This is a genomic window from Mycobacterium yunnanensis (genome assembly GCF_025823185.1).
GTDB lineage: Bacteria > Actinomycetota > Actinomycetes > Mycobacteriales > Mycobacteriaceae > Mycobacterium > Mycobacterium yunnanensis.
In genome coordinates, this window is sequence record NZ_JACKVK010000004.1 from 114,000 (window position 1) to 171,324 (window position 57,325).

At 69.3% G+C, this 57,325-nt stretch carries 54 protein-coding genes and 2 riboswitches (2 of these 56 only partly in view); of the genes, 36 read left to right on the forward strand and 18 right to left on the reverse strand.

Translation table 11 applies throughout. The features are described 5' to 3' along the window. The 11 genes from secA2 to gcvP all read left to right on the forward strand — a co-directional run. Positions 1-1,821 carry the 3' portion of an accessory Sec system translocase SecA2 gene (gene secA2, locus H7K45_RS05935; protein WP_263995085.1) on the forward strand. It extends 528 nt beyond the left edge of the window, so the window shows 1,821 of its 2,349 coding nt (coding positions 529-2,349); the start codon falls outside the window, past its left edge; its stop codon occupies positions 1,819-1,821. A gap of 10 nt (positions 1,822-1,831) precedes the next feature. Then, the gene (locus H7K45_RS05940) at positions 1,832-2,446 is read left to right on the forward strand and encodes a CDP-alcohol phosphatidyltransferase family protein (RefSeq protein ID WP_263994854.1); all 615 of its coding nucleotides are present in this window, start codon (positions 1,832-1,834) and stop codon (positions 2,444-2,446) included. Continuing rightward, entirely contained in the window at positions 2,439-3,353 is a 915-nt protein-coding gene (locus H7K45_RS05945; RefSeq protein ID WP_263994855.1) for a DUF881 domain-containing protein, read from the forward strand. The genes H7K45_RS05940 and H7K45_RS05945 overlap by 8 nt, the downstream gene beginning before the upstream one ends. Then, positions 3,350-3,682 carry a small basic family protein gene (locus H7K45_RS05950; RefSeq protein ID WP_149482834.1) on the forward strand — a complete coding sequence of 111 codons (333 nt, stop codon included), beginning with the start codon at positions 3,350-3,352 and terminating at the stop codon, positions 3,680-3,682. Before H7K45_RS05945 ends, H7K45_RS05950 begins: the two co-directional genes overlap by 4 nt. Positions 3,683-3,685: 3 nt before the next feature. Continuing rightward, the gene (locus H7K45_RS05955; RefSeq protein ID WP_263994856.1) at positions 3,686-4,456 is read left to right on the forward strand and encodes a DUF881 domain-containing protein; all 771 of its coding nucleotides are present in this window, start codon (positions 3,686-3,688) and stop codon (positions 4,454-4,456) included. Positions 4,457-4,472: 16 nt separating this feature from the next. Further along, on the forward strand, positions 4,473-4,868 hold the full coding sequence (gene gcvH, locus H7K45_RS05960; RefSeq protein WP_263994857.1) for a glycine cleavage system protein GcvH: 396 nt from the start codon (positions 4,473-4,475) through the stop codon (positions 4,866-4,868). Between the two features lie 137 nt (positions 4,869-5,005). Then, positions 5,006-5,488 carry a glycogen accumulation regulator GarA gene (garA, locus tag H7K45_RS05965; RefSeq protein ID WP_263994858.1) on the forward strand — a complete coding sequence of 161 codons (483 nt, stop codon included), beginning with the start codon at positions 5,006-5,008 and terminating at the stop codon, positions 5,486-5,488. Beyond that, complete coding sequence (ftsR, locus tag H7K45_RS05970; protein WP_263994859.1) at positions 5,488-6,225, forward strand: transcriptional regulator FtsR; 738 nt, start codon at positions 5,488-5,490, stop codon at positions 6,223-6,225. Before garA ends, ftsR begins: the two co-directional genes overlap by 1 nt. A 59-nt stretch (positions 6,226-6,284) precedes the next feature. After that, on the forward strand, positions 6,285-6,779 hold the full coding sequence (locus H7K45_RS05975; RefSeq protein WP_263994860.1) for a bifunctional nuclease family protein: 495 nt from the start codon (positions 6,285-6,287) through the stop codon (positions 6,777-6,779). A gap of 216 nt (positions 6,780-6,995) precedes the next feature. Next, the gene (locus H7K45_RS05980) at positions 6,996-7,619 is read left to right on the forward strand and encodes a MerR family transcriptional regulator (protein WP_263994861.1); all 624 of its coding nucleotides are present in this window, start codon (positions 6,996-6,998) and stop codon (positions 7,617-7,619) included. Between the two features lie 42 nt (positions 7,620-7,661). Then, a riboswitch (glycine riboswitch) is annotated at positions 7,662-7,759 on the forward strand. Next, a riboswitch (glycine riboswitch) is annotated at positions 7,760-7,865 on the forward strand. It abuts the riboswitch before it with no gap. Positions 7,866-7,906: 41 nt separating this feature from the next. Then, positions 7,907-10,777, forward strand: coding sequence for an aminomethyl-transferring glycine dehydrogenase (gene gcvP / locus H7K45_RS05985; RefSeq protein WP_263994862.1), 2,871 nt, complete (start codon positions 7,907-7,909; stop codon positions 10,775-10,777). Positions 10,778-10,789: 12 nt separating this feature from the next. Here the strand turns inward: gcvP and H7K45_RS05990 are convergent, their stop codons facing one another. From H7K45_RS05990 to H7K45_RS06040, 11 genes are all read right to left on the reverse strand, one after another. Then, positions 10,790-12,856: a substrate-binding domain-containing protein gene (locus H7K45_RS05990; RefSeq protein ID WP_263994863.1), complete on the reverse strand. Its 2,067-nt coding sequence runs from the start codon at positions 12,854-12,856 to the stop codon at positions 10,790-10,792. A 55-nt stretch (positions 12,857-12,911) separates the two neighbouring features. Continuing rightward, entirely contained in the window at positions 12,912-15,086 is a 2,175-nt protein-coding gene (locus tag H7K45_RS05995; RefSeq protein WP_263994864.1) for a malate synthase G, read from the reverse strand. 77 nt (positions 15,087-15,163) lie between these two features. Continuing rightward, positions 15,164-16,525 (reverse strand): alpha/beta hydrolase, encoded by a 1,362-nt coding sequence (locus tag H7K45_RS06000; protein WP_263994865.1) that lies wholly within the window; start codon positions 16,523-16,525, stop codon positions 15,164-15,166. A gap of 8 nt (positions 16,526-16,533) precedes the next feature. Further along, entirely contained in the window at positions 16,534-17,772 is a 1,239-nt protein-coding gene (locus H7K45_RS06005) for a lipase family protein (RefSeq protein ID WP_263994866.1), read from the reverse strand. A gap of 16 nt (positions 17,773-17,788) precedes the next feature. Continuing rightward, complete coding sequence (locus tag H7K45_RS06010) at positions 17,789-18,676, reverse strand: 3-methyladenine DNA glycosylase (RefSeq protein WP_263994867.1); 888 nt, start codon at positions 18,674-18,676, stop codon at positions 17,789-17,791. Continuing rightward, a complete protein-coding gene (locus tag H7K45_RS06015) occupies positions 18,669-19,721 on the reverse strand; it encodes a hemolysin family protein (RefSeq protein ID WP_263994868.1) in 1,053 nt (350 codons plus the stop codon). Before H7K45_RS06015 ends, H7K45_RS06010 begins: the two co-directional genes overlap by 8 nt. Beyond that, positions 19,721-21,076: a hemolysin family protein gene (locus H7K45_RS06020; RefSeq protein WP_263994869.1), complete on the reverse strand. Its 1,356-nt coding sequence runs from the start codon at positions 21,074-21,076 to the stop codon at positions 19,721-19,723. Before H7K45_RS06020 ends, H7K45_RS06015 begins: the two co-directional genes overlap by 1 nt. 176 nt (positions 21,077-21,252) lie before the next feature. After that, positions 21,253-22,692, reverse strand: coding sequence for a GuaB1 family IMP dehydrogenase-related protein (locus tag H7K45_RS06025; RefSeq protein ID WP_263994870.1), 1,440 nt, complete (start codon positions 22,690-22,692; stop codon positions 21,253-21,255). Between the two features lie 35 nt (positions 22,693-22,727). Then, positions 22,728-24,191 carry an NADP-dependent phosphogluconate dehydrogenase gene (gene gnd, locus H7K45_RS06030; RefSeq protein WP_263994871.1) on the reverse strand — a complete coding sequence of 488 codons (1,464 nt, stop codon included), beginning with the start codon at positions 24,189-24,191 and terminating at the stop codon, positions 22,728-22,730. A 67-nt stretch (positions 24,192-24,258) separates the two neighbouring features. Further along, positions 24,259-25,197, reverse strand: a complete 939-nt coding sequence (locus tag H7K45_RS06035) for a M56 family metallopeptidase (protein WP_263994872.1) — start codon at positions 25,195-25,197, stop codon at positions 24,259-24,261. A gap of 14 nt (positions 25,198-25,211) precedes the next feature. After that, on the reverse strand, positions 25,212-25,628 hold the full coding sequence (locus H7K45_RS06040) for a BlaI/MecI/CopY family transcriptional regulator (RefSeq protein WP_263994873.1): 417 nt from the start codon (positions 25,626-25,628) through the stop codon (positions 25,212-25,214). 170 nt (positions 25,629-25,798) lie between these two features. Here H7K45_RS06040 and H7K45_RS06045 point away from each other — a divergent pair, with 170 nt between their 5' ends. From H7K45_RS06045 to H7K45_RS06080, 8 genes are all read left to right on the forward strand, one after another. Next, a complete protein-coding gene (locus tag H7K45_RS06045) occupies positions 25,799-26,542 on the forward strand; it encodes an iron reductase (RefSeq protein ID WP_263994874.1) in 744 nt (247 codons plus the stop codon). Between the two features lie 190 nt (positions 26,543-26,732). Further along, positions 26,733-27,143, forward strand: a complete 411-nt coding sequence (locus H7K45_RS06050; RefSeq protein WP_372512510.1) for a PaaI family thioesterase — start codon at positions 26,733-26,735, stop codon at positions 27,141-27,143. Positions 27,144-27,204: 61 nt separating this feature from the next. Further along, positions 27,205-27,507 carry an urease subunit gamma gene (locus H7K45_RS06055; protein ID WP_263994876.1) on the forward strand — a complete coding sequence of 101 codons (303 nt, stop codon included), beginning with the start codon at positions 27,205-27,207 and terminating at the stop codon, positions 27,505-27,507. A gap of 42 nt (positions 27,508-27,549) precedes the next feature. Continuing rightward, the gene (locus tag H7K45_RS06060) at positions 27,550-27,861 is read left to right on the forward strand and encodes an urease subunit beta (RefSeq protein ID WP_263994877.1); all 312 of its coding nucleotides are present in this window, start codon (positions 27,550-27,552) and stop codon (positions 27,859-27,861) included. After that, positions 27,858-29,579 carry an urease subunit alpha gene (locus H7K45_RS06065; protein ID WP_263994878.1) on the forward strand — a complete coding sequence of 574 codons (1,722 nt, stop codon included), beginning with the start codon at positions 27,858-27,860 and terminating at the stop codon, positions 29,577-29,579. The genes H7K45_RS06060 and H7K45_RS06065 overlap by 4 nt, the downstream gene beginning before the upstream one ends. Position 29,580: 1 nt before the next feature. Beyond that, positions 29,581-30,216 carry an urease accessory protein UreF gene (locus H7K45_RS06070; protein ID WP_263994879.1) on the forward strand — a complete coding sequence of 212 codons (636 nt, stop codon included), beginning with the start codon at positions 29,581-29,583 and terminating at the stop codon, positions 30,214-30,216. Between the two features lie 10 nt (positions 30,217-30,226). Continuing rightward, positions 30,227-30,901: an urease accessory protein UreG gene (gene ureG, locus H7K45_RS06075; RefSeq protein ID WP_263994880.1), complete on the forward strand. Its 675-nt coding sequence runs from the start codon at positions 30,227-30,229 to the stop codon at positions 30,899-30,901. Positions 30,902-30,904: 3 nt separating this feature from the next. Continuing rightward, a complete protein-coding gene (locus tag H7K45_RS06080) occupies positions 30,905-31,531 on the forward strand; it encodes an urease accessory protein UreD (RefSeq protein WP_263994881.1) in 627 nt (208 codons plus the stop codon). 12 nt (positions 31,532-31,543) lie between these two features. On the opposite strand, the gene H7K45_RS06085 is transcribed toward H7K45_RS06080, so the two are convergent. The 3 genes from H7K45_RS06085 to H7K45_RS06095 form a co-directional block, all read right to left on the reverse strand. Then, on the reverse strand, positions 31,544-32,929 hold the full coding sequence (locus H7K45_RS06085) for an NAD(P)/FAD-dependent oxidoreductase (RefSeq protein WP_263994882.1): 1,386 nt from the start codon (positions 32,927-32,929) through the stop codon (positions 31,544-31,546). Between the two features lie 130 nt (positions 32,930-33,059). Continuing rightward, positions 33,060-33,989, reverse strand: coding sequence for an LLM class F420-dependent oxidoreductase (locus H7K45_RS06090; protein WP_263994883.1), 930 nt, complete (start codon positions 33,987-33,989; stop codon positions 33,060-33,062). 73 nt (positions 33,990-34,062) lie between these two features. Beyond that, positions 34,063-34,737 (reverse strand): SDR family oxidoreductase, encoded by a 675-nt coding sequence (locus tag H7K45_RS06095; RefSeq protein ID WP_263994884.1) that lies wholly within the window; start codon positions 34,735-34,737, stop codon positions 34,063-34,065. Between the two features lie 130 nt (positions 34,738-34,867). Between H7K45_RS06095 and H7K45_RS06100 the strand changes: the two genes are divergently transcribed. From H7K45_RS06100 to H7K45_RS06115, 4 genes are all read left to right on the forward strand, one after another. After that, positions 34,868-35,665, forward strand: coding sequence for an ABC transporter permease (locus H7K45_RS06100; RefSeq protein ID WP_263994885.1), 798 nt, complete (start codon positions 34,868-34,870; stop codon positions 35,663-35,665). Between the two features lie 3 nt (positions 35,666-35,668). Next, positions 35,669-36,757, forward strand: coding sequence for a sulfate/molybdate ABC transporter ATP-binding protein (locus H7K45_RS06105; protein WP_263994886.1), 1,089 nt, complete (start codon positions 35,669-35,671; stop codon positions 36,755-36,757). 196 nt (positions 36,758-36,953) lie between these two features. Beyond that, on the forward strand, positions 36,954-37,856 hold the full coding sequence (locus H7K45_RS06110; protein WP_263994887.1) for an APA family fibronectin-binding glycoprotein: 903 nt from the start codon (positions 36,954-36,956) through the stop codon (positions 37,854-37,856). Positions 37,857-37,970: 114 nt separating this feature from the next. Beyond that, positions 37,971-38,276 (forward strand): GlsB/YeaQ/YmgE family stress response membrane protein, encoded by a 306-nt coding sequence (locus H7K45_RS06115; protein ID WP_263994888.1) that lies wholly within the window; start codon positions 37,971-37,973, stop codon positions 38,274-38,276. 9 nt (positions 38,277-38,285) lie between these two features. Here the strand turns inward: H7K45_RS06115 and H7K45_RS06120 are convergent, their stop codons facing one another. Then, positions 38,286-38,771, reverse strand: coding sequence for a hypothetical protein (locus H7K45_RS06120; protein ID WP_263994889.1), 486 nt, complete (start codon positions 38,769-38,771; stop codon positions 38,286-38,288). 100 nt (positions 38,772-38,871) lie between these two features. Between H7K45_RS06120 and H7K45_RS06125 the strand changes: the two genes are divergently transcribed. Continuing rightward, the gene (locus H7K45_RS06125; RefSeq protein WP_263994890.1) at positions 38,872-39,453 is read left to right on the forward strand and encodes a CGNR zinc finger domain-containing protein; all 582 of its coding nucleotides are present in this window, start codon (positions 38,872-38,874) and stop codon (positions 39,451-39,453) included. Here the strand turns inward: H7K45_RS06125 and H7K45_RS06130 are convergent. Continuing rightward, entirely contained in the window at positions 39,450-40,214 is a 765-nt protein-coding gene (locus tag H7K45_RS06130; RefSeq protein WP_263994891.1) for a CPBP family intramembrane glutamic endopeptidase, read from the reverse strand. The two genes, H7K45_RS06125 and H7K45_RS06130, sit on opposite strands and share 4 nt — an antisense overlap. Before the next feature lie 134 nt (positions 40,215-40,348). On the opposite strand from H7K45_RS06130, the gene H7K45_RS06135 reads away from it, so the two are divergent. The 9 genes from H7K45_RS06135 to H7K45_RS06175 all read left to right on the forward strand — a co-directional run bounded on the left by H7K45_RS06135 (position 40,349) and on the right by H7K45_RS06175 (position 52,938). After that, positions 40,349-42,751: a CaiB/BaiF CoA-transferase family protein gene (locus tag H7K45_RS06135; RefSeq protein ID WP_263994892.1), complete on the forward strand. Its 2,403-nt coding sequence runs from the start codon at positions 40,349-40,351 to the stop codon at positions 42,749-42,751. Positions 42,752-42,759: 8 nt separating this feature from the next. Further along, positions 42,760-44,232 carry an acetyl-CoA acetyltransferase gene (locus H7K45_RS06140; protein ID WP_263994893.1) on the forward strand — a complete coding sequence of 491 codons (1,473 nt, stop codon included), beginning with the start codon at positions 42,760-42,762 and terminating at the stop codon, positions 44,230-44,232. Positions 44,233-44,360: 128 nt separating this feature from the next. Then, entirely contained in the window at positions 44,361-44,687 is a 327-nt protein-coding gene (locus H7K45_RS06145) for an L-rhamnose mutarotase (RefSeq protein WP_263994894.1), read from the forward strand. 8 nt (positions 44,688-44,695) lie between these two features. After that, positions 44,696-46,027, forward strand: a complete 1,332-nt coding sequence (locus tag H7K45_RS06150) for an MFS transporter (RefSeq protein WP_263994895.1) — start codon at positions 44,696-44,698, stop codon at positions 46,025-46,027. After that, positions 46,024-47,169, forward strand: a complete 1,146-nt coding sequence (rhaI, locus tag H7K45_RS06155; protein WP_263994896.1) for an L-rhamnose isomerase — start codon at positions 46,024-46,026, stop codon at positions 47,167-47,169. The genes H7K45_RS06150 and rhaI overlap by 4 nt, the downstream gene beginning before the upstream one ends. Positions 47,170-47,174: 5 nt before the next feature. Continuing rightward, complete coding sequence (locus tag H7K45_RS06160) at positions 47,175-49,214, forward strand: bifunctional aldolase/short-chain dehydrogenase (RefSeq protein WP_263994897.1); 2,040 nt, start codon at positions 47,175-47,177, stop codon at positions 49,212-49,214. Beyond that, the gene (locus H7K45_RS06165) at positions 49,211-50,659 is read left to right on the forward strand and encodes a rhamnulokinase (protein ID WP_263994898.1); all 1,449 of its coding nucleotides are present in this window, start codon (positions 49,211-49,213) and stop codon (positions 50,657-50,659) included. The genes H7K45_RS06160 and H7K45_RS06165 overlap by 4 nt, the downstream gene beginning before the upstream one ends. A 2-nt stretch (positions 50,660-50,661) precedes the next feature. Beyond that, positions 50,662-51,927 carry an alpha-hydroxy acid oxidase gene (locus tag H7K45_RS06170; RefSeq protein ID WP_263994899.1) on the forward strand — a complete coding sequence of 422 codons (1,266 nt, stop codon included), beginning with the start codon at positions 50,662-50,664 and terminating at the stop codon, positions 51,925-51,927. A 9-nt stretch (positions 51,928-51,936) separates the two neighbouring features. Next, positions 51,937-52,938: a LacI family DNA-binding transcriptional regulator gene (locus tag H7K45_RS06175; RefSeq protein WP_263994900.1), complete on the forward strand. Its 1,002-nt coding sequence runs from the start codon at positions 51,937-51,939 to the stop codon at positions 52,936-52,938. Positions 52,939-52,941: 3 nt separating this feature from the next. Here H7K45_RS06175 and H7K45_RS06180 read toward each other — a convergent pair whose 3' ends face one another. Then, positions 52,942-53,676: a GolD/DthD family dehydrogenase gene (locus H7K45_RS06180; RefSeq protein ID WP_263994901.1), complete on the reverse strand. Its 735-nt coding sequence runs from the start codon at positions 53,674-53,676 to the stop codon at positions 52,942-52,944. Positions 53,677-53,709: 33 nt separating this feature from the next. Next, on the reverse strand, positions 53,710-54,630 hold the full coding sequence (locus tag H7K45_RS06185; RefSeq protein WP_263994902.1) for a sugar-binding transcriptional regulator: 921 nt from the start codon (positions 54,628-54,630) through the stop codon (positions 53,710-53,712). Positions 54,631-54,764: 134 nt separating this feature from the next. Here H7K45_RS06185 and H7K45_RS06190 point away from each other — a divergent pair, with 134 nt between their 5' ends. The 3 genes in view from H7K45_RS06190 to H7K45_RS06200 are tightly spaced (each overlapping or abutting the next) and all read left to right on the forward strand, a layout consistent with a single transcriptional unit that may run on beyond the window. Continuing rightward, positions 54,765-55,415, forward strand: coding sequence for an SIS domain-containing protein (locus tag H7K45_RS06190; protein ID WP_263994903.1), 651 nt, complete (start codon positions 54,765-54,767; stop codon positions 55,413-55,415). Beyond that, positions 55,412-56,896, forward strand: a complete 1,485-nt coding sequence (gene xylB, locus H7K45_RS06195) for a xylulokinase (protein ID WP_263994904.1) — start codon at positions 55,412-55,414, stop codon at positions 56,894-56,896. The genes H7K45_RS06190 and xylB overlap by 4 nt, the downstream gene beginning before the upstream one ends. Then, positions 56,893-57,325: the 5' portion of a beta/alpha barrel domain-containing protein gene (locus tag H7K45_RS06200; RefSeq protein WP_263994905.1), read on the forward strand. Its footprint extends 209 nt past the window's final position; only the first 433 of its 642 coding nucleotides appear in the window; it begins with the start codon at positions 56,893-56,895; its stop codon lies off the right edge, out of view. The genes xylB and H7K45_RS06200 overlap by 4 nt, the downstream gene beginning before the upstream one ends.

Genomic DNA, 57,325 nt, shown 5'->3' on the forward strand with positions numbered 1-57,325 from the left:
GCCTACGCCTGCGACGTCACCTACGCCTCGGTCAACGAGATCGGCTTCGACGTGCTGCGCGACCAGTTGGTCACCGACGTCGCCGACCTCGTGTCACCGGACCCCGACGTCGCGCTCATCGACGAGGCCGACTCGGTGCTCGTCGACGAGGCGCTGGTGCCGCTGGTCCTGGCGGGCACCACCCACCGGGAGACGCCGCGGCTGGAGATCATCCGGATGGTCGGCGAACTGGTCAGGGGCAAGGACTATGAGGCCGACGCCGACCGCCGCAACGTGCACCTCACCGACGCCGGGGCGCGCAAGCTGGAGAAGGCGCTCGGTGGCGTCGACATCTACTCCGAGGAGAACGTCAGCACCACGCTGACCGAGATCAACGTGGCCCTGCACGCGCACGTGTTGTTGCAGCGCGACGTGCACTACATCGTCCGCGACGGCCGGGTGCAGCTCATCAACGCCTCCCGGGGGCGCATCGCGCAGCTGCAGCGGTGGCCCGACGGTCTGCAGGCCGCCGTCGAAGCCAAGGAGGGCATCGAGACCACCGAGACCGGCGAGGTGCTCGACACGATCACCGTGCAGGCGCTCATCAACCGGTACCCGAGGGTGTGCGGCATGACCGGCACCGCGCTGGCCGCCGGCGAACAGCTGCGCCAGTTCTACAAGCTCGGCGTCTCGCCGATCCCGCCGAACACGCCCAACGTCCGCGAGGACGACGTCGACCGCGTGTACATCACGGCCGCGGCGAAGATCGACGCCGTCATCGACCACATCAAGACCATTCACGCGACCGGTCAGCCGGTCCTCGTCGGCACCCGCGACGTCGCCGAGTCCGAGGAACTCCACGAGCGGCTCGTCAAGGCGGGCGTCCCCGCGGTCGTCCTGAACGCCAAGAACGACGAAGAGGAAGCGCGCGTCATCGCCGAGGCGGGTCAGCTGAACTCCGTGACGGTGTCCACGCAGATCGCCGGCCGCGGCACCGACATCCGGCTGGGCGGCTCCGAATCAGACAGCCACTCGGCCGAGAAGGAGGACGTCGCCAAGCTCGGGGGCCTGCACGTCATCGGCACCGGCCGTCACCACACCGAACGGCTGGACAACCAGCTGCGGGGCCGCGCCGGCCGCCAGGGCGATCCCGGCTCGTCGGTGTTCTTCTCCAGCTGGGAGGACGACGTCGTCGTCTCGCACCTGGACCCGGACAAGCTGCCGAGGACCACCGACCAGGAGAACGGTGACGGGCGCATCGTAGATCCGAAGGCCGCCCAGCTGCTCGAGCACGCCCAGCGCATCGCCGAGGGCCGGTTGCTCGACGTGCACGCCAACACCTGGCGTTACAACCAGCTCGTCGCCCAGCAGCGCGCCATCCTCGTCGAGCGTCGAAACACGTTGCTGCGCACGCCGACTGCCCGCGAGGAACTCGCCGAGCGCTCACCGGACCGCTACGAGGAGCTGCTCGAGAAGCTCGACGAGCAGCGGCTGGAGACGATCTGCCGCAAGATCATGCTCTTCCACCTCGACCGCGGCTGGGCCGACCATCAGGCCTACCTCTCCGACATCCGCGAGAGCATCCACCTTCGAGCCTTGGGCAGGCAGAACCCACTCGACGAGTTCCACCGCCTCGCCGTCGACGCGTTCGCCTCCCTGGCTGCCGACGCGATCGAGGCGGCCCAGCAGACCTTCGAGACCGCCAACGTCGCCGAGGACGAGCAGGGTCTGGATCTGTCGAAGCTCGCCAGGCCGACGTCGACGTGGACCTACATGATTCACGACAACCCTTTGTCGGAGGACTCCATGTCTGCGCTGAGCCTGCCCGGGGTGTTCCGCTAGGTTCATCGGTATGAACGCCGGGGACGCGGGGGAGGTCCTCTCGGACCGCGTGTTGACGATCCCCAACGCGCTCAGCGTGTTGCGACTGATCCTGGTCCCGGTCTTCATCTACCTGCTGCTCGTCGCGCACGCCAACGCCTGGGCCGTCGGCGTGCTCATGTTCAGTGGATTCTCCGACTGGGCCGACGGCAAGATCGCCCGGCTGTTCGACAACCAATCCTCGCGCCTCGGCGCCTTGCTCGATCCGGCGGTCGACCGCATCTACATGCTCGTGGTCCCGGTGGTCATGGCCGTCGGCGGCATCGTGCCGTGGTGGTTCGTCGCGACGTTGATCGGCCGCGACGCCGTGTTGGCACTGACCCTGCCGATCCTGCGCAGCCGTGGGCTGACCGCGCTGACCGTCACCTACGTCGGCAAGGCCGCCACGTTCGCGTTGATGTCGGGTTTTCCGCTGGTGCTGCTCGGTCAATGGGATGCGTTGTGGAGCAGGGTGATCCTGGCCATCGGGTGGGCCTTCCTCGGCTGGGGGATGGCGATGTACCTGTGGTCGGGGGCGCTGTACCTGCTGCAGACCGCGATGGTGGTGCGGCAGGTGCCGCGTCGGCCCGCCGGGGGACGTGTCTGACCGCGAGCGTGCGCTCGGCGGCTACAGCCCGGACGCCGGACGCAACGCTCACCAGGCGGGCGCCCCGACGATGATCCCGGTGCCCTCCCTGCTGAGGTCACTGTTGTCCGAGCACCTCGACCCCGGCTATGCCGCCGCGGCGAAGCGACGCGCGACGGCCGCCCCGCCGCGGCCCGTGGTGACGTGGGGCTGGCAGATCCTGGCAGGCCTGTTGGTGACGGCGGTGTTCGCCGCGGCCGCCGCCCAGGCGACCTCCGTGGCCCCCGCGACCCAGGAGACCCGGCAGGTGCTCGCCACGGGGGTGCGCAACGCCGAACGCGCGAACGAGGCGGGCGCCAGGCGCCGCGACGCCCTCGCCGGGCAGGTCGAATCCGAACGCCGGGAGCGGCTCGCCGGCGACGAGCAGGGCCGCCAACTCTTGGCCGACCTCGACGTCGCGGAGTTCGCCGCCGCGGCCACCGCCGTGCACGGTCCTGGACTGAACGTCACCGTCACCGAGGCCAGCGGGGCCCGCGACCTGAGCGACGTGTCCAAGCAGCGGGTGGCCGGCAGTCCCCAGGTGATCCTCGACCGCGACCTGCAACTGGTCGTCGACTCGTTGTGGGTCAGCGGCGCCGAGGCCATCGCCATCGGAGACGTCCGCATCGGTCCCAACGTCACGATCCGGCAGGCGGGCGGCGGCCTGTTGGTCGACAACCAGCCCATCGCCAACCCCTACGTGGTGCGCGCCATCGGGCCGCCGCACGCAATGGGTGACTCGTTCGACCAGAGTCCGGGCCTGCAGCGGCTGCGGATCTTAGAGGCGGCCTACGGCGTCACCGTCAACGTCAGCGAAGCAGAGGACCTGAAGTTGCCCGCCGGCTCCGTGCGAGAGGTCAACTTCGCCAAGCAGATTGGGGCGAAATGATCGGAATTGCCGCACTCGTCGTCGGCATCGTCCTCGGCCTGGTGTTCCACCCCAGCGTGCCCGAGGCGATCCAGCCGTACCTGCCGATCGCCGTCGTCGCCGCGCTCGACGCGGTGTTCGGTGGCCTGCGCGCCTACCTCGAGCGCATCTTCGACGCCAAGGTCTTCGTAGTGTCGTTCGTCTTCAACGTGCTCGTCGCGACGCTGATCGTCTTCGTCGGCGACCAGCTCGGGGTGGGCACCCAACTCTCCACCGCCATCATCGTGGTGCTCGGCATCCGGATCTTCGGCAACGCCGCCGCGCTGCGGCGCAGGCTGTTCGGGGCGTGAGCGATGGCCGACTCCGACGACGCACCGCCGCCCGAACACGGCAGGCACGAGCTGCCCGACGACGCGCCGCGCCCGCGGCCGCGCCGGCGGCTGGCCTTCGGTGCGCTCGCCGTCGTGCTGTGCCTGCTGCTGGGTGTCGCGATCGTCACCCAGGCCCGCCAAACGGAGTCCGGTGACTCCCTGGAGACCGCCCGCCCGGCCGACCTGCTCGTGCTCCTCGATTCGCTGCAGCAGCGCGAGGCGGCGCTCAACACCGAGGTCGCCGACCTGCAGCGCACCCTGGAATCGCTGCGCACCTCCGGTTCCGACGACCAGGCCGCCATCGAGAACGCCCGCGCCCGGCTGGCCGCGCTGTCGATCCTGATCGGGACCGTCGCGGCGACGGGCCCGGGGGTGACGATCACCATCGACGACGTCGCGCCGGGGGTGTCGCCCGAGACCATGCTCGACGTGATCAACGAGTTGCGGGCCGCAGGTGCGGAGGCGATGCAGATCAGTGCCGCAGGCACGCCGCCGGTGCGACTCGGCGTCGACTCGTGGGTGGTGGGATCCCCCGGGGCCCTGGTCCTCGACGGCACCACCCTGTCCCCGCCCTATTCCGTTCTCGCCATTGGCGATCCGGCGACGTTGTCGGCGGCCATGAACATCCCGGGTGGGGCCGTCGACAGCGTCGAACGCGTCGGCGGCACAATGTCGGTGTCTCAGGCGGACGTGGTGAACGTGACCGCCTTGCGGCAACCGAAACCCCGCCAATACGCTCAGCCAGACAAGTGAACACACGAGGAGCCCAGTGAGCGACATTCCGTCCGACCTTTACTACACCGAAGACCACGAGTGGGTGCGTCGGACCGGTGACGACACCGTTCGCGTCGGCATCACCGACTACGCCCAGGCGGCCCTCGGTGACGTCGTGTTCGTGGAACTGCCCGACGTCGACGCCGAGGTCACGGCCGGTGGGGAATTCGGCACCGTCGAGTCGACCAAGTCGAACTCCGACCTCTTCGCGCCCATCACCGCCAAAGTCGTTGCGGTCAACGGTGAAGTGGCCGACGCTCCGGAACTGGTCAATTCCGACCCCTACGGCGCCGGCTGGCTCATCGACCTGCAGGTCGAGGCCGGGGCGCTGTCCGAGGCACTCGACGGCCTGCTCGACGCCGACGCCTACGGTGCCACGCTCGACGAATGAGAAATCCGGACATGATCCGGTAGTGCATGTCACGGCGACCACCCCCGCGCGGTACGGTCGTCTGGAGATGCATGACGGCTGGCGTCACGCCGGCGCGTCTGCCAACCATCGCCACAGCAGCCAGTAAGGAGCACCGGGTGACGGACAACGACACCAGTTCGGGAGCGGATCAGTCCGAAGGGGAAGTGACGGTCGAGACGACGTCGGTCTTCCGATCGGACTTCCTCAACGAATTGGACGCCCCCCCAGCGACCAGCGGTGAAAGTGCCGTTTCGGGAGTCGAAGGCCTGCCCGCGGGCTCGGCCCTCCTCGTCGTCAAGCGTGGACCCAACGCCGGGTCGCGGTTCCTGCTCGACCAGGCCAGGACGTCGGCCGGTCGGCACCCCGACAGCGACATCTTCCTCGACGACGTCACGGTCAGCCGCCGGCATGCGGAGTTCCGCCTCGAGTCCAGCGAATTCCAGGTCGTCGACGTGGGCAGCCTCAACGGCACCTACGTCAACCGCGAGCCCGTGGACTCCGCGGTGCTGGCCAACGGCGACGAGGTCCAGATCGGCAAGTTCCGGCTGGTCTTCCTGACCGGACCCAAGGGCGACGACGACGGCGGCGCCGGCAGCTGATGACGGCGCCCGACACCCCAGCGCTTGCCGGGATGTCGATCGGAGCGGTCCTCGAATCGCTCCGACCCGACTTTCCGGACGTGACCATCTCCAAGATTCGGTTCTTGGAAGCCGAAGGACTGGTCACGCCCCAGCGCTCGGGGTCGGGGTACCGGCGGTTCACCGCTTACGATTGCGCACGCCTGAGGTTCATCCTGACGGCGCAGCGTGATCACTACCTGCCGCTGAAGGTCATCAAGTCCCAGCTCGACGCACAGCCCGACGGTGCCCTTCCCGAGACCGGAACCAGTTACGGCGTACCGCGATTGGTGCAGGTCTCCGGCGACGGTGACGGTGCGTACGACACCGCCGCGGTCGCACCGGCGCAGGTCCGGCTGAGCCGCGAAGACCTGCTGTCGCGCTCGGGCGTCGACGAGGACCTCCTCGGTGCCCTCATCAAGGCCGGTGTCGTGACGTCGGGTCCTGGCGGATTCTTCGACGAGCACATGGTGGTCACCGCGCAATGCGCCAAGGCACTTGCCGACTACGGCGTGGAACCCCGGCACCTTCGGGCGTTCCGTTCTGCTGCCGACCGGCAGTCCGATCTGATCGCCCAGATCGCCGGGCCCATCGACAAGACCAGGAAGGCGGGTGCCCGCGACCGCGCCGACGACGTCGCGCGCGAGGTCGCCGCACTGGCCATCACGTTGCACACGTCGCTGATCAAATCCGCCGTGCGCGACGTACTCGATCGCTGAGGATTAGACTCGGTTCGACGGTCTGACGACCGGCTTTCAGGCGCGGAGGGCAGACATAGATGGGCGAGGTTCGAGTAATCGGCATTCGCGTGGAACAGCCGCAGAATCAGCCGGTCCTGCTGCTGCGAGAGTCCAACGGCGACCGTTATCTTCCGATCTGGATCGGGCAGACCGAGGCGCAGGCCATCGCCCTGGAACAGCAGGGGGTCGAACCGGCACGGCCCCTCACCCACGACCTGATCCGGGATCTGATTACCGCCCTTGGGCATTCGCTCAAGGAGGTCCGGATCGTCGACCTGCAGGAAGGCACCTTCTACGCCGACCTGATCTTCGACCGCGACATCAAGGTCTCGGCGCGCCCGTCGGATTCGGTGGCGATCGCCATGCGGGCCGGGGTGCCGATCTACGTCGAGGAGGCCGTCCTGGCCGAGGCGGGTCTGCTGATCCCCGACGAGTCCGACGACGAGTCCACCGGCGCCGTCCGCGAGGACGAGGTGGAGAAGTTCAAGGAGTTCCTCGACAGCGTCTCTCCCGACGACTTCAAGGCGACCTGAGACCGATAGTCACGGATGAGTCTCACGCATTCGACACGCGGAGCTGGTTTCGTCGATCCGCGTCGGAGGCGGCCATACTTTGAATCGCTACGAGGGGCAGTGAGTGCCGGGCAGGAAGCGTATGCTCGACATACTCGAGAGCTCGGAGCAAACGTGTTGAGTCGTCGTTGATGACTGCCACGCACAGATCCAGTTCGATCGGCGAGAGGATGGGCAGTGGGCGACACGCCACGTCAGGAGCAGTTGGACCTCACCTCCAGCGGCACACCGGAGCCGGCAGTCTCGGCCGCCCCTAGCGAAGCAGTGCAGGCAGGACTGTTCCCCGACGACTCCGTACCGGACGAGCTAGTGGGCTACCGCGGGCCGAGTGCCTGCCAGATCGCCGGCATCACTTACCGTCAGCTCGACTACTGGGCCAGGACGTCGCTGGTGGTGCCGTCCATCCGCGGCGCGGCGGGTTCGGGCAGTCAGCGGCTCTACTCCTTCAAGGACATCTTGGTCCTCAAGATCGTCAAGAGACTTCTGGACACCGGCATCTCGCTGCACAACATTCGCGTCGCCGTGGACCACCTGCGCCAGCGGGGTGTGAAGGATCTGGCGAACATCACGCTGTTCTCCGACGGCACCACCGTCTATGAGTGCACCTCGGCCGAAGAGGTCGTCGACCTCCTCCAAGGCGGACAGGGCGTCTTCGGCATCGCGGTGTCGGGCGCCATGCGCGAACTCACCGGCGCCATCGCCGACTTCCCCGGCGAACGGGCCGACGGCGGGGAGTCCATCTCCAGCCCGGAGGACGAACTCGCCTCGCGACGCAAGCACCGCGACCGCAAGATTGGCTGATCGGGCCCCGTCGTCGCCCGGCGGGTAGACTCGGATTCGCATCGCCCCCGTGCGGGAGAGTTCCGTGGCCGCCAGCCATGGACGCCGAAGGAGCAACACCTCTCCGTCAACCTCTCAGGCACCCGGACCGCACGGAGCCACGATGCCTCTGGAAAGTGGTGAGCTCGACTTCACCCGCCCATGGGGAAAGGCCCGACGGCCGAATCTCTCAGGCGCCCGCGACGGGTCGACGACAGAGGGGGAGGACCGCAAGCGGTTCCACGCTCTGACGTGTGAGGGGTTCTCTCTTGTCCGGTTCGACCCATGATCATCACCAGCCTCGGTTTGCCGACCGGCACATCGGTCCGGACGCCGACGCCGTTGCGACCATGCTCCGAGTCATCGGCGTGGACACCCTCGGAGAGCTTGCCGAAAAGGCGCTTCCGGCGGGCATTCTCGACGCCCTGACCGCCGACGGGCTGGCCCCAGGGCTGGACCAGTTGCCGCCGCCGGCGACCGAGGAGCAGTCGCTGGCCGAACTGCGCGCGATGGCCGACACCAACACCGTCGCCGTGTCGATGATCGGGCAGGGCTACTTCGACACGCTGACCCCGGCGGTGCTCAAGCGCAACATCCTCGAGAACCCCGCCTGGTACACCGCATATACCCCGTATCAGCCGGAGATCAGCCAGGGCCGGCTCGAAGCGCTGCTCAACTTCCAGACCATGGTCGAGGAGCTCACCGGCCTCGAGGTGGCCAATGCGTCCATGCTGGACGAGGCCACCGCCGCCGCCGAGGCCATGACGCTGATGCACCGTGCGGTGAAGGGGTCCGGCAACACGCTGCTCGTCGACTCCGACGTCTACGCCCAAACCGCGGCCGTGCTGGCCACCCGGGCCGCCCCGCTCGGCATCCGGATCGTGACGGTCGATCTGAGCGACGGCGTGCCTGCCGACCTGGCCGACGGCGAACTGTTCGGCGTGGTGGTACAACTTCCCGGCGCCAGCGGACGCGTCCAGGACTGGAGCCGCGTGGTCGAGCAGGCCCACGAACGCGGCGCTCTCGTCGCCGTCGGTGCCGACCTGCTGGCCCTGACCTTGATCACCCCGCCCGGTGAGATCGGTGCCGACGTCGGCTTCGGTACCACCCAACGATTCGGCGTCCCAATGGGATTCGGGGGACCGCACGCCGGATACCTCGCCGTGCACACCAAGCACGCCCGGCAGCTGCCCGGCCGTCTCGTCGGCGTCTCCGTCGACGCCGACGGTTCGCCGGCCTACCGCCTGGCGTTGCAGACCCGCGAACAGCACATCCGTCGTGACAAGGCCACCAGCAACATCTGCACGGCTCAGGTGCTGCTCGCGGTGATGGCGGCCATGTACGCCAGTTACCACGGCGCCGACGGACTCAAGGCCATTGCCCACAAGGTGCACGGCAATGCGCTCGCCATCGCGACCGCACTCGCCGAGGCCGACGTCGAGGTCGTCCACGACGCGTTCTTCGACACCGTGCTCGCGCGCGTGCCGGGTCGCGCCGAGGCCGTCCGTGCCGCCGCCAAGGAGCGGGGCGTCAACGTGTGGGGGGTCGACGCCGACCACGTGTCGGTCTCCTGTGACGAGGCCACCACAGCCGCCCACGTCGAGGACGTCCTGTCCGCCTTCGGGGCCACTCGCGGCGGTCATCACTGGCAGGGACCCGAGATCGAGACCCGCACGTCGACGTTCCTGACCCACCCGGCGTTCACGAAGTACCGCACCGAGACCGACATGATGCGCTACCTGCGGTCGCTGTCGGACAAGGACATCGCCTTGGACCGCAGCATGATTCCGCTGGGCTCGTGCACCATGAAGCTCAACGCCGCCGCCGAGATGGAACCCATCACGTGGCCGGAGTTCGGCAAGCAGCACCCCTTCGCACCCGCCTCGGATGCGCCGGGGCTGCGCAAGCTGATCGCCGACCTCGAAGGCTGGCTGACCCAGCTCACGGGATACGACTCCGTGTCACTGCAACCCAATGCGGGTTCCCAAGGCGAGTACGCCGGCTTGCTGGCCATCCAGGCCTATCACCTCAGCCGCGGTGACGAGCAGCGCAACATCTGCCTGATCCCGTCCAGTGCGCACGGCACCAACGCGGCGTCGGCCGCGCTGGCCGGGATGCGCGTCGTGGTCGTCGCGTGCCGCGAGAACGGCGACGTCGACCTGGACGACCTGCGTGCCAAGATCGCCGAACACGGTGACGCCGTGGCCGCGCTGATGATCACCTACCCGTCGACGCACGGCGTCTTCGAGCACGACGTCGAGGAGATCTGCGCGGCGGTGCACGACGTCGGCGGTCAGGTCTACGTCGACGGTGCCAACCTCAACGCGCTCGTCGGGTTGGCCCGGCCGGGGCGGTTCGGCGGCGACGTCAGCCATCTCAACCTGCACAAGACGTTCTGCATCCCGCACGGTGGCGGCGGACCCGGAGTCGGACCGGTCGCGGTGCGTAGCCACCTCGCACCCTTCCTGCCCGGTCACCCGCTGGCCGACGAGCTGACCGACACCTACACCGTGTCGGCGGCGCCGTACGGGTCGGCGTCGATCCTGCCCATCACGTGGGCCTACATCCGCATGATGGGGGCGCCCGGGCTGCGGGCCGCGACGTTGACGGCGATCGCGTCGGCCAACTACGTGGCCCGTCGGCTCGACGAGTACTACCCGGTGCTCTACACCGGCGAGAACGGCATGGTCGCCCACGAGTGCATCCTCGACCTGCGTGGCATCACCAAGGCCACCGGCGTCACCGTGGACGACGTCGCAAAGCGGTTGGCGGACTACGGCTTCCACGCCCCCACGATGAGCTTCCCCGTCGCGGGCACGCTGATGGTCGAGCCCACCGAGAGCGAGAGCCTCGCCGAGGTCGACGCGTTCTGCGAGGCGATGATCTCCATTCGCCACGAGATCGACCAGGTCGGCTCGGGGGCTTGGCCCAAGGACGACAACCCGCTGCGCGGTGCCCCGCACACCGCCGAGTGCCTACTGGTGGAGAACTGGGACCACCCGTACACCAGGGAGCAGGCGGCCTACCCGATGGGCAAGGGCTTCCGGCCCAAGGTGTGGCCGCCCGTGCGCCGCATCGACAGCGCCTACGGCGACCGCAACCTGGTCTGCTCGTGCCCTCCGGTGGAGGCCTTCGCCTAGCGCTCGCGGGGATTAGCCGAGGGCTGCGGTCAGGGCCGCGGTCAACTCGGGTCCGGCCGAACTGTCCAGGTTCTGGTACTCCCCGCCGGTGGTCTGCGCGACCGCTTCCCAGGTGCTGCGATCGGGATCGGCGCCGAAGTCGACCACGTTGACCGCCACGGGTCGGGCCTGGTTGAAGGTCTGCTTGATGAAGTCCTGCAGACCAGGGCCGTCGAGCGACTGGTCGGTGTGCGGTCCGGCGGTGATGACGAGAATCGAGTTGGGCTGTCCCTCACGGAAGTTGGCGACGGCCTCGGGATACATCAGGCGCAGTGTGGTGAAGGACACCGCGCCACCGTTGCTGGCCACCTGACCGTTGAGGTTGGTGGTCAGCACCTGTGAGCGCGGCGTGCCACCGATCTGGTCCGCGAGCGGTCCCATCGGCACTTCCGATCGTCCGGCGACGCCGTCGAAGGTCCACAACCCGACCGCGGAGGTCGGCGGCAGTGCCTGCAGTCGCGCGGTGAGCGCGGCGGTGACGTTGGCCAGGCGTGACTTGCCGCCCTCGTCGGTGGTCATCGACTGGTCGAGCAGCACGGTGGCCGCCGGGTTCTGAGCCGGCGCGCTGACCAGGTTGGCCAGGGTCGCGCGCACGCCGCCGTCGCCGACCGACAGCGCGGCGGGCAGCGAGCCGAAGTCGGTCACGTCGCTCTTGGGGGGCGTGGTGCCGTCGGCGCGGAACCCGGCTGCCGCGAGGTCGGCCAGCGCTTCGGGTTTGCGGAGAAAACGTGCGAATTCGCTTGCCGCGCTGATCTGTTCCTGGCTCAGCCAGGTGCCGGACAGCAGGACGGTGGGGTAGTCGGCCACCGCGGTCGGCCCCGACGGCAGCCATGCGGCGAGCTTGTCCTTGGCGTCGGCCTGCGAGCCTCGCTGGAAGATCTGCTGCTCGGTGGCGACGACGGCGTGTACGTCGGCGGTGGCCGGGTCGTCCGCGTCGAGCATCGCGTCCATCGCGGTGGACGACTTGTCGTCGGCCAGCTTGGGCTGTGCGGCGCGCAGGGTGGCGATGGCGCTCGAACCGGCGGTGGGCGGCTGGCCCTGCGGTGCCGCCGCCGAGGCGACGGCTTCAGCCGCCAGATAGGTGGCGTCGCCGTCTCCGGTCAGGGGCAACGCAAGCTTGAGCGAACCCCATCCGGGCAGGTCGAGCCCGTCCAGCGCCGTGGGGTTGGCTTGCAAGCCGGGCAGGGCGCCCCAACTGCGTTGTCCGAGAGCACTCTTCAGCTGAGGACGGACGGCCAACATCACCGGTGAGGTCACCAGCGAGCGGCTGTCGCTGACGGTCTTCTGTCCGGCAGCGGCTTCCACGCGAGCCTCGGAGATCGAACTGGCGGGGATCCAGAGCGCCGGTTGCTGCCCGAGGTCACCGGGCCAGGAGCCGGAAAAACCGTCGACCACCGCGTCGGAGTCGGCGGCCTTGACCCCGACCTTGACGCACTTGTCGCCGATGGGAGCGGCGGACTGGCCGAATTCGTCGGCCAGGGGGGTGATCTGGTCGGCGATCGACGGGTCGACCACGACCGCGACGTCGACCTCACCGGCGACGCATCGTGCGGCGCCGGCCTGGGAGCGCTGCGAGAGCGCGTCACCGAAGAAGCGCCACGCGATGACGGCGCCGACCACCACGACGACCGTCACCAGAGCCACGATCACCCCGACGCTGATGCCGCGGCGCTTGGGGGTGATGGCCCGGTGGCTGCCAGTCCATTCGCTGCTTTCCCAGTCCCGCCGGTTCGGCGCGCCCGGGGTCGTGGCGAACTTGGTGGTGGTGGCCTCCCCATCCTCCAGACGCGGGTAGCCGCCACCATGGTCGCCAGGGTCCGCGCCTGCGACGCCGTGCTCGGGATCGTCGTACCCGTCGTCGTAATCCGCGTCGTCGTAATCCGCGTCGTCGTACTCCGATTCGTCGTAATCGGAGTCGTCGGCGTCGTACTCGTCGTACTCCGGGTACTGATCCGCATGTGGAGCGTCCGGCCGTTCGTCGCCGGCGCCCCGTCCCGCCTCGGAGGAATCCTCTGGGTCGGGAATGCTGTGCCTGCCCATTCCTAACCCCTGTACTCGTTGAGTCTCGTGGTCACTCGAACCCGCCGAATCCTAGTCACCGGTTGGCGTGACGAGCCTTGAACTCCCTACGGCGGCGATGCAAGATCGGCTCGGTATAGCCGTTGGGCTGCGCGGCCCCCGCGAGGATCAGCTCCTGGGCCGCTTCGAAGGCGATGCTGGCCTCGGGATCGGGCGCCATCGGCAGATAGTCGGGATCCTTGGCGTTCTGCTCGTCGACCACGGCCGCCATCCGGCGCAGGCTGGCCTTGACGTCGTCGGCGGTGATGACGCCGTGGCGCAACCAGTTGGCCAGCAGCTGGCTCGAGATGCGAAGCGTCGCACGGTCTTCCATCAGTGCCACGTCGTGGATGTCGGGCACCTTGGAGCAGCCGACACCCGCGTCGACCCAGCGCACCACGTAGCCGAGGATCGACTGGCAGTTGTTGTCGACCTCCTCGCGGATCTCGTCGGGCGCCCACGCCAGCTCCGCCGACAGCGGGATGGTCAGCAGTTCGGAGAGCGTCGTGCGCTTCTTGCCTGCGAGTTCCTTCTGCACCTCGAAGACGTCGACCTGGTGGTAGTGCATCGCATGCAGCGTCGCGCCGGTCGGCGACGGCACCCACGCGGTGGTGGCGCCGGCCGTGGGCTGGCTGATCTTCTGCTCCACCATGTCGGCCATCAACTCGGTCATGGCCCACATGCCCTTGCCGATCTGCGCCTTGCCGGACAAGCCCGCCGCCAGACCGACGTCGACGTTGGCGTCCTCGTAGGCCTTGATCCACGGCTGGCTCTTCATCGTGCCCTTGCGCACCATCGGGCCTGCCTCCATGGAGGTGTGGATCTCGTCACCGGTGCGGTCCAGGAAGCCGGTGTTGATGAACACCACCCGGTCGGCGGCGGCCTTGATGCACGCCTTGAGATTCACCGTGGTGCGGCGCTCCTCGTCCATGATGCCGACCTTCATGGTGGCCTGCGGCAGCCCCAACACGTCCTCGACCCGGCTGAACAGCTCGCAGGTGAACGCCACCTCGTCGGGTCCGTGCATCTTGGGCTTGACGATGTAGATCGACCCGGTGCGGCTGTTCACCAGGGGGCCGTTCTGCTCGTCGTCCTTGAGGCCGTGCATGGCAATCAGTCCGGTGAACAGTCCGTCCTGGATGCCCTCGGGCACCTCCGAACCGTCCTCGAAGACGATGGCGTCGTTGGTCATCAGGTGCCCGACGTTGCGCACGAACAGCAGGCTGCGTCCGGGCAGGGTCAGTTCGCCGTCACCGTCCGGGGTGGTGAAGGTGCGGTCGGGATTCAGGACGCGGGTGAAGGTCTTGTCGCCCTTGCTGACCTCTTCGGTCAGGTCGCCGCGGTTGAGGCCCAGCCAGTTGCGATAACCAAGGACCTTGTCGTCGGCGTCCACCGCGGCCACGGAGTCCTCGAAGTCCATGATCGTGGTGACGGCCGATTCCAGCACGACGTCCTTGATGCCCGCCCGGTCCGTCGAGCCGACGGGGGAGTCCGGGTCGATCAGGATCTCGACGTGCAGACCGTGGTGTTCGAGCAGCACCGACCAGGACGCCGAGCCCAGCTCGCCGGTGTATCCGACGAACGCCGACGGATCGGCCAGCGCGGGCACCAGCTGTCCGTCCTCGATCCTCAGTTCGGTGACGTCGGCCCAGGAGCCGTCGGCCAACGGCACCGCCTCGTCGAGGAATCCACGGGCGTAGGCGATCACCTTGTCTCCGCGCACCCGGTTGTAACCGCCGCCGCCCTTCTCGGCGCCGTCGGTCTCGGGGATGACGTCGGTGCCGTACAGCGCGTCGTAGAGCGAACCCCACCGCGCGTTGGAGGCGTTGAGGGCGAACCGTGCGTTGAGCACGGGCACGACGAGCTGGGGACCGGCGGTGCTGGTGATCTCCTCGTCGACGCCGGAGGTGGTGATGGTGAAGTCCTCCGGCTCGGGCAGCAGGTAGCCGATGTCGGTGAGGAACGTCTGGTACTCCGCGGCGTCGAACGGTCCGATGACGCGCTGGCGATGCCACTTGTCGATCTGTGCCTGCAGCTCGTCGCGACGCGCGAGCAGTTCCTCGTTGCGGGGAGCGAGATCGGCGACGACCTTGTCGACGCCCGCCCAGAAGCTGTCGGGGTCGACACCGGTACCGGGCAGCGCTTCGTTGGTGATGAAGTCGTGCAGCACCCGTGCCACTCGCAGACTTCCGACGGTCACGCGGTCAGTCATGATTTCCTCTCTCAAGCGTCGGTCCAGCTTACCCATCGGTAAACCGCGTCCAACCGACCTGTCGCGCGCGGTCGCGCTCACGCGGCGGGGGCGCCACCGGGCAACGGCACCGCGGGTGCCGAGGGCGTACCCAACCGGCCCGCCAGCCATGGCAGCGCGGCGGCGAAGGCTCGGCCCGCCGCGCCGAAGTCGTGGCCGTCGGCCGCGGGCACGACCGAACAGGCGATGCCGTACGAACTCGCCAGGGGGCACAGGTAGGACGCCACTGCGAGGCGGCCGTCGGGACCGCCGGCATCGGGCGGTCCTGATGGTGCGACACCCCCCGCGGGATGGTAGGACGTCGTCCCCGCGGTCGACACTGCGAACCATCCCGCCACCCCGGTGTACGGGCCGTGTGTCGCCATCACGGTGGCCGGGTCGAAGGCCGCGAACGCCGATTCGTCACCGCCGAACAACCGCGCGACGGTCTGCTGATGCGAACCCGCCGTCGGGCCGAGGTCGCCGTCCACGTCGACGAAGCTCGAGAACAGTTCGGGATGGGTCAGCGTCGTCACCAGGGCGCAGGTCCCGCCGGCGGACCAGCCGACGAAGCCCCACCGCGAGGGGTCGGTGCTGGTGCCGAAGTGCGTCTCGACGAATGGCACCACGTCCTTGGTGAGATGGTAGGCGGCGTTGCCGCGCACACCGTTCACGCATTCGGTGTCGTCGTCGAACTCCCCGCTGGTGTCGACGAAGACGAGTACCGGAGCGTTGCCGCCGTGCGCGGCGGCGAAGGCGTCCGCAGTGTGGCGGGCGCCTCCCAGGGTGGGCCAGTCCACGGGATGCCCGAATTCACCCCCGGCCATCACGACGGCGGGCAGCCCAGGCGGAGTGTCACCGGCGAAGTAGGCGGGGGGCAGGTACACCAGCTCGTCGCGGTGCCGGAACCCCGAGGCGTCGGCGCCGATGCGGACCGACACCAGGGTGCCGGCCGCCGGGTGCACGTGACGCTGCAGCATGTCCCGAACCCCGGCCTCGTCGGTCTGGGTCGGCAGCGGCGCCCCGGTGACGCGGCCCAACGCGTCGGTCAGCGTCGGCAGGTAACCCGTCCAGGCGTCGACCAGCACTGCGACGCACGCCACGCACAGCGGGATCGCCAGCACCGAGGCCACCCGCCGCCACCAACGCGTCCGTGGCCAGCCGACCACCGCCACCACGACGGCCAGCGCCGTGACGCCGACCCACGCCCACAGCAGGACGGGGGCGGGGTCGTCGGCCAGCCCCTGGTCGGTCACGATCCAGTGGCAGGCGAGCGCGACGGCGACCCCCGCCGCCGCGGCGACGGGCAGCCACCTCAGCCGCCAGGTTCGTGACCGCCAGCCGATCGCGGCGAGCACGACGGCGAGGGTCAACGCCTGGAGGACGACCGGCACCCAGCCGTGAACGAGGGAGACGTTCACTGCGTGGCTCAGCCGGCCGTGGGCGCCGGGCAGTCGTTCTGGGCCGTGGTACCGGAGAAGCGACCCGTCAACCAGGCGACCGGGTCGGCGTCCGGCGGGCCCTGGGTGATCACGTCGCCCATGCCGCACGCCGCGGCGACCGCCGCGGCGGCTTGGTCCGGCGAGACCAGTCCCTGTGGGCCGTCGGGCACGACGAGCATCGGCGCGGCCGCGGGGGCTTGTGGCAGCGACGTCTTCCGCAGGTAACCACGCAGCACCTGAGTGGCGTCCGGACCGTCGGGCCGCAGGTCGTCGGGTCCCATCTGGTCGACGGCGCGGGCGCGGTCGGCCACGGCAGACCCCCAGCACGCCGAGAGGACGTCCCAGTCCCGCTTGGCCGCGCCGTGCCGGTAGGCGTCGAGGGGGAAGTCGCCGTACTCGTGGCCGAGCGCGGCCAGGAATTGCTGCAGCGTCGTCTGCTGGTCCTTGGTCAGCGTGCCGGCCGCCGCGGCGTCGGCCAGTCCGTCGAGCGCGGCCGTGGGACGCACCGCGGCCACACCGACCAGGGTGAGCCCGCCGCGGTAGTCGCCGGCCAGTTCGTCGGCGGCCCAGGCCGCCTGGCCGCCCTGCCCGACGCCGTACGCGGCGAACGACGTCGACGCCGCGGGAACCAGCGTGCGTGCCGCCCGAACTGCGTCGATGACGTTGTAGCCCTCGGTCGTGGAGTCCAGGAACGGGTGGTATCCGTTGAACGGCCCGATGCTCCGATCGGCCGCCGGATGATCGGTGTCCCGAAGGCCCAGACCCTGGTAGTCGGTGGCGGTGACGACGAAGCCGGCGTCGAGCAGCGCGACGACGTCGGGCGCTGACCCCATCAGGCTGGGCGAAGCCGACGGTGCGCAGCGCGACTGGATGCCCGTCGCCGGGTGGGCGAACGACACGACCGGCCAGCCGCCCGGTGGCGGTTCGCCGTTGGGCACGAACACCGTCCCGCTGACCAGGGAATGGCTGTCGTTGATGCCGGAGGTCGACTCGTAGACGATGCGCGCGGCCAGTGAGCTCCGGTCCCGCAGCGGCTGAACGAGGTCGACGAGCCTCTCGGCCGAGATCAGCGCGCCAGGACCGGTGTGGCTGAAGTCGGCGGTCAGGGCCGGGCCGCGAGGGGCCCCGGCGGGAGGGCCGGACGAGGTGCCGCACGCGGCGAGCACCGTCGAGGCCATGGCCAGCACGCCGGCCAGCACGCCGATCACCACGCCGGTGCGTTTCATCGGTGCGTCGCCCTTCTCAGCCGTCTGCGGCCTCGATCAGCTCGCCACACCAGCCAAGCAGCGTTGCCCGCAAGGGAGCTGCCCGTTTGGCGAGAGTTTCCTGTGAGCGGACGTATTCGGCTCGGCCGGAGGGGTTTTCGATCGCGATGGGGGAGACGCCGTAGGCGGCCAGATCGTAGGGACTGGCCCGCATGTCGAGCATCCTGGCGTCGGCGGCGAGGTCGAGGCAGTCCATCAGCAGCTCCGAGGGCACCAACGGCCCCAGTTTGTAGCACCACTTGTACAAGTCCATGTTGGCGTGTACGCACCCGGGCTGTTCGGTCGCGATCTGGCTGTCGCGGGTGAGCGGCTCGGCGTTGCGCGGCGCGGCGGGCTCGGTGAAGAAGCGGTAGGCGTCGAAGTGGCTGCAGCGCAGAGGTGTCGACTCGACGACTGCGTCGGTGCCGCTCGAACCCAGCCGCAGCGGCACCTGGCCGTGGCGCACGTCGTCGGCCCGGTACACCATGGCCCACTCGTGGAGCCCAAAGCAGTTGAGCCGGGCCGGGCGCGCGGCGGTCGCACCCAGCAGCCCGGCGATGAAGGTGACGGTGTCCAGGCGCGCCCGCAGGAGGTCCTCGCCCACCGTGACCGCAGAGCCCCGCCGGTGATAGCCGCTGCGGGCGAGGAACGCCTCGGCCGCCCCGCCCTGGAGCGCCACGCCGTAACCCGGGTGCCAGCGCCTCAGCCGCCGGGGCCGCAGGCTGTAGTAGGTGAACAGGAAGTCCCACACCGGATGTGCCTCACCGCGACCGGCCCTCAGCTGGTGTGGCCCGAGGAAGGTCTCCGCCCGCTCGACGTGGCGGCGTTCGCGGTCGGTCCAGTCGGCCTCGGCGAGCACCACGGGTGCGAGGGCCGTGTCAGACACGGTGCGTACCGTCGCGCACCGTCCCGACCAGATCCTCGACGAGGTCCTCCAGCGCGACGACGGCCGTCACCCGGTCGTCGGTGGTGACCAGTGCCAGGTGACTGTTGTCGCGGCGCAACCGGGTCAGCGCGTCGGGGACGGTCGACGAGGCGGCCAGCCGCGGCAGCGCGCGAATCGTGGCCACGTCGACGACGGCGTCGGGATTGCTCATCAGGCCGAGCACGTCCTTGATGTGCAGATAGCCGAGGAAGGCGCCCGTGGTGTCGGTGACGGGAAAGCGGGAGTAACCAGTGTCGACCAGCGCCCGTTCGATCGCCGCCACGGTCGGTCCGAGACCCGGACCCGCCACGGGCACCGCGCGGATGTCGGCCAGCGGGATCGCGACGTCGGCGACCACGTGGGTGCGCACCTGCAGGGCCCGGGTCAACCGGCCGTGCTCCTCGGGGTCCAGCAGACCCTCCGAGAGGGACTCGGCGATCATCTCCGAGAGCTCCACCGACGACACCGTGACGTCGAGCTCGTCCTTGGGTTCGACCCCGAGGGCCCGCAGCGTCGAGTTCGCGCACCAGTTGTAGACCGCGATGAAGGGCTTGGCGAGCCGCATGTAGACCAGATACGGCGGGATCAACAGCATGGCCGCGGATTCGGGCCCGGCGATCGCGATGTTCTTGGGCACCATCTCGCCGAGCAGCACGTGCAGCGTCACCACCACGGCGAGCGCGATGACGAACGACACCGTGTGCAACACGGTGTCGGGAATGCCGAGGACCCCGAACGGCACCTCCAGCAGGTGCGCCACGGCGGGCTCGCCGACGCGGCCCAGCAGGATGGAACAGATCGTGATGCCCAGCTGCGCGCCCGCCAGCATCAGCGAGAGCCGCTCACCGGCGCGGATGACCGTGACGGCACTCTTCTTGCCCTGCTCGGCAAGGGCTTCGAGCCGGTCGCGGCGCGCGGAGATCAGGGCGAACTCCGCGCCGACGAAGAAGGCGTTGGCGCCGAGCAGCACCACGGTGAGCAACACGCCGAAGACGTCGGATCCCATCAGTGATCCTCCTCCTCGGACGAGCCGCGTCGGCCCAGTTCGGTCAGCTCGAGCAGGTCGATGCGGCGGCCGTCCATCTGGATCACCGTCGCCTGCCAGTGCACGGGGTCGTCCAACGGGCCGTCGGGATCGAACTCGGTGAGTTCGACGGTCTCGCCGGGCTCGGGGATGTGGCCGAGCTCTTGAAGGATGAGTCCGCCGATCGTCTCGTAGTCGCCCTCGGGCGGCCGGAACGACGTCTCGCTCTCCACCTCGTCGATGCGCAGCAAGCCCGAGATGCGCCATCCGTCGCCGACCTCGACGACGTCGAGGGTGGCGTCGTCGTGCTCGTCGCGGACGTCGCCGACGATCTCCTCGATGAGGTCTTCGACGGTCACCATTCCCGCGGTGCCACCGTATTCGTCGACCACCAGCGCGGTCTGCAACCCGTTGGCGCGGATCTGGGTCATCACGGCGTCGCCGTCCAGGCTCGACGGCACCGTGGACACCGGTCGGGCGATGGTGACGAGCGCCGTGGTGGCGCGTTCGGCATGGGGCACGGTGAAGGCCTGCTTGACGTGCACGATGCCGACGGTCTCGTCCAGGTCGCCCGCGGTGATGGGGAAGCGCGAGAATCCGGTGTCGATCGCCTTGCCGATCAGGTCGGCGACCGTGTCGTCGAGGTGCAGCGACTCGATCTTGGAGCGCGGCGTCATCAGCTCCTCGGCCGAGCGCTCACCAAATTGCAGTGAGCGGTCCACCAGGTCGGCGGTGCTGGCGTCGAGGGAGCCGCTGCGCTTGGAGGTACGCACCAGCGAGACGAGCTCCTGGGGGGAGCGGGCGGATCGCAGTTCCTCGGCGGGTTCGATGCCGAGCCTGCGCAGGATCCAGTTGGCGGTGCCGTTGGTCACCTTGATCGCTGGAGTCAGGAACCGGGAGAACCACCATTGCGGCGGGGCTGCCCAGCGGGCGGTCGGCGACGGTTTGGCGACGGCGAGGTTCTTGGGCACCAGTTCGCCGAAGATCATCGACACCGACGTGGCGATCAGCAGCGCCAGGCCCAGCGAGATGCCGTCGAGCATCGACTCGGGCACCCTCAACAGTTTCAGTGGCGCGTGCAGCAGTGTGGCGACGACGGGTTCGGCGAGGTAACCGGTCGCCAGCGTGGTGATAGAGATGCCGAGCTGAGCACCCGACAGCTGAAAGGACAAGGAGCGGTGCGCCTTCTGGACGTACCCGTCGCGCCAGCCGCCCGACTTGGCGTTGGACTCGACGGTGCTGCGCTCCAGCGCCGTCAGCGAGAACTCGGCGGCGACGAAGAGCGCCGTCCCGGCCGTGAGCAGGAGGAAGGCGATCAGGCTGAGGACCAGGCTCATCGGAGCCACGCACCACGGGCGCCGGGCTCGAGGCCCGGCTTCCTACTGGAGGGTTCGGCGTCGGATGGCTCCGGGGAGGCCGGTTCGGGTTCCGGGGCCTCGGCGGGTGCCTGCGGCACGTGTTCCCTTTCGATCGATGACGAGATCGACCAATCGTAGCGGGGAGGCCGTCAAGGTCACCAGCCCGACGGCAGCGGGTGCCCTTCTGCGAAGCCCGCCGCGGACTGCACGCCGAGGACGACCTTGTCGTGCAGCTCCTCCAGCGTGGTGGCGCCGACGTAGGTGCAGGTGCTGCGCACCCCGGACGTGATGTGGTCCAAGAGGTCCTCGACGCCGCCGCGCGCCGGGTCCAGGCTCATCCGCGAGGTCGAGATGCCTTCTTCGAAGAGCGCCTTGCGGGCCCGGTCGAACTGGCTGTCGCCCGAGGTCCGGGCCGCGACCGCACGCTTGGACGCCATGCCGTAGCTCTCCTTGTAGAGGCGGTCGTCGCGGTCGTGGAGCAGGTCGCCGGGGGATTCGTAGGTGCCGGCGAACCAGGAGCCGATCATGACGTTGGCGGCGCCGGCGGCCAGCGCCAGGGCGACGTCGCGGGGGTGGCGCACGCCGCCGTCGGCCCACACGTGTCCACCCAATTGGCGTGCGGCGGCGGCACATTCGACGACGGCCGAGAACTGGGGGCGTCCGACGCCGGTCATCATGCGCGTGGTGCACATCGCGCCGGGGCCGACGCCGACCTTGACGATGGACGCGCCTGCGCTGATTAGGTCGCGGGTGCCCTCCGCGGAGACCACGTTGCCCGCGGCGATGGGAAGTCCGAGGCCCAACGACGACACGGCCTTGATGGCGTCGAGCATCTTCAGCTGGTGGCCGTGGGCGGTGTCGACGACCAGCAGGTCGACGCCGGCCTCGGCCAGCGCCTGGGCCTTGGCCGCCACGTCGCCGTTGATGCCGACGGCCGCCGCGATCCGCAGCCGGCCCGCGTCGTCGACCGCGGGGGAGTAGATGCCCGCCCGGATCGCACCCGTTCGCGTGAGCACGCCGGCCAGGCGGCCGTCGGGCCCGGTCATCACGGCCACCCCGACCGGATTGTGCTCGAGCAGGTCGAACACCGTGCGGGGATCGGTGCCGACCGCCGCGGTGACGAAGTCGACCGTCGCCACGTCGCGGACCCGCGCGAAGCGGTCCACCCCACGACAGGCCGCCTCGGTGACCAGCCCGACGGGCGCGCCGTCGGCGTCGACCACCACCGCGGCGCCGTGGGCGCGCTTGTGGATCAGTGCGGTGGCATCGGAGACCGAATCCTCCGGAGAGAGGGTGACGGGGGTGTCGACGACGAGGTCGCGACTCTTCACGAACTCGACCATCTCGCGCACCGCGGAGGTCGGAAGATCTTGCGGCAGAACGACGATGCCGCCGCGACGGGCCACCGTCTCGGCCATCCGACGGCCTGCCACGGCGGTCATGTTCGCGACCACCACCGGAATGGTGGTGCCCGAGCCGTCGGTGGTGGAGAGGTCGACGTCGAACCGGGACGCGACGTCCGAGCGTCCCGGTACGACGAAGACGTCGTTGTAGGTCAGGTCGTAGGGCGGGTGGTGCCCGTCGAGGAACCGCATGGCCCCAGCCTAGTTTGCGTTGGGGGCAGCCTCGGTCAGGCGGGGGATTCGCTGCGGTCGCCGCTCCACTGGGTGTGGAACTTCTTGCTCGGATCCTCGTCGATGCGGCCGTAGGTGTGCGCGCCGAAGAAGTCGCGCAAGCCCTGGGTCAGGGCCGCAGGCAGTCGTTCGGTGCGCAGGGCGTCGTAGTACGACAGCGCCGACGCGAAACCGGGAATCGGAATGCCCAGCTCGGTGGCCTTGACCACGACGCGGCGCCAGCTGTCGATGCCCGCCTCCACGGCATCGCGGAAGTACGGCGCGGCGATGAGGGTGGCCAGTTCGCCGTTCTCGTCGTAGGCCTCCTTGATGCGGTTGAGGAACTTGGCGCGGATGATGCAGCCGCCCCGCCAGATGGTGGCCATGTCGCCGAGGGTGATGTCCCAGTCGTATTCGGCGCTACCCGCCTGAATCTGGTTGAAGCCCTGGGCGTAGGCGATGATCTTCGACGCGTAGAGCGCCTTGCTGACGTCGTCGACGAACTGGGTTGCGTCCTCGGGCTTGACGCCGAGTTCACCGGATGCCAGCCCGGTGGTCGCCTTGCGCTGGGCCACCGAGCCCGACAGTGCGCGGGCGAAGACGGCCTCGGCGATGCCGGTGACCGGCACCCCCAGGTCGAGGGCGGACTTCACCGTCCAGCGGCCGGTGCCCTTTTGCTCGGCCTCGTCGAGGATGACGTCGACCAGCGGCTTGCCGGTCTTCGCGTCGACCTGCTTGAGCACCTCGGCGGTGATCTCGATCAGGTAGCTGTCCAGGTCGCCCTTGTTCCACTCGGCGAAGATGTCGGCGATCTCCGGTGCGGTCTTGCCGAGGCCGTCACGCAGCAGTTGGTACGCCTCGCCGATGAGCTGCATGTCGGAGTACTCGATGCCGTTGTGCACCATCTTGACGAAGTGGCCCGCACCGTCGGGGCCGATGTGCGTGCAGCACGGGACGCCGTCGACGTGGGCGGAGATCTCCTCCAGCAGTGGGCCGAGCGAGGTGTAGGACTCCTTGGGGCCACCGGGCATGATCGACGGCCCGTTGAGCGCGCCTTCTTCGCCGCCGGAGATGCCCGCGCCGACGTAGTGCAGCCCACGCTCGCGGATGGCCTTCTCGCGGCGGATGGTGTCGGTGTAGAGGGAGTTGCCACCGTCGATGATGATGTCGCCCTCCTCCATCGCGTCGGCGAGCTCGTCGATGACGGCGTCGGTCGGGTCGCCCGCCTTGACCATGATGATCACCCGGCGCGGCTTCTCGAGAGTGGCGAGGAATTCCGGAATGGTGTTGCCGCGCACGAACTTGCCCTCGTCGCCGTGTGCCTCGAGGAGCGCGTCGATCTTGGCGGTCGTGCGGTTGTGCAGCGCGACGGTGTACCCGTGGTGGGCGAAGTTGCGGGCGAGGTTGGACCCCATCACGGCCAGTCCGGTGACTCCGATTTGAGCCGTTCCGGCGGTTGCATCTGATTCGGGCGAGCTCACGGGCAGCCTTTCGTAGGTGGGTCGGCCTTGTCCTGGGTCGTGAACCAGGAGGGTTCGCAGCTCGAATCTAGCCGGTGATCAACCGTTGCAGCTCGGTGAGCCAGGGCACCGCGAGCGCGACGGTCGGGACGACGAGCAGCGCCGCGGCGGTGACGTAGGCCGCGACGGCCAGCGGCACGCTGTTGGGCTTGCCGCAGAGCCGGCGGACGCGGGTCACGGTGTGCGGTCCGCCGGCGGCGAGCGCACCGGAGGGGGCGCGGCACGACGCGCACGCCACCAGGGCCCTGGCCAGCGGCGTCGGGCCGGACGTGCGGACCGCGGCGTCGTCGGCCAGCAGCTCGATGAGGAGGCGCACGGCGTCGAGCGCGTTGGCGCTACGGACGAAGCGGGGGAAGGCGGCGTGGACGGCGGTGAACATCTCCAGCACCAGATCGTGGCGGGCCCGCAGGTGTGCGTGTTCGTGGCTCAGGATGGCGGCCATCTCGGCGTCGGACAGAGCGGTGAGCGTGCCCTCGCTGACCACGACCCGACTGCGGACGCCGGGCAGGCAGTACGCCAGCGGCTGCGCAACGTCGAGGATGCGCAGTCCGTGGGAGCGTCGCACGGAGGGGTCGTGGCACCTGCCGACGAGGTCGACCACCATGCGGTGGTGGGCCCGCCGCCGCCGGGTCGCGATGGCCACCCCGACCACGGCCACGATCAGGCGCGCGCCGATCAGCAGGGTGAGGGCGAAGACCACGACGTAGAGCACCCACAGCGGCCAGCCGAGGACCGCGATCTCGCTGGTGATCGTCGCGGTGGGCCTGCCATCAGGACCTGGGACGAAGAGCCGGCTGGCGATGGCGATGCCAGCGCTGAACGCCGACAACACCGCTGCGAGGGCGACGGATTGCCAGAGCACCACCGCGGCGCGGGGTGCGCGTAGCGGCCACGACGAGCGCGCCAACAATGCCGGCACTGGTCCGATGAGAACCAGTGCGACTGCGGCGAAGGCCAGCGCGGACACACCGCAATTGTCCCTCAGGCGGTACCCGGATTACCAGCGGCTGGGACAGACGCGTCCTTTGCCTCCAGTTCTGCCAGGGCGCGTCGCAGCGCGTCGGCCTCGTCGGCGTTGACCCGCTCGACGAAGTGGACCAGGGCGGCTTGCCTGCTGCCGGAGTCCGAGGCCTGGTCCAGCGCGTCGACCATGAGACCGGCGACCAGTTCGTCACGGCCGTGGGTGGGGGCGTAGCGGTGGGCCCTGTCGTCGCGGTGTTGCACGACGAGGTTCTTCTTCGCGAGGCGCTGCAGGACGGTCATGATCGTCGTGTAGGCCAAGTCTCGCCGCGCCGCCAGTGCCTCGTGCACCTGGCGGACGGTCTGGGGCTCGCGCGCGGACCACAGGTGGTCCATCACCTCGCGTTCGAGTTCCCCGAGTCGCGTCTGTTTGGCCATGTTTCGTTCACTCTCCTGAGCAATGGGATCAGGGTACTACGCGCGTACTACCGCGTGTCGTATGAGCCGCGGGCTGTCGGCGTTGATTCCCGCCTGTGAGTCGGGTCACGAAGGGTTTTGCCGTTCATCACGCTCACTATAGTAAGGCTAACCTAACTGCAGGAGGACTCATGACGCTTGCCTTCGAGGACCCACTCATCGCGCGGATGGCGATCGACACGCCGTTGCCGTTGCACGAATCCAGCCGCCGGCTGCGGGAGCTCTACCCCGAGTGCCCGCGGGTCTACGGCGTCGCCGTCATGGCAGATCTGTCCCGGCGGCGATGGTGGCCGCTGTCCGACGCGCTCGTCGACGGACGTCTCGGTGCCATGTTCGACGCCGCGGTCGCCGAGGCCGACAACCGCGTCGCCGTCACCCAGCAGCTCGCGGCGACGCTGGCGCACGTCGTCGTCGGACGTGTCGTGCCACTGCTGGTACTCGAGGGCAGGGCGTGGGACACCGGCCTGGAGAACCTCTGGGTGCACGTCGATTCCGAAGGTGTCATCGACTGGGTAGGCGTCGTCGACCCCACGCTGCGAGCGCTGCCCGACGACCCGAAGCTCCAGGGGGAGTCCGGAATCGTCGCACTGCCCAACGAGGCAGCGCTGACGACGTGGGTGGCCCACCGCAGCCACTGCGCGCTCCGGCCACTGTTCGACGAGCTGGTGGCGGTCAGTGGGGGCGCGATCTCGACGGACGCAATGTGGCACGTCGTCGGCACCACGGTCGTCAGCGCCGCCACGCGGGTGCCGTTGCTCACCGGCTCCAGTGAGCTCGTCAGCATGCGGCGAGGGCAGGCCGTCCTCGACGCCCTGGTCGGATTCGGCGCTCCCGTGCGCGGGGTACGCCGCCCGGCGAAGGCCTTGCTAAATTAGGGCAGCCTTGCCTATGCTCATCCGGAGCGTCACGAACGCCTCGAACCACCGGACCGCCGCGGAATCCTGAGGGCTGCAGAGATCCCCGGTCCATTCGAGGGTGGGCCCCGCACACGTCTGGTGTGCGGGGCCCACCCGTTTTCCTGGGGTACGCGTCCCCGGCGCACCCCGAGCGTGTAGACAATTCGGTGTGACGACTTGGATGCCAAACGGCGCGGACGGCGGATTCGACGACCAGATTGGCCTCACCTACCTGGACGTGACGCCCGACGGCGCGAAGGCCCAACTGACGGTCGACGCCAGGCACCTTCAGCCGCACGGCATCGTGCACGGCGGGGTGTACTGCGCCATCGTCGAGAGCGTCGCCAGCGTCTCGGCGGCGACGTGGCTGCAGGCCAAGGGCGCAGGAAGCAACGTCGTCGGCGTGAACAACAACACCGACTTCCTGCGCGCCATCACGGCGGGCATGGTCACCGCGACGTCCACTCCGATTCACCGCGGTCGCCGCCAGCAGATCTGGCTCGTCGAGATCACCGACACCAACGACAAGATGGTCGCCCGCGGCCAGGTCCGTCTGCAGAACCTGGGCAGCGAGGCCTGATCCCCGGGCGCACCCGCGCCTGCGCTGCTGAGTGCCGCGCGCCGTGGCAGGATCGCGACCTATGCGTCTGTCACCGCACGAGCAGGATCGACTGCTCATCTCCTACGCGGCCGAACTCGCCCGCCGCCGCCAAGCTCGCGGTCTGCGGTTGAACCACCCCGAGGCGGTCGCGCTCATCACCGACCACATTCTCGAGGGTGCCCGCGACGGCCGTAGCGTCGCCGAGCTGATGACGAGCGGACGCGAGGTGCTCACCCGTGACGACGTCATGGAAGGTGTCCCGGAGATGCTCGACGACGTCCAGGCCGAGGCCACCTTTCCCGACGGCACCAAGCTCGTCACCGTCCACCACCCGATCTCCTGAGGGTGACTCGATGAGCGCGTGCGCGACGATCGGAGGGCACCAGTGATTCCAGGCGAAATTCTGTACGGCGACGGTGACATCGCCATCAACGACGGTGCCCAGCGCATCGAGATGGCGGTCGTCAACACCGGCGACCGGCCCGTGCAGGTCGGCAGCCACGTCCACTTGCCGCAAGCCAATGCGGCGCTGGAATTCGACCGGGCGGCGGCCCACGGCCACCGTCTCGACATACCGGCCGGAACGGCGGTGCGCTTCGAACCCGGTATCTCGCAGAATGTTTCGCTAGTGCCCCTCGGCGGCAGCCGCGAGGTGTACGGACTGTCGTTGACGCCACCGGGAAGGCTTGATTCGTGACTGGACTATCCCGGAGTCGCTACGCCGCGCTCTTTGGCCCCACCACCGGCGACCGCATCCGGCTCGCCGACACCGACCTGTTCATCGAGATCACCGAGGACCGCAGCGGTGGCCCCGGCCTGGCCGGGGACGAGGCGGTGTTCGGCGGCGGCAAGGTGCTCCGCGAGTCGATGGGCCAGTCCCGCGCGACGAGGGCCGAAGGGGCCCCCGACACCGTCATCACCGGCGCGGTGATCGTCGACTACTGGGGAATCATCAAGGCCGACGTCGGAATTCGCGACGGTCGCATCGTCGCCATCGGCAAGGCCGGCAACCCCGACATCATGTCCGGCGTGCACCCCGACCTGGTGGTCGGTCCGTCGACCGAGATCATCGCGGGCAACGGCCGCATCCTGACCGCGGGTGCGATCGACTGTCACGTCCACCTGATCTGCCCGCAGATCATGGAGGAGGCGCTCGGCGGCGGCATCACCACGATCTTCGCCGGCGGCACCGGTCCCGCCGAAGGCAGCAAGGCCACCACCGTCACCCCGGGGTCCTGGCACCTGGCCCGCATGCTCGAGGCGCTCGACCACTGGCCGTTGAACGTGCTGCTGCTCGGCAAGGGCAACACCGTGAGCTCCGAGTCGATGTGGGAGCAATTGCGCGGTGGGGCAGCCGGATTCAAGTTGCACGAGGACTGGGGCACCACGCCCGCGGCGATCGACGCCTGCCTGACCGTGGCCGACGCGGCCGGCGTCCAGGTCAACCTGCACTCCGACACGCTGAACGAGGCGGGCTTCGTCGAGGACACCCTGGCCGCCATCAACGGTCGCACCATCCACGCGTATCACACCGAGGGCGCAGGCGGCGGCCACGCACCGGACATCATCACGGTGGTCTCACAGGCCAACGTGCTGCCCAGCTCGACCAACCCGACGCGACCGCACACCGTCAACACCCTCGACGAGCACCTCGACATGCTGATGGTGTGTCATCACCTGAACCCCAGCGTTCCAGAGGATCTCGCATTCGCCGAGAGCCGGATCCGCCCGTCGACGATCGCCGCGGAGGATCTGCTGCACGACATCGGCGCGATCTCGATGATCGGCAGTGACGCCCAGGCGATGGGCCGCATCGGCGAGGTGGTCCTTCGCACGTGGCAGACCGCGCACGTGATGAAGAAGCGCCGCGGTGCACTGGAGGGGGACGGGGCAGCCGACAACAACCGGGTGCGCCGCTACGTCGCGAAGTACACGATCTGCCCGGCCGTCGCCCACGGTGTCGACCACGAGATCGGATCGGTGGAGGTGGGCAAGCTCGCCGACCTGGTCCTGTGGGAACCGGCCTTCTTCGGAGTGCGGCCGCACGCCGTGGTCAAGGGCGGCATGATCGCGTGGGCGGCGATGGGTGACGCCAACGCGTCCATCCCGACGCCACAACCGGTGTTGCCGCGGCCGATGTTCGGGGCCGCGCCGGCCGCGGCCGCCGCCACCTCGGTGCACTTCGTCGCACCGCAGGCCGTCGAGGACGGCCTGGCCGACCGGCTCTCGGTCAATCGTCGCCTCGTCCCCGTCCGCGACGTGCGCAAGGTCTCCAAGTCCGACATGCCGCTCAACGACGCCCTGCCGCGCATCGAGGTCGACCCCGACACCTTCACCGTCACCATCGACGGCGACGTCTGGGCCGAGCAACCCGCCGTCGAGTTGCCGATGGCACAGCGATACTTCCTGTTCTGACATGTCGAATCTCTCGACCCTGCTCGTCCTGGCCGACTCGCGGCTGCCCACCGGCGGTCACGTCCACTCCGGAAGCGTGGAGGAGGCCGTCACGAGTGGTCTGGTCCGCGACGTCGTCACGCTGCGGGCGTTCCTGCGCCGTCGCATCCGCACCAGTGGACTGGTGACCGCATCGATCGCGGCGGCCGTGCACGCCGGCACGCTGAGCCTGGCGGCCGCCGACCTCGAAACCGACGCGCGCACACCGTCTTCCGCTGCTCGGACCGCGTCGCGGGCGCAGGGTCGTGGACTGGTGCGGCTTGCTCGCAAGGTGTGGCCCGGCGGGGAGTGGGACGCCGTCGGCCCCAAACCGCACCTGGGTGTCGCCGCCGGTGCCGTCGGCATGGCCAGCGGGCTGATGCCCGAGCAGACCGCCGCCTCGGTGGTGTACACGACGATGACGGGATCGGCGACCGCCGCGCAGCGCCTGCTGGCCCTGGATCCCGGCGACGTCGCCGCCCTGACCTTCGAGCTCGCCGCATTGTGCGACCTGACCGCGGCCGAAGCGGCCAAGGAGCTCGCCGACCTGTCCGATCCGTTGCTCGACGTGCTCGCCGAACGGCACGCCGAGCGCGACCGTCCGCTGTTCGCGTCCTGAAAGGCCAGTCATGCCACCACATTTGCTCGACGGTGAACCTCACGGCCACCACGACAGGCCTCGCCGCGTCCGCCAGGCCGGTGAGCCGCTACGCATCGGGATCGGTGGGCCGGTGGGCTCCGGCAAGACCGCTCTGGTGGCGGCCCTGTGCCGTCGGCTGCGCGGCGAGCTGTCACTCGCGGTGCTCACCAACGACATCTACACCACCGAGGACGCCGACTTCCTGCGTCGCCACGCGGTGCTTCCCGACGAACGCATCGCCGCGGTGCAGACCGGGGGATGCCCGCACACCGCCATTCGCGACGACATCACCGCCAACCTCGACGCGATCGACGATCTGATTGCCGGCAACCCGAAGCTCGACCTGATCCTGGTCGAATCCGGCGGCGACAACCTGACCGCCACGTTCTCCTCGGGTCTGGTGGACGTGCAGATCTTCGTCGTCGACGTCGCCGGGGGTGACAAGGTGCCACGCAAGGGCGGGCCAGGCGTCACCTTCTCGGACCTGTTGGTGATCAACAAGACCGACCTCGCCCCGATGGTCGGCGCCGACCTCGACGTGATGCGCCGCGACGCCACGACCGTCCGTGGTGAGCGGCCGTTCGTGCTCATCTCGCTCACCGAGGACCCGGCGGCGACGCTGGTGACGGACTGGGTGTACCGCCAGCTGCGCGTGCCGGTCTAGGGCATGCTCTCGGAAGTTCTCATCGTCGCGTCCGTGGGGCGCGCGCCCCGCATCGAATGCGTTGGCGGCCTCGCGGGCCGACGCACCGACGCCGACACGGTGCACCTCATCTCGGCGGCGGCGACGCCACTGGGTGGTGACACCATCTCGATCCGCGTGGTGGTCGAGGCGGGTGCGGTCCTGCGGGTGCGCAGCGCGGCCGCCACGATGGCGATGCCCGGCACGGTCACCATGGAGTCACGGGCGACGTGGGATCTCGAGGTGCACGGCCACCTCGACGTCGACCCCCAACCGACCATCGTGGCCGGCGCGGCCCGGCATGTGACGTCGACCCGGTTGGCGCTTGGCGAGGGAGGCACCGTGAGGGTGCGCGAGCGCGTGCAGATCGGCAGATCGCACGAGCGGCACGGGACGTGGTCGGGCTCGATGCGCGCCGACGCCGACGCGACACCGGTGTTGCGGCATCGCGTCGAGCTCGGCGCCGGCAGCGTCACCGACGACGAGCTCGCCTCGCCGCGCGCGTACGTGAGCGAATTGCGGTACCCGCAGGCCGAATTCGACGGTGCGGGCACCATGCTCCAACTCGCCGCCGGCGGATGCCTGGCGACGTGGCAGGGCGATCGACTGTAGCCCCGAGGGGGACTAGCTCGCGGCCTTCTCGGTCTCGCGCAGCGACGCGGCCATGTCCTCGAGTTGCTCGATGCGCGTTCTCGCATAGGCCTGTTGCTCGGTGATGGTCAGCTGTCCTCGCTCGCGGCTGAGGAAGGTCACCGCCCACGACAACAGCGTGGCGACCTTGGTCTTGAAGCCCACCAGGTAGATGAGGTGCAGGCCCAGCCACGCAAGCCACGCAATGAATCCGCCGAACTCGAGCTTGCCGACCTGGGCGACCGCGTTGTACTTCGACACCGTGGCCATCGAGCCCTTGTCGAAGTAGCTGAACGGCTCCCGCGGCTTGGGAATGGTGCCGTGCTCGCGGGCCTTGGCCTCGTTCTGGATGATCTTGGAGACGTACTTGGCGCCCTGGATCGCACCCTGCGCCATGCCAGGCACGCCCTCGACGTAGGCCATGTCACCGATGACGAATACGTTCGGGTGGCCCGGGATAGACAGATCGGGAAGCACCTTCACGCGTCCGGCGCGGTCGATCTCGGTCTCGGACTGCTCGGCGAGGTCGCGGCCGAGGGGACTGGCCTGCACGCCGGCCGACCACACCTTGCATGCGGCCTCGATGCGGCGAATGGTGCCGTCGGCGTCCTTGACCGTGATGCCGTTGCGGTCGACGTCGGTGACCATGGCGTTCAGCTGGACCTCGACGCCCATCTTCTCCAGCCGGGCTTGCGCCTTGAGGCCGAGCTTCTTGCCCATCGGCGGCAGCACCGCAGGCGCCGCGTCGAGCAAGATCACGTGTGCTTCGGTGGGGTCGATGTGGCGGAAGCTGCCCTTGAGCGTCTGGTCGGCGAGTTCCTGGATCTGCCCGGCCATCTCGACACCGGTGGGACCGGCGCCGACGACGACGAAGGTCAGCAACTTCTTGCGACGCTCGGGATCACTGGAGCGCTCGGCCTGCTCGAACGCTCCGAGGATGCGGCCACGCAACTCGAGCGCGTCGTCGATCGACTTCATGCCGGGTGCGAACTCGGCGAAGTGGTCGTTGCCGAAGTAGGACTGCCCGGCGCCGGCCGCGATGACGAGGCTGTCGTAAGGGGTGACGTAGTCGTGACCCAAGAGCTCGGAGGTCACGGTCTTGTTCGCCAGGTCGACGTGCGTGACGTCGCCGAGCAACACCTGGGCGTTGTGCTGCTTGCGCAGAATCAGCCGGGTGGGTGGAGCGATCTCGCCCTCGGAGATGATGCCGGTGGCCACCTGGTAGAGCAGGGGCTGGAACAAGTGGTGCGTCGTCCGAGCGATCAGCTTGACGTCGACGTCGGCCCTCTTGAGCTTCTGGGCGGTGTTGAGACCGCCGAACCCGGAACCGATGATGACGACCTTATGCCGATCCGTTGCCGTAGCTCCGGGGTGGCTCATTGCTGCTCCTCGCGTGCGGAAAACCTGTCCAGTACAACCTCTAGGTTAGTCGGACCAGTTCCCCAGAGTGCGGTGAGATAACCCACCGGCCGTACGGACGCCTCCGGTCTGTGTTCCAGCCCCCTGCCGTTTACCCGTTCAGCAGCGGCTTGAGCTTCTCCGCGACCTCGGTTGCGGGGCCGGGGTGGTATCCGTCGATGCTCGTCACCGGGCTGATGATCACGCCGTCGACTCCGGCGTCGAGGACCTTGGTCTTGATCTGGTCGGCCACCTGCTCGGGGCTGCCGAACACCGCCTGCTGGCGGAAGTCCTCGGGGATGAAGTCAGCGGTGATGCCCTCGCCGATGATCGCGACGACGAGCATGCTGGTCTCCAGCGTCGACGGATCACGGTCGATCTTCTCGCAGTTCTCCTTGACCACCGCGAGCTTGCGGGGCAGCTCGTCGAATCCGGCGATGATGTTGAGGTGGTCGAAGTGCTTGGCGGCCAACGGAATCGTCTTCTTCTCGCCGCTGCCGCCGATCATCAGCGGAATGTGGTCGCGGTAGCGGGGCTCGGCCATCGCCTCCTGCGTGCGGTAGTACTCACCGGTGAAGGTCGGACGCTCTCCCGCCAGCATGGGCAGGATGATCTGCAGGGCCTCGCCGAGGCGGTTGAAGCGGTCGGTGAACGTACCGAAGTCGTAGCCAAGCGAGTCGTGCTCCAGCTCGAACCAGCCGGTGCCGATGCCGAGGATGGCCCGGCCCTGGCTGATGACGTCGAGGGTGGTGATGGCCTTCGCGAGCAGGGTGGGGTTGCGGTAGGTGTTGCCGGTGACGAGGGTGCCGAGCTGCACCTTCTCGGTGGCCGCCGCCAACGCGCCCAGCGCGGTGTAGGCCTCCAGCATCGGCTGGTCGGGCGTGCCCAGGCCGGGCAGCTGATAGAAGTGGTCCATCAGGAAGACGGAGTCGAAGCCGGCGGCTTCGGCCTCGCGAGCCTGGGCGATGACGGTGGGAAAGAGCTGGTCCACCCCGGTGCCGTAGGTGAAGTTGGGGATCTGAAGTCCGAGTCGAATGGTCATTATATGACCGTAACCACGCCTAAGCGGAACCGTAACCCCGTTTCGCTCTGAGCGGATTGCGGAATGATTGCGGCTAGCGGGCGAAGCTCGCGAGCGCGCCGTGGCTGACGTGCAACGTCTGCCCGGTGATGTGCCGGGCCGCCGGCGTGGCGAGGAACAGCGCGAGTCGCGTGATCTCCGCGGCGACCGACGGCGACGTGCTCGCGATGCCGTCATAGCCCGGCTCGGCGCCGCGGCCGGACGCCACCGCGTTGAGCGTGATGCCCCGAATGCCGAAGTGAGTCGCCTGGCCGGCAGTCCAATTCGACAGCGCGGCCTTGATCGCGGCCTCGGCGCTGCCTTCGGTGGCGTTGTCGCCGACGACGTTGACGATCGTGCCGCCCGAGCGAAGGTGATCGCCCAGGATCTGGACGGTCAGCACGGCCGAGAGCACCGTGGCGTCCAGTGCCGTTCGCCACGCCGCCGCGCGTTCGGTCAGCGTGTACGTCCGCGGATCGCCGCCGTCGACGCGGAGCGCCGGCACGTTGACGATGGCGTCGAGGTGATGCGGGAACTGGCCCCGGGCCGCTTCCAGGCTGGCGGGATCGGTGTTGTCGAAGACGATCGAGTCGACCTCGAGCTCCTTGGCCGCCACCTCCAGCTCGTCTCGACGAGAACCCGCGATGACCACCTGATGTCCCGCGTCGCGGAAACCCTCGGCGATGATGCGCCCCAGATCGGTGTCACCGCCGGTGAGCAGCACGTCCATCGTTCGACCTCCTCGTGTTCGACGCTGAACCCCAGCGAGTCGCCGTCGATGTTACTGGACGGTAGCTACCCGGCGGCACGCGCCACGCGCGCGAACGCCGACGCCGTCGGCTCGCTCGCCTAGGGTTCTGATGGTGCGCAGTCTGCCGCGGTGGATCCATGTCCCGGCCGTCGCCGGTGCGATCTTCGTGGTGCTCCCGTTGGTGGCGATCGCGGCACGGGTCGACTGGTCCCGGTTCTGGTCCCTGATCACCAGCACGTCGTCGACGACGGCGCTCGTGTTGAGCTTCAAGACCGCCGCGGCGAGCACCGCGCTGTGCGTTCTGCTTGGCGTCCCGATGGCGATGGTGCTGGCGCGCAGCGGTTCCCGCGTCATCCGCTGGGTCCGGCCGCTGATCCTGCTGCCCTTGGTGTTGCCGCCGGTCGTCGGCGGCATCGCGCTGCTGTACGCCTTCGGCCGGCTCGGTCTCGTCGGGCGGTACCTGGAGGCAGCCGGGGTGCACATCGCGTTCACGACCACGGCCGTCGTGTTGGCGCAAACGTTCGTGTCGCTTCCGTTCCTCGTCATCGCGCTCGAGGGGGCCGCACGCACCGTCGGGTCGGACTACGAGGTGGTCGCTGCCACCCTGGGTGCGCGCCCGTCGGCGGTGTGGTGGCGGGTGACGCTGCCGTTGCTGGCGCCCGGCCTCGTCTCCGGAGCGGTGCTGGCCTTCGCCCGTGCGCTCGGTGAATTCGGGGCGACGCTGACCTTTGCGGGGTCCCGAGAGGGCGTGACGCGCACCTTGCCGTTGGAGATCTACCTGCAGCGCGAGGTCGACGCCGATGCGGCGGTGGCGTTGTCGGTGCTGCTCGTCGCGGTGGCTGCGATCGTCGTAATAGGGCTCGGTAGCCGCCGCATCAAGGCGGGTGGCGCGAGTGCCTGGCAGTAGACCGTGAGCGGCGTCGACGTGCGGGCCGTGGTCGACGCCCGCGGCGTGGACGTCGCGTTCTCCGTGCCGCCCGGTCGGGTGCTGGCGATCCTCGGCCCCAACGGAGCGGGCAAGTCCACGGCGTTGCACGTGGTGGCCGGTCTCGTCCGCCCCGACGCCGGGGTGGTGCGGGTCGGGGAGCGGATCCTGACGGAGTCACCGGGTGGCGTGCAGGTCGACACGCACGACCGCCGGGTCGGGCTCCTGATGCAGGACGCGCTGCTGTTTCCGCACCTGTCGGTCGTGGCGAACGTCGCCTTCGGGGCGCGGCATGGAAAGCGGTCGAGCCGTGCGGCGTCTCGCGAGGTCGCCACCCGGTGGCTTGGCGAGGTGGGGGTGGCCGAGCTGGCCGGCCGTACGCCGCGTCAGCTCTCGGGCGGGCAGGCGCAGAGGGTCGCGCTCGCCAGGGCGCTGGCCGCCGACCCGGAGGTACTGCTGCTCGACGAGCCACTCAGCGGTCTCGACGTCGACGTCGCCGCCGCGATGCGCACGGTGCTGCGTCGATTCCTGGTTCGTGACGGCCGGTCGTCGGTGCTGGTCACCCACGATTTGCTCGACGTGGTCACGTTGGCCGACGATGTCGTGGTGGTCGAGTCGGGCCGCGTGGTGGAAGCGGGGCCGACGGCCACCGTCCTGGCCGCACCGCGCAGCGGCTTCGGCGCCCGATTCGCCGGCATCAACCTGGTCAGGGGTCGAGTCGGAACCGGCTCCACGCTGGTGGCGAGTTCGGGGCGGGTGTGGCACGGCACTCTCGACGGCGACGTCGGAACCGCCACGGACGAGCCCGTCGTCGCCACCTTTCACCCGTCTGCCGTCGCGGTGTACCGCGAGGAGCCCCACGGCAGTCCGCGCAACACCGTCGAGGTCGTGCTGGCCGAGCTCGACGGTCGCGGGCCAGCGATCCGGCTGCGCGCCGAGCCGCAGTCCGACGGGTCGCCGGGGCTGTCGGCGGACATCACGGCCGACTCGGCGGCAGACCTGCGGCTGGCACCGGGCGAGCGGGTCTACTTCACCGTGAAGTCGCGGGAAGTGTCGATTCATCGAGCGCGGTAACGGTGGCTGCCGCCGTGGCGAATGACAGTGTGCAGGCCCCGCGCACCGCGCGGGCGGGTCGTGCTGCCCTCATATGGACAGCAACTGGTCCTGCATTGGCTGACTGGCCTCTTTAGCGTCACAGCAATCTCGCAGATCGGCACTTTAAGAGCAACTCACACTTGCGTCACGGCCGTAACACGGTAGTTTCTTCCCCATGCAGCACCCTCCTCGACGCAGGCGCGTCCCCCGGGCACTGGCCTCGGCCGTCCTCGCGGGCGTCACTGCAGTGACAGTCGCGCTTCCCGCCCACGCCGACCCCGTTCCCGCCCCGGCCCCGGCGCCGGCCCCGGCACCCGCCCCGGCCCCGGTGGATCCGAACGCGCCGGCGCCGCCCCCGGCCGACCCCAACGCGCCGCCGCCGGCCGATCCCGCCGCGCCCCCCGCGCCGCCCCCGGAGCCGGGTCGCGTCGACAACGCCGCCGGCGGTTTCAGCTACGTCGTGCCCGCGGGGTGGAAGGTCTCCGACAACACCCAGCTCTCCTACGGCCAGGCGCTGCTGACCAAGGTCCCCGAGGCAGGTGCCGAGGCGCCGTCGGACACGAGTGTTCTGTTGGGTCGCCTCGACCTCAAGCTCTTCGCCGGCGCCGAAACCGACAACGCGAAGGCCGCCACCCGGCTGGCCTCGGACATGGGTGAGTTCTTCATGCCCTTCGCCGGCACGCGCCAGGGCCAGGAGGCGGGCCCGCTCAACGCGGCCGGTCTGCCCGGCGCGTTCTCGTCCTACGAGGTGAAGTTCACCGACACCACCAAGCCCAACGGCCAGATCTGGGCCGGTGTCGTCGGCGACGTTCCCCCGCCTGGGGCTCCGCGGGGTTCGCGGACGCCTGAGCGCTGGTTCGTCGTCTGGCTCGGTTCGGCCAATCACCCGGTCGACAAGGCGGCGGCAGCGACGCTTGCGCAGTCGATCCGCTCCTTCACCCCGCCACCACCACCGCCGCCGCCCGCGCCGGACCCCAACGCTCCTGCGCCGGATCCGAATGCGCCGCCAGCTCGACCCGGTGTGGGCGTACCGGTTCCGGTGACGGATGCGCCTCCGGGGATGATGCCGGCCGGCTAGAAATCGGCATGTACTGACTACCGTTCGTGGGCCTAATCGTGACCCTGCGCGGGTAGACCGGACCAGACACCCGGCAACGTCGCCGGGCTGGAACGGCTATCGGTAGGAGTCATCATGAACATGCTCGCGGCAACGGATTTCCTTGCCGAACGGTCCAGCACGCTCACCAGCGTGGGGTGGATCGGCTACATCATCATCGGCGCCCTGGCGGGCTGGATCGCCGGCAAGATCGTCAAGGGCGGCGGCTCGGGCATCCTGCTCAACATCGTCATCGGCATCGTCGGCGCGCTCATCGGCGGGTTCCTGCTCAGCTTCTTCGTCGACACCGCGGCCGGTGGATGGTGGTTCACCCTGTTCACCGCCATCCTGGGTTCGGTGATCCTGCTGTCGATCGTGGGCGCGGTTCAGAAGAAGAGGTAGCGGCGACGCTCACAGCGCTGCCAGCACCCCGCGTATAGCGGAGGCAAACGTGCCGCGGCCCGCCCGATAGGTCGGGCCGCGGCCGTCGCCAAGGAGAATTCGAAGCCGGGCCATGCCTCGCGCGCGGACCGGAAGCGGCCCGAGCAGCCGGGCCCGAACGTCGTCCACGACGTCTACCGACCGCCTCACCGCGTCCGCCTCGATCGGTACCCGTGGCGCGTGATCGCCTCGACCCGTCGGGCGGTCGGCATCCTCGAGCAGCAACGTCAGCGCCGCGGCCAGGTCCGTGCGCTCCCGGCGGGAGAGCAACCGTTGGTGATGGGCGGCCAGCGGGCTGCCCGCGGTAACCGGCACCCCTTGATCCGTCCGAAGGTCGTACCGCGTCGCGAACACCCGAGCCCAGAAGCGCTGCGGCAGGGCCGAGTGAGTCGCCGCGACGAGCTCCGGCGCGGAGTCGTCGGTGCAGTGTTGCGGTATCCGGCTGCGCGGTGTCATCGCCGACCTCCTCGAGAAACGTGACCTGTAAAGACGCTATACCGGTCATGAGTGACCAGTCAACACCTGATACCGGTCACGGCACCGCTATCCTTCGACGATGACGACCGTCTCGTGGCTCGGCGACGCCGAGGCCAAACCGGCCCCCGGCGCACTGCGCCGAGTGCAGGCCCTGATCAACACCGTCGACCGGGAGTCGGGTCAAGACCGGCTGGCCGAGGCTGCCGACGCCGGCCCGTGGTTGGCGGCCAACGGGCTACTCGGGGTCGGGGAGACGCTCACCCGGCGCGATCTCGACGTGGTCATCGCGGTCAGGGAGGCCTTGCGCGCGTTGGTCATGCACAACGCAGGGGGACCGCCGCCCGACGATGCGGCCACGGCCGTCCTGCGTACCCTCGCCGACGACGGCGTCGTCCGCGTCTGCGTCGACGGCAGTTCGGTGTCGCTGACGACTGATCGCATTTCGATGCGGGCGCGGCTGCTCGCGTTGCTCCTCGTCATCCGTGATGCCCAGCTCGACGGCACCTGGGGCCATCTGAAGACGTGTGCGAACGAGGCGTGCCTGTGGGTTTTCTTCGACCGTTCGCGCAACCACGGCGGAACGTGGTGCGACATGTCCACGTGCGGTAACAAGCTCAAGAATCGCGACTTTCGTGCTCGGCAACGCCGGAGCACTCCCTAGGTCGAGAGGTGCCAGACCAGGGCCGCTGCGAGCGCCCCGAGACCGTTGAGGGACCAGTGGAGGGCAATCGGTGCGATGAGGCTGCCGCTGCGGCGGCGTAACCAGGTGAAGACGAAACCCGCTGCGCCGGTGGCAATCACGGCCATCACGATGCCGGCGATCACACCGAGCACGCCGACGCCGAAGAGGTGCGAGAAGCCGACGTTGCTGCTCGTCAACCCGAATGAGGTTGCGATGTGCCACATGCCGAACAGCAGCGAGCCCGCCGCGGCGACCCCACGGAAGCCCCAAGCACGGTCCATGGCTCCGTGCAGGACGCCGCGGAATGCCAGCTCCTCCGGGATCACCGTCTGCAACGGGATGATGACCAGGGAGGCCAGCAGCGCACCGGAGATGGTGGCGTAGTGGTCGTTCATGAACATTGGCCGCGTCCACGGAAGAATCGCGCCGACGGCGATGACGGCCCCCACCAGTCCGACCGCCCCCGCGGCATACCACGCCCCGGAGCGCCAATTGTCACGGCCGAGGCCCAGTTCGCTCCACCCAAGGCCCCGCGAGCGCACCAGCAGAACCAAGCCGATCGCGGCCGCGGGCACCACCACGACGTTGGCCATGGGGGTGGTGAAGTGCGCCAGCAGATTGGTCGTCACCAGCACGACGACCACGACACCCACGTCGACGTAGGTGCGAAAGTGGTGTAGCGCCGCCAGCTGACCGATCAGCGGGTGGGGCGGCGCATCGGCCGCGGCGGATTCGATCATGACCGCGCCAGCATACGTGAGCAGGCCGTTCACGCAGGTCGTCGTCGGCAGCCGCGACCCTGGCCGACGTTTCGTGCGCCGTGGATGGAGACCCGGCCCACAGCGGCACGGGCCGCTGCACGATACTGAGCCGCATGCTTGACACCTGTCAGTTGCTTTCGGCGATGCGGGTGGTCGACGTCGGTGGTCCCGAGTCCGACGGTGTCAGCAGGATTCTCGCCGACCTGGGCGCCGACGTGCTCAAGGTCGAGGCGCCGGGCGGGGCGGCGCACCGCACGGCCACGCCGACCGTGGCCGGATCGTCGGTCGCCTTCGCCCTCGACAACGCCAACAAGCGGAGCGTCGTGCTCGACCCGGCCGTCACGCGCGACCGGGACCGCTTTGCGGCCCTCGTCGCCGAGGCCGACGTCCTCGTCGACGGCGGCGGTGCACTCGGTGCCGCGGCCTTCGGACAGGCGGCCGCTGAGGTGACGCGACGCCACGAACACCTCGTCGCCCTGGAGATGAGCGACTTCGGGACGACGGGTCCGCGTGCGAACTGGCGGGCCACCGACGCCGTGCTCTACGCGATGTCGACGGCGCTGTCGCGGTCCGGCCCCACGACGGGACGCCCGGTGTTGCCCCCAACAGGGCTGGCCACCTCGACGGCAGCCGTGCAGGCCGCGTGGGTGGTGCTCGTCGCCTATTACGACCGATTGCGCTGCGGCCGCGGCGATTACGTCGACTTCTCGCGCTACGAGGCCGTCGTGCAGTGCCTCGACCCGCCGTTCGGTTCGGAGGGGCAGGCCGCGTCAGGGCAGAAGCAGTCTCGCGACCTGTGGCGGGGTCGGCCGCGCAACCAGCAGATCTACCCGACGTTCCCGTGCGCGGACGGCTTCGTCCGCATCTGCCTGCTCTCGCCCCGGCAGTGGCATGGCATGCGCGCCTGGCTCGGCGAACCCGAGCAGTTTGCGGATCCGAAGTTCGAGACCATCGTGGCCCGGTTCCTCGCCTCGGACGAACTCAACGCCGCCATCGCAGACCTCTTCGCCCGGCAGACGATGGACGCGCTGGTGGCCGAGGGGCAGCGCCGCGGCGTGCCCATCGCCGCGGTGTACACACCCGCCGAGGCGCTGGGCTCTGAGCACTTCCGAGCAGTCGGAGCGCTCACCGACGTTCAGATCGGCGTCGGTGCAACGCTTCCCGTGCCCGCCGGTTCCTTCGTCGTCGACGGCCGCCGATCCGGCATCTCGCGGCCCCATCCGGAGCCGGGGAGCGACGAGAGTCGGTGGCGTACGGGCGATCGTCCGCCCGTGACGCCGCCCGACGAGACCGCGCGGGCCCCGCTGACAGGTTTGCGGGTCCTGGACCTCGGCGTGATCGTGGCGGGCGGTGAGCTCGGCCGGCTGTTCGCCGACATGGGCGCCGAGGTCATCAAGGTGGAGAGCAAGGCCTACCCCGACGGGTTACGCCAGAGCCCGCCAGGTCAACCCATGAGCAGATCGTGGGCGCTGACCCATCGCAACGAGGTCAGCCTGGGCCTGGATCTGCGCTCACCCGACGGCGCCGAGCTGTTCCGGCGGCTGGTGGCGGCATCCGATGCGGTGTTCGCGAACTTCAAGCCGGGAACCCTTGCCGCGCTTGGCTTCTCCTATGAGGAGCTGACCAAGGTCAACCCCCGCATCGTGCTGGCCGAGAGCAGCGCGTTCGGATCGACCGGGCCGTGGAGCGAGCGAATGGGGTACGGCCCGCTGGTCCGCGCCACCACCGGAGTCAGCCGGCTGTGGGCGTCCGCGGACCCCGAGGACACCGGGTTCTACGACGCGACGACGATCTTCCCCGACCACGTCGTCGCTCGGATCACCGCCATCGCCGCCCTTGCGGCGTTGATCGCTCGTACCGACACGGGCGGCCACGTCCACGTGTCGCAGGCCGAGGCCGCGGTGAACCAATTGGCCACCTCCTACGTCGTCGAGGCCGCGAAGGCAGCCGGCTTCCACGTGGCGGACGACGACGCGCTGCACGCCGTCTACCCGTGTGCGGGGGAGGACGAGTGGTGCGTGGTCTCGGTGCGCTCGGCAGAGGATCGCGCCGCGCTGGCCGCCACGTTCGGTCTCGAAGCGTTGCCCGCCGACGCGACGGCGCTGCAGCAGTGCGTCGCCGCGTGGACGGCGGTGCGGGACAAGGCCGAAGCCGTCGAGGCGTTGCAGCGGGCGGGCGTGCCGGCGGGCTCGATGCACCGTGCAGTCGACGTGCTCGGCGACCCGCAGCTGACCTTCCGCAAGCTCTACGCCGACATGGTGCACCCGCTGTTCGCGGCCCCCATGCCGAGCGAGACCCATCCGGCACACTTCCGGCGCATCGCCGACGCGCCGCTGCGGCCCGCCCCGATGCCGGGGGAGCACACCCGCCAGATCGCCTGTGAGGTCCTGAGTCTCGACGCGGTGGAGATCGAGCGTCTGATCGCCGCCGGTGTGCTGTTCACCCACGACGAGACGACGACGGCGTATGCAAGTCCATCCACCGCGTCGGCCCCGCCTGACGCGCCGAGCAGTTGAGGCCACCCATGTCACTCGATCCCCGCACTCCCGTTCTCGTCGCCTACGGTCAGGTCAACCAGCACGACAGCGACCCCGCCGTCGAGCCCGTCGACCTGATGGAGCGCGCCGCCCGGGCCGCCGCCGAGCCTCGGGTGCTGGCCGCCGTCGACTCGGTCCGCATCGTCAACCTGCTGTCCTGGCGCTACCGCAATCCCGGCTTACTCCTGGCGGAGCGGCTCGGGGCGACCCGGGCCGACGGGCGCTACACCGCCATCGGCGGCAACGTACCGCAGTCTCTGGTCAACCAGGCGTGCCTCGACATCGCCGCCAGCGACGCGGACACCGTGCTGATCGCGGGAGCCGAGACGTGGCGCACCCGAACCAAGGTGCGCGCGGCGGGCGGCACGCTCGACTACACCAAGCAGGACGACTCGGTGCCCGTCCCGCAAGGCGGCGACGAGGAATTCATCCTGGCCGGGCCGGTCGAGCTTCGCATCCACCTCGACCGACCGTCCTACGTCTACCCATTGTTCGAGCAGGCGCTGCGCATCTCGGCGGGGGAGGCGCCCGAGGCGCATCGGCGCCGGATCGGCGAGCTGTGGGCCGGGTTCAGCGCGGTGGCGCAGGGCAATCCGCATGCCTGGAACCGCGACGCCGTCAGCGCGGAGGACATCTCCGAACCCAGCACGGGCAACCGGATGATCAGCTGGCCGTACACCAAATTGATGAATTCCAACAACATGGTCGACCAGGGCGCGGTGCTCATCCTGACGTCGGTGGAGAAGGCCCGGGAGCTCCAGATCCCCACCGACCGTTGGGTGTTCCCGTATGCCGGAACCGACGCGCACGACACCTATCTGATCGCCGAGCGGGCCGAGCTGGACCGGTCGCCTGCCATCCGCATCGCGGGCGGTCGCGCGCTCGAGTTGGCCGGCAAGGGCGTCGACGACATGGACTTCGTCGACCTGTACTCCTGCTTTCCCTCCGCGGTGCAGGTCGCGGCGCGTGAACTCGGACTGCCGCTCGACGGCGAGCGGGCGCTGACCGTCACCGGCGGACTGACCTTCGCCGGCGGGCCGTGGAACAACTACGTCACCCATTCCATCGCGACGATGGCCGAGCACCTGGTGGCCTCGCCTGGCGCGCTGGGTCTTGTCACGGCCAACGGCGGTTACCTGACCAAGCACAGCTTCGGCGTGTATGGCACGGAACCGCCGTCGAGTGAGTTCCGCTGGGAGGACGTGCAATCCGCCGTCGACGCCGAGCCGACCCGGGTCGCGGAGGATCACTGGGAGGGCGTCGGGACCGTCGAGTCGTGGACGACCCCGGTCAGCCGTGACGGCGCCGCCGAGAAGGTGTTCCTCGCGGTGCGTACGCCGTCGGACACCCGGGCTCTGGCCGTGATCACCGACGAGTCGGAGGCCGAGGCCAGCACCCGTGACGACCTCGCGGGTGTGAAGGTTCGGGTCGACGAGGACGGCACGGCCCACCTCCTCTAGCGATTTGGGCGTGATCACCGGCGGTGAGCGCCGGTGATCACGCCGAAATCACCTGTTGACTTCGCCGCCGCAGCTGCCTACGGTGAGCGGGGTCACCATTTGAAACGTTTCAATCGCACGGGAGCGTCATGAGTCAGCGGGTGTGCTTCGTCCTTCACCTCAAGCCCGACCGGGTCGACGAGTACGTGGCCGCCCACGAGCACGTGTGGCCCGACATGCTGGACGCGCTGAGAAACGCCGGCTGGCACGACTATTCGCTGTTCGTCCGTCCCGAGGACGGGCTCGTCGTCGGGTATCTGGAGACCGACGACTTCGCCGCCGCCCAAGCGCGCATGGCGGCGACCGAGGTCAACGCCCGCTGGCAGGCTCAGATGGCCGACTTCTTCGACCATCCGGCCGGCGTCGCGCCCGACCAGGCGATGACCCCGCTCACCGAGTACTTCCACCTCCACTGAAGGAACCCATGAGAATCGGAGCAGGCAGCACCACCGGATGGCGGGCGACCATCGCCGTCGCCATGTCGAACTACATCGAGGCCGGCTCGATCATCGCGATCGCCACCAGCCTGGCGTTCTGGCAGTCGGAGTTCCACCTCGGCGACTTCGCCGTCGGCCTGCTTGCGGCGTTGAGCGCCAATGCCTTTGGTGCCGCCATCGGTGCCATTCTCGGTGGCCCACTGTGCGACCGGTACGGCCGCAAGGCCATCTACACCTATGACCTCCTGGTCTACATGGCGGGCGTGCTGCTGGCGGCGTTCGCCGTGAACTACGCGATGCTGCTGGCGGCATTCGTGGTGACCGGCGTCGCCGTCGGCGCAGGAGTCCCGGCATCGTGGACCTACATCGCCGAGCAGGCGCCGACCGAGGGGCGCGCCAAACACGTGGGCACCGCCCAGCTGGCCTGGTCGGCCGGCCCGCTGATCGGGTTCGCGTTGGCCGCCGCCCTGGCGCCGCTGGGTCTACTCGGATCGCGCCTGATCTTCGTGCATCTCTTCGTGGTCGCCGCGATCGTCTGGTGGGTACGCCAGGGTCTCGCGGAGTCGACGATCTGGACCGAAGAGGGGCGCGCGGGAGACGTCGCGGTCGGCGTGCGCGGGGTGCGCGGGTTGTTCTCGCGCAAGGTCAACGTCACCGCCCTGTTGTTCCTGGGCGGCATCTACCTGTTCTGGAACACCGTCGCCGGGCAGGCGGGCATCTTCATGCCTCGCGTCTACGACGCCGCGGGCCTGCACAGTGCGATGGCCCAGAACATGCTGCAGGTCCTGGTGTGGGGCTGCACCGTCGCCGCCACCTACTTCGGCTTCATGCGCTTCGCCGATCACATGTCCCAACGGCTGCTCTACGTCATCGGCGCCGCTCTCGGCATCGCGGGCTGGGTCGTGCTGGTGGCGTTCACCGACGGCGGGGTGCCGACGATGTTGGCCTTCGCGGTGCTGTGGGGTGTCTCGGCGGGCATCGGGGCGCAGGCGTTCTACGGCCTCTGGGCCAGTGAGCTGTTCGCCACCCCATACCGGGCCAGCGCTCAGGGCGTGATGTTCTGCGTGGTGCGCAGCTTCACCGGCGTGTTGAGTTACTTCTTCCCGACCTTGCTGACATTGACGGGGCTGACCGGGGTGGGGCTGCTGCTCATCGGACTGCTCGTGGTGGCGCTGGTCATCGGCGCGGTGTGGGCCCCGCAGACCCGGGGTAAGACGTTGCGAGAGATCGAACTCGAGCGGTACGGCCCGCAGGCGAGCGCCGCGACGGACAATGTTGGCATGACGAGCCCGACCGCGACGGAGGTGGCAGCCAAGTGAACCTGCTCGACAACGTGGCCATCGAGCTTCCCTCATGGGCCTTCGGAAACTCCGGCACGCGGTTCAAGGTCTTCGGCACGCCGGGCACGCCGCGCACCGTGGAGGAGAAGATCGCCGACGCGGCGACGGTGCACCGCTTCACCGGAATGGCGCCGACGGTGGCACTGCACATTCCGTGGGACCGGGTCGACGATTACACAGCTCTCGCCGCCTACGCCGCCGACCACGGGGTGGCGCTGGGCACGATCAACTCCAACACCTTTCAGGACGACGACTACAAGTTCGGCAGCCTGACCCACGTGGACGAGACGGTGCGCAAGAAGGCGATCGACCACCACCTGGCGTGCATCGAGATCATGAATCAGACCGGATCCCAGGATCTAAAGATTTGGCTGGCCGACGGCACCAACTATCCCGGCCAAGGCGACATCCGGGGCCGGCAGGATCGGTTGGCCGAGTCGCTGGCGGCGATCTACCAGCACATTGGCGAGGGTCAGCGAATGGTGTTGGAGTACAAGTTCTTCGAACCCGCGATGTACATGACCGACGTGCCGGATTGGGGCACCTCCTATGCGCAGGTCTCGGCGCTCGGCGACCGCGCCAAGGTCTGCTTGGACACCGGACACCACGCGCCGGGCACCAACATCGAGTTCATCGTCGCGCAGTTGCTGCGGCTCGGAAAGCTGGGGTCCTTCGACTTCAACTCCCGCTTCTACGCCGACGACGACCTCATCGTCGGGGCGGCGGACCCATTTCAACTCTTCCGCATCATGTTCGAGGTGATCCGCGGGGGGGGACTTGGCAAGGACAGCGATCTCGCGTTGATGCTCGACCAGTGCCACAACGTGGAGGCCAAGATCCCCGGGCAGATCCGCTCGGTGCTCAACGTCGCCGAGATGACTGCCAGGGCGCAGCTCGTCGACGCGGATGCGCTGACCGCCGCGCAGGAGGCCGGTGACGTGCTCGGCGCCAACGAGATCTTCATGGACGCCTTCTACACCGACGTCCGCCCGGCGATGGCGCAGTGGCGTGCCGATCGGGGCCTACCCGAGAACCCGATGCGTGCCTTCGCCGAATCCGGTTACCAGGACACCGTCGTCGCCGAGCGCGTCGGCGGCACTCAATCTTCGTGGGGAGCATGACAACCATGGCCACATCCACCGTCGTCGCCGACTTGATCGCCCGGTCCAACCGACTTGGCGCCGATCCGAAGAACACCAACTACGCGGGTGGCAACACCTCGGCCAAGGGCACCGACACCGACCCCGTGACCGGTGCCCCCGTAGACCTGTTGTGGGTCAAGGGGTCCGGGGGAGACCTCGGCACACTGACCGAGAACGGACTGGCCGTGCTTCGGCTGGACCGCATGCGCGCGATGGTCGACGTGTACCCCGGCGTCGAGCGGGAAGACGAGATGGTCGCCGCCTTCGACTACTGCCTGCACGGCCGCGGCGGTGCCGCGCCCTCGATCGACACCGCGATGCACGGTCTGGTCGAGGCCGCTCACGTCGACCATCTGCATCCCGACTCCGGCATCGCACTGGCGACGGCCGCCGACGGCGAAGCCCTGACCAAGCAGATCTTTGGGGACCGCGTGGTGTGGATTCCATGGCGGCGACCGGGCTTTCAGCTCGGACTCGACATCGCCGACGTCAAGGCCCGCAACCCGCAGGCGATCGGGACGATCCTCGGCGGGCACGGCATCACCGCGTGGGGCGACACCTCGGCCGAGGCCGAGGCGCGCTCGCTGGAGATCATCGACACCGTGCAGCGCTACCTCGACGCCAACGGGCGGCCGCAGCCCTTTGGCGCCCCGCTGGACGGCTACGGCGCGCTGCCCGACGATCGGCGTCGCGCGAAGGCAGCCGCCCTGGCCCCGTTCCTCCGTGGGCTGGCGTCGACCGACAAGCCCCAGGTGGGACATTTCACCGATGATCCCAGGGTGCTCGAATTCCTGGGCAGCGCAGAGCATCCCAGGCTCGCGGCACTGGGCACCAGCTGCCCGGATCACTTCCTGCGCACCAAGGTCAAGCCGATGGTGCTCGACCTGCCCGTCGATGCCTCCGTCGACGACGCCAAGGCCAGGTTGACCGAACTGCACCACCAGTATCGCGCGGACTACGCCGGCTACTACGAGCGGCACGCCTCGGCCGACTCGCCGGCCATGCGTGGCGCCGACCCGGCGATCGTGCTGATCCCCGGTGTCGGAATGTTCAGCTACGGCAAGGACAAGCAGACCGCGCGGGTGGCGGGTGAGTTCTACCTCAACGCGATCAACGTGATGCGCGGCGCGGAGGCCATCTCGACCTACGCCCCCATCGACGAGGCCGAGAAGTTCCGCATCGAGTACTGGGCGCTCGAGGAGGCCAAGCTCGCCAGAATGCCCAAGCCGAAACCGCTGGCCACCCGCATCGCGCTGGTGACCGGCGCGGCTTCGGGCATCGGCAAGGCCATCGCGGAGCGCCTGGCGGCCGAGGGGGCGTGCGTCGTCATCGCCGACCTCGACGCCGAGAAGGCCAGCGCGGCAGCACGACAGATCGGCACCACCGACGTCGCGGTCGGCATTGCCGCCGACGTCACCGACGAAGCCGCGGTGCAGGCCGCCGTCGACGCGACCGTCCTGGCGTTCGGTGGCGTCGACATCGTGGTCAACAACGCCGGTCTGTCCCTGTCGAAGTCGTTGCTGGAGACCACGGTCGCAGACTGGGACCTGCAGCACGACGTGATGGCCCGCGGCTCGTTCCTGGTATCGAAGGCTGCGGCGCGCGCGCTGATCGACCAGAAGCTCGGCGGCGACATCATCTACATCTCCTCGAAGAACTCGGTGTTCGCCGGTCCCAACAACATCGCCTACTCGGCCACCAAGGCCGACCAGGCACATCAGGTGCGCCTGCTCGCCGCCGAACTCGGCGAGCACGCGATCAAGGTCAACGGCATCAACCCCGACGGCGTGGTCCGCGGGTCGGGCATCTTCGCCGGCGGCTGGGGCGCCAAGCGGGCCGCGGTCTACGGCGTCCCCGAGGAAGAGCTCGGCGCGTACTACGCCCAGCGCACCCTGCTGAAACGCGAAGTGCTGCCGGAGAACATCGCGAACGCGGCGTTCGCCCTGTGCACATCGGACTTCTCGCACACGACGGGGTTGCACGTGCCGGTGGATGCGGGCGTCGCGGCGGCTTTTCTCCGATGAGCACCGGCCGGTTCGTCGCGGTCGACCTGGGCGCCACGAGCGGCCGAGTCATGCTGGCCGACGTCGGACCAGGCACCCTGCAGATGCGCCAGCTCAACCGTTTCGCCAACGACCCGGTGTATCTGTGGAACGGCCACCGCACCGCGATGCACTGGGACCTACCGGGATTGTTCGGCCACATCTGCGCGGGGCTGGCCGAGGCGGGCCGCGTCGCACCCGACCTGACCAGTGTCGGGGTCGACTCGTGGGCCGTCGACTACGGTCTGCTGCGGGACGGCAAACTCCTTGGGCTGCCGTACAACTACCGCGACGCCCGCTGTGCGCACGGCGCCGACGCCGTCCACGAGACGCTGCCGCAGGAGCGCATCCACGCCCGCAACGGGCTGCAGTTCCTGGCGTTCAACACGATGTTCCAATTGGTCGCCGATCGACTCGAGGGTCTTCTCGACCTCGCAGACACCGCGCTGCTCGTGCCCGATCTGATCGGCTACTGGCTGACCGGCCGCACCGTGACGGAGCGGACCAACGCCTCGACCACCGGGCTGCTTGGCGTGGACGGGACGTGGGACGCCGAGCTGGAGGCCATGTTGGGTCTGCCGCCGGGATTGTTCCCCGCACTGGCCGAGCCCGGGGACGATCTCGGCACGGTCCTGCCCGATCTCGCCGACCGGGCGGGGTTCGGTGCCGGGCTGCGGGTCACCACGGTGGCATCGCACGACACGGCCTCCGCGGTCGTGGCGATCCCGATGACCGCGGCCTCGGCGGCCTACGTTTCCTGCGGCACATGGGCGTTGGTGGGGGTCGAGTTGGACGCACCGGTGATGGATGCTGCGGCCCGCTCGGCCAACTTCACCAACGAGGTCGGCGCCGACGGCCGAATCCGGTTCCTACGCAACGTGATGGGACTGTGGTTGCTGAGCGAGTCGGTCCGGCACTGGGAGCGCGACGGAGCCCGCGTCGACCTGCCGTCGCTGCTCGAGCAGGCCGCGGCCTGCCCCCCGCCGTCGGAGGTGTTCGACGCCGACGACCCGCGCTTCGTCGAACCCGGCGACATGCCCGGACGGATCGCCGGGTGGTACCGAGAGCGCGGTCTTCGCGTGCCGGCGAGCAGGCCCGAGATGACTCGCGCGATCGTCGAGAGTCTCGCCGCCGGATTCGCCACCGGCGTCGAGCAGGCGGCGGCGCTCAGCGGTGTGCCCGTCGAGACGGTCCACCTGGTCGGTGGCGGAGCGAAGAACCGCCTGCTGTGTCAGCTGGTCGCCAACCGGGTAGGCCGACCGGTGGTGGCGGGACCGGTGGAGGCCACTGCCATCGGCAACGTCCTCGTGCAGGCGCGCGCGCACGGGTTGCTGCACGGCGATCTCGACGACCTCCGTGCGACGATGACGACCACGTTGCCCACGTATCGCTTCGAGCCGCAACGAGCTCCGGCAGGAAGGGTATGACGATGAAGGATTCGACGAACCACTTGACCAGGCGGCGGCTGCCGAGTCGACATGATCTGGCGCCGCTCGTGCAGTTCAAGAAGCCCGAGTTCGACGCCACCAAGCGCCGGCTCGACAAGGCGCTGACCATCGAAGACCTCCGGCGCATCGCCAAGCGACGCACGCCGCGGGCTGCGTTCGACTACACCGACGGCTCCGCGGAAGCCGAACTGTCGATCGCGCGCGCCCGTCAGGCGTTCGCCGACGTCGAATTCCACCCGGCCATCCTGCGGGACGTGTCGAAGGTCAGCACGGGCTGGGACGTCCTCGGTGCGCCGGTCGCGCTGCCCTTCGGGATCGCGCCCACCGGGTTCACCCGGATGATGCACACCGAGGGCGAGATCGCCGGTGCGCACGTCGCCGCTCGGGCGGGCATTCCCTTCTCGCTCTCGACGATGGGCACCACGGCCATCGAAGACGTCAAGGCCGCGAACCCGCTGGGACGCAACTGGTTTCAGCTGTACATGTGGAAGGACCGCGACCGGTCGATGGCGCTCGTCGAACGGGCGATGTCCGCCGGTTTCGACACCCTGCTGGTCACCGTCGACGTGCCGGTCGCAGGCGCCCGCCTGCGCGACAAGCGCAACGGCATGTCGATCCCGCCGGCCCTGACCCTGCGGACCATCGCCAACGCGCTGCCGCGCCCGCAGTGGTGGATCGACTTCCTGACCACCGAGCCGCTGGCGTTCGCGTCACTGGACCGCTGGTCGGGCACCGTCGCCGAGTTGCTGGACACCATGTTCGACCCCACGGTCACCTTCGAGGATCTGGCCTGGATCAAGTCGCAGTGGCCGGGCAAGTTCGTGGTGAAGGGCGTCCAGACCGTCGACGACGCCCGCGCTGTCGCCGACCTCGGCGTCGACGCGGTGCTGCTGTCCAATCACGGTGGGCGTCAACTGGACCGAGCGCCCATTCCGTTCCACCTGTTGCCCGACGTGGTCCGCGAGGTCGGCAAGGACGTCGAGGTTCACCTCGACACCGGCATCATGTCCGGTGCCGACGTGGTGGCCGCGATCGCGATGGGCGCGCGGTTCACCTTGATCGGGCGGGCCTACCTCTACGGTCTGATGGCCGGTGGGGAAGCCGGGGTGGCCCGGGCCGTGGAGATCCTCACCGATCAGGTGGAGCGCACGATGCGCCTCCTCGGCGTCAATTCGCTGGAGGAGTTGAACCCCGGACACGTGACGCAGCTAATGCGGTTGACCCCCAGATCGACGACGAACGGGTAACCTGCCCCGATGGCCGCCGGAATACGCGATGTCGCCGCGGCGGCATCGGTGTCGGTCGGGACCGTGTCCAACGTGCTCAACGCTCCGGAACGGGTGGCACCGGCCACGGTCGCGCGGGTGCAGGCCGCGATCGAGGAGCTGGGCTTCGTGCGCAACGACGCCGCACGCCAGCTTCGGGTGGGCCGGTCGCGGTGCGTCGGGCTGCTGGTCCTCGACGTCGGAAACCCGTTCTTCACCGACGTCGCCCGGTCGGCGGAAGTCCGCGCCGCACAGCACGATCTGGTCGTCCTGCTGGGCACCTCCGACGACGACCCCGTCCGCGAACGCACGTATCTGGACACCTTCGAGGAGCAACGCGTCTACGGGCTGCTGATCTCTCCGGTGCGCGAGGATTCGGAACGGCTGCTGGCACTGCGTGGGCGCGGTGTGCCGGTGGTGCTGGTGGACCGCGACGGCACGGACACGCCGTTCTCCTCGGTGTCGGTCGACGACGTGGCCGGGGGCCGGTTGGCCGCCGAGCACCTGTGCGGTCGCGGGCGTCGCCGCCTCGCCTACGTCGGCGGTCCGCTGGGGTTGCGCCAGCTGGCGGATCGGTTGGCCGGCGCGCGCGCCGCGGTCGAGCAATTCCCCGGCGCCACACTGGAAGTGGTACCGACCGACGAATCGAGTGTGCTGGCGGGTCGCGCGGCGGGTGAGGCGTTGTGCGCCCGTCCCGCCGTCGAGCGGCCCGACGCGATCTTCTGCGCCAACGACCTCCTGGCGATCGGGATGCTGCAGGGTCTGGCAGACGGCGGGGTGAGCGTGCCCGGTGAGATGGCGGTGATCGGATACGACGACATCGCGTTCGCGCGGTCGGCGGCGGTGGCGCTGTCGTCGATCCGTCAGCCGAGCGCCGACATCGGCGCGACCGCGCTCGACCTGCTCGTGGCGTCCGCGGAGTCCCCGGCCGCCGAACCCCGCCACGTGGTGTTCCGGCCGGAGCTCGTCGCCCGCGCGTCCACTGCGGTGTGACGCCTACTTGATCGTGTAGCCGCCGTCGATCACCAAGTCGGCGCCGTTGACCATCGCGGCGGCGTCGGACGCGAGATAGATTGCGGCTGCGGCAATCTCGTTCGGGTAGGCGAACCGGCCGGTGGGGATCAGCTTCTTGAGGGCCTCGCCCTTGGGGTTGTCCCACGCCTTGATGCCCAGATCGGTCAGCACGACGGTGGGGGAGATGCTGTTGACCCGCACGCCGCGTCCGGCCCATTCAGTGGCGAGCACCTTGGTGACGCCCAGGACGCCGAACTTGGAGGCGCAGTAGGCGACGTGCTCGTCGATGGCCACGCTGGCGGCTTGGGAGGCCATGTTGACGATCGCACCACGACCGGCTTCGAGCATGTGCCTGCCGACGGTCTGGCACATCAGGAAGGTGCCCTTGAGGTTGACGGCCATCGTCGAATCCCAGTCCGCCAGGGACAATTCGTCGGCGGGCGCTAGCCGGGCGATGCCGGCACTGTTCACCAGGACGTCGACCCTGCCGTGGTCGGCGAGCACGGCGGCCACGGTGGATTCCACGGATTCGGGGTTGGACACGTCGCAGGTGTAGCCGCCGTCGGTGGCCAGGTCGGCGACGGCGACCGTCGCCCCCTTGGCGGTGAAGGCCGCCGCGATGGCTGCCCCGATGCCGGAGGCGCCTCCGGTCACCAGGGCGACCTTGCCGCTCAGGCCGAAGTCGAAGTCCACGGTGGGTTCGGTCGTGTCGGGCATGTCGTCATCTCTCCTCGTCGGTGGTGGACATGGTCATGCGAGCACTGCGGTGGCGATGTCGATGTCAGTGACCAGTGAGGACACCAGGCCCGAGTTGAGCACTGCCTGGGTGGCCAAGGCCTTTTCCTTGCCCGCCGCGATGGCGATCCTGGTGGGGATTGCCCGCAGTACCGATTCGTCGATGCCCATGCGGCGTTCGTCGAGTCCCGGCACCCGGTGACCGTCGGCGTCCAGCAGCAGGGCGCAGGTCTCGGCGCACACCCCGGCGGCGTCGAGGGCTTGGGTCTCCTCGTCGGTCAGCGCCTCGTACACCTGCGACGCGCCCGCGGTCCACGCGCCGACCGAGACGATCGCGCAACTGACCGAGGAGTGCCGCGCGGTCGTCTCCCGGATCTGGGGGGTGTCGCCGAGGCTTCGAGCGGTGCGGGCGTCGGTGACGACCAGCGGTGCGTACAGCGGCCACGAGTCACCGCCGCTGACCTCGCTGATGCGGCGTACGAGGTCGGTCCCGTTGGAGGCGATGGCACCGGCCATGCCGGTGAGTTGCACGACGTCGCAACGGGGTAACGCCACGAGGTAGGGCGCGATGTGGGTCAGGGTGCGACCGCAGTCGACGCCGACGACGTCTCCGTGGCGCAGGATCGACTGCAGCAGGTCGGCCATGGCCTTGGCGACGGCGTCGACGTGGTCGGCGGTGTTGGTGGAGTCGGCCGACACCGCGTAGGCGTGCTCGAGACCGTACCGGCGCTGCAGAGCCGTCGACAGCTCGACGTCCACCGCGCCGGGATTGTGGATCTTGATCTCCACCATGCCCGATTCGAGTGCCTCGTCGAGCATTCTCGCGACCTTGAAGCGGGACAGGCCGAACTCCTCGGCGATCTGGATTCGCGTTCGTCCTTCGAGGTAGTACCGACGGGCGATCACCGCGCGCTGAAACAGCTCATCGGGCCCCATCGGTCGCCTCCCGTACTTCCCGAGCCGCTAGGCTCACACCGCGTCTGCACATATGTGCAGAGACGTTGACATGTGAGCATAGCCATTGCATGATCCACATCACAAAGAAAACTCACGAGCAGCAAGGTTGACAGTTGAGCAGCGACGACCACGGTCTCGAAGATGAAGGCCTGGCCGACCTCGCCGGCGAGGTGTTGTCGCGCGAGTCCGCGGCGCTCGCCGCGCTCGTCGGCTCCGTGGAGTCCTCCGTCATCACCGTCGCCCGCCAGATGCTCGGCGTCGCAGGCAAAGTCGTCACGACCGGCTCAGGAACCTCCGGCATCATGGCCGAGCGCCTTGCCCACCTCCTCTCGGTGTGCGGCACACCCGCGATGTACCTCCCGTCGATGGACGCGCTCCACGGAGGCATGGGCGCCATCACCCCCTCCGACCTCGTCGTCGCGATCTCCAAGACCGGCCAGAGCCAGGAGCTCACCACGCTCGTCGACCGCCTGGAGCGCCGTGGAGTCCACGTCGTCGCCGTGACCGAGAGTCCCGACTCGCCGTTCGCGTCGGCGGCGAGCAGTGTCGCGGCGCTGCCGCCGACACCCGCCGACGCCGACCCGGGCGACATGATCGCGATGGCGAGCACGCTGGCCGTCGGCGCCTGGAGCGACGCGGTCGCGGTGGTGACCATGTCGCTGCGCGGTCACACCCTCGGCGACGTCGTCGACGGCCACCCCGCCGGCGGCGTGGGCCGTCGTGTTCCCGGGGACCACTCCGCACCGGTGGTGCGAGGCGCATGACCACACGGGCCGTCATGGGCGTCGACTCGTCGACCCAGTCCTGCAAGGTGGAGATCCGCGACATGGACTCCGGTGTCGTCCTGGGATCCGGTGCGGCCCCGCACCCGCCGGCGTTTCCGCCCTCGAGCGAGCAGCACCCAAACGAGTGGGTCGGGGCCTTCGTCGCGGCCGCCCGCGCGGCGATGTCCGCGTGCACGGCGACGCCGGACGTGCGCGCCATCTCGGTGGCCGCCCAATGCCACGGCTTGGTCCTCCTCGACGAGCACGGCGACGTGCTTCGCGCCGCCAAGCTCTGGAACGACACCACCGGCGCGCCCAATCTCGCCCGCCTCGTCGACCGGATCGGCGCGCGCCAGTGGGTGATGCGCATCGGGACCTTGCCGACGGCCGCCTTCACCATCGCCAAGCTGGCGTGGGTCGCCGAGCACGAGCCGGGTCTTCTCGACCGGGTGGCGACCATCCTCCTGCCGCACGACTACCTCACCTTCTGGCTGACCGGCGAGAGGGTCACCGATCGGTCCGACGCCTCGGGTACGGGTTACTTCGACTCCGTTGAGGGACAGTGGATTCCGTCCTACCTCGAAGTCGCGGGCGGCCCCAGGGACTGGGCCGCCAAGCTGCCGACGGTCCTCGGTCCCGCCGACGCGGCGGGACGGGTGCTGCCGGCACGTGCCGCCGAACTCGGCATCGGCCCCGACGTCCTCGTCGGCGCGGGCGGCGGCGATCAGCATGCGGCATATCTCGGCCTCGGTCTGACCGACGGCGACCAGTACTTCAGCATCGGCACCTCCGGCGTGGTGGCGACGTCCTCACGGGGCCCGGTCTTCGACACCACGGGCGCCGTGGACGGCGTGGCGGACATGACGGGCGGGTATCTGCCCCTGATGAGCACGCTGAACGCCGCTCGGGTCGTCGACCGGGCGGCGGTGCTGCTGGGCACCGACCTGGCCGGTGTCGCCGAGTTGGCGCTCGCGGCCGGGCCCACCCGCGGTCCGGTGCTGGTGCCCTTCCTCGACGGGGAACGCACGCCCGACCGCCCCCACGCGCGCGGCGCGTTCGCCGACCTCACCTCGTCGACGACGCGCGAGGAACTCGCCCGCGCGTTCGTGGAGGGCCCGCTGCTGTCGTTGCTCTCGGGGCGGGACGGCCTCATCGCGTGCGGGGTCGACGTCAGCGGCGCCGCAACGGCCGTCGGCGGTGGAGCGCGCTCGCCTGCCACGTTGCAACTGCTGGCCGACCTGCTCGACGACGAGGTGACGGTGCCCGACGTCGACGAGGCCACCGCGCGGGGTGCCTGCATCCAGGCCGCTGCCGTGGCCACGCACGCCGACCGGGCCGGTCTGGTCGACCTCGCCAAGCGGTGGCAGCCCGAGGCCAGGACTCGCGTCCAACCACGCAGGCACGGCCGCGATCTCGGCGGTCTGCGCGCTCGGTGGGCGGCCCTGGCGGCGTCACCGATCCTCGACGGGGGCGAGCGATGATCACACTGGCTCCCTGGCACCGCGACTTCCCCGGCCTGCTGGCCGGGTCGGTGTACTCCACCCCCGATTCCCGCGCGGCGGCCGCCCAGACGCTGGCCGACACGGGTCTCGACGTCCACGTCGACGTGATGGCCGCCTCGGAGGGCCTGCCAGCCGGCGTGAGTCTTGCCGACCTGCAGATGATCTCGAACTCCGTCGACCGGTCGAGGATTGGCGTACACCTGATCGGCTCGGCCGATTTCGTCGACGCCGTGCTACCCAAGGTCCTCGCGTCCCACCCCGGAGTGGTCTTCCTGCCGTGGCAGGCCTTCACCGCGGAGCGGGCCACCGCCATCCGGTCGGCAGGGGGCGCGGCGTGGATCGCGGTGTGGCGGGAATGGGACGGCCTCGCCGATCCCCACTGGCCCGCCGAACCCGACGGCGTGCTGG

Bases quoted from the DNA above. Each gene is read 5' to 3' on its own strand.
- H7K45_RS05940 (WP_263994854.1), top strand. From the start codon at position 1,832: ATGAACGCCGGGGACGCGGGGGAGGTCCTCTCGGACCGCGTGTTGACG.
- H7K45_RS05950 (WP_149482834.1), top strand. From the start codon at position 3,350: ATGATCGGAATTGCCGCACTCGTCGTCGGCATCGTCCTCGGCCTGGTG.
- H7K45_RS05955 (WP_263994856.1), top strand. From the start codon at position 3,686: ATGGCCGACTCCGACGACGCACCGCCGCCCGAACACGGCAGGCACGAG.
- ftsR (WP_263994859.1), top strand. From the start codon at position 5,488: ATGACGGCGCCCGACACCCCAGCGCTTGCCGGGATGTCGATCGGAGCG.
- H7K45_RS05975 (WP_263994860.1), top strand. From the start codon at position 6,285: ATGGGCGAGGTTCGAGTAATCGGCATTCGCGTGGAACAGCCGCAGAAT.
- H7K45_RS05990 (WP_263994863.1), bottom strand. From the start codon at position 12,856: ATGGGCAGGCACAGCATTCCCGACCCAGAGGATTCCTCCGAGGCGGGA.
- H7K45_RS05995 (WP_263994864.1), bottom strand. From the start codon at position 15,086: ATGACTGACCGCGTGACCGTCGGAAGTCTGCGAGTGGCACGGGTGCTG.
- H7K45_RS06005 (WP_263994866.1), bottom strand. From the start codon at position 17,772: ATGAAACGCACCGGCGTGGTGATCGGCGTGCTGGCCGGCGTGCTGGCC.
- H7K45_RS06015 (WP_263994868.1), bottom strand. From the start codon at position 19,721: ATGGGATCCGACGTCTTCGGCGTGTTGCTCACCGTGGTGCTGCTCGGC.
- H7K45_RS06020 (WP_263994869.1), bottom strand. From the start codon at position 21,076: ATGAGCCTGGTCCTCAGCCTGATCGCCTTCCTCCTGCTCACGGCCGGG.
- H7K45_RS06025 (WP_263994870.1), bottom strand. From the start codon at position 22,692: ATGCGGTTCCTCGACGGGCACCACCCGCCCTACGACCTGACCTACAAC.
- H7K45_RS06040 (WP_263994873.1), bottom strand. From the start codon at position 25,628: ATGGCCAAACAGACGCGACTCGGGGAACTCGAACGCGAGGTGATGGAC.
- H7K45_RS06045 (WP_263994874.1), top strand. From the start codon at position 25,799: ATGACGCTTGCCTTCGAGGACCCACTCATCGCGCGGATGGCGATCGAC.
- H7K45_RS06055 (WP_263994876.1), top strand. From the start codon at position 27,205: ATGCGTCTGTCACCGCACGAGCAGGATCGACTGCTCATCTCCTACGCG.
- H7K45_RS06070 (WP_263994879.1), top strand. From the start codon at position 29,581: ATGTCGAATCTCTCGACCCTGCTCGTCCTGGCCGACTCGCGGCTGCCC.
- ureG (WP_263994880.1), top strand. From the start codon at position 30,227: ATGCCACCACATTTGCTCGACGGTGAACCTCACGGCCACCACGACAGG.
- H7K45_RS06080 (WP_263994881.1), top strand. From the start codon at position 30,905: ATGCTCTCGGAAGTTCTCATCGTCGCGTCCGTGGGGCGCGCGCCCCGC.
- H7K45_RS06085 (WP_263994882.1), bottom strand. From the start codon at position 32,929: ATGAGCCACCCCGGAGCTACGGCAACGGATCGGCATAAGGTCGTCATC.
- H7K45_RS06090 (WP_263994883.1), bottom strand. From the start codon at position 33,989: ATGACCATTCGACTCGGACTTCAGATCCCCAACTTCACCTACGGCACC.
- H7K45_RS06095 (WP_263994884.1), bottom strand. From the start codon at position 34,737: ATGGACGTGCTGCTCACCGGCGGTGACACCGATCTGGGGCGCATCATC.
- H7K45_RS06100 (WP_263994885.1), top strand. From the start codon at position 34,868: ATGGTGCGCAGTCTGCCGCGGTGGATCCATGTCCCGGCCGTCGCCGGT.
- H7K45_RS06110 (WP_263994887.1), top strand. From the start codon at position 36,954: ATGCAGCACCCTCCTCGACGCAGGCGCGTCCCCCGGGCACTGGCCTCG.
- H7K45_RS06115 (WP_263994888.1), top strand. From the start codon at position 37,971: ATGAACATGCTCGCGGCAACGGATTTCCTTGCCGAACGGTCCAGCACG.
- H7K45_RS06120 (WP_263994889.1), bottom strand. From the start codon at position 38,771: ATGACACCGCGCAGCCGGATACCGCAACACTGCACCGACGACTCCGCG.
- H7K45_RS06125 (WP_263994890.1), top strand. From the start codon at position 38,872: ATGACGACCGTCTCGTGGCTCGGCGACGCCGAGGCCAAACCGGCCCCC.
- H7K45_RS06130 (WP_263994891.1), bottom strand. From the start codon at position 40,214: ATGATCGAATCCGCCGCGGCCGATGCGCCGCCCCACCCGCTGATCGGT.
- H7K45_RS06135 (WP_263994892.1), top strand. From the start codon at position 40,349: ATGCTTGACACCTGTCAGTTGCTTTCGGCGATGCGGGTGGTCGACGTC.
- H7K45_RS06140 (WP_263994893.1), top strand. From the start codon at position 42,760: ATGTCACTCGATCCCCGCACTCCCGTTCTCGTCGCCTACGGTCAGGTC.
- H7K45_RS06145 (WP_263994894.1), top strand. From the start codon at position 44,361: ATGAGTCAGCGGGTGTGCTTCGTCCTTCACCTCAAGCCCGACCGGGTC.
- H7K45_RS06150 (WP_263994895.1), top strand. From the start codon at position 44,696: ATGAGAATCGGAGCAGGCAGCACCACCGGATGGCGGGCGACCATCGCC.
- H7K45_RS06160 (WP_263994897.1), top strand. From the start codon at position 47,175: ATGGCCACATCCACCGTCGTCGCCGACTTGATCGCCCGGTCCAACCGA.
- H7K45_RS06165 (WP_263994898.1), top strand. From the start codon at position 49,211: ATGAGCACCGGCCGGTTCGTCGCGGTCGACCTGGGCGCCACGAGCGGC.
- H7K45_RS06170 (WP_263994899.1), top strand. From the start codon at position 50,662: ATGAAGGATTCGACGAACCACTTGACCAGGCGGCGGCTGCCGAGTCGA.
- H7K45_RS06175 (WP_263994900.1), top strand. From the start codon at position 51,937: ATGGCCGCCGGAATACGCGATGTCGCCGCGGCGGCATCGGTGTCGGTC.
- H7K45_RS06180 (WP_263994901.1), bottom strand. From the start codon at position 53,676: ATGCCCGACACGACCGAACCCACCGTGGACTTCGACTTCGGCCTGAGC.
- H7K45_RS06185 (WP_263994902.1), bottom strand. From the start codon at position 54,630: ATGGGGCCCGATGAGCTGTTTCAGCGCGCGGTGATCGCCCGTCGGTAC.
- xylB (WP_263994904.1), top strand. From the start codon at position 55,412: ATGACCACACGGGCCGTCATGGGCGTCGACTCGTCGACCCAGTCCTGC.